The sequence below is a fragment of the uncultured Litoreibacter sp. genome (assembly GCF_947501785.1).
Lineage (GTDB): Bacteria > Pseudomonadota > Alphaproteobacteria > Rhodobacterales > Rhodobacteraceae > Litoreibacter.
This window is the reverse complement of sequence record NZ_CANMXB010000001.1, coordinates 3,105,806-3,161,906: the sequence shown is the minus strand read 5'-3', so window position 1 is coordinate 3,161,906 and position 56,101 is coordinate 3,105,806. Positions and strand designations below refer to the sequence as shown.

Here is a 56,101-nt window from a genome sequence, read left to right as displayed (position 1 = left end):
TGCAAAAGGCAATCCCGGTCGTCCAAAGGGAGCGCGGAACAAGGCCACCGTTGCCGTTCTGGGGCTACTAAATGGTCAAGCTGAGGAGTTGACGCAGGCTGCAATCTCCAGAGCGCTCGAAGGAGATAGTACCGCTTTGAGGCTGTGCATGGAACGGATCGCACCGCCCCCCAAGGATCAACCGGTTCAATTTGATCTGCCGACTATCGATACGGCTGACGAAGCTGCGGGTGGGGCGAGGGCAGTGCTGGCCGCAGTCTCCAACGGCACGTTAACCCCACACGAAGCATCCTCCGTAATGGCGCTGATTGATCAGTTTCGCCGAACCCTTGAGTTAACCGAACTGGAAAAACGAGTATCAAATTTGGAGATGAAGTCAGCATGACAATTCAAAAGAGAGTTGAGAAACTGGAAAACGGAGGAAACAAAGGCACCATGATGATTGTCCATGAAAACTTGCATGGTGGCCCGTCCGCTTGTGACGTCCCGTGGGCGCACGTGCAATTTGAAAGTGGTATTGAGATTCGCCAGAAAGCGGACGAAAGCCGTAAAGATTTTGAGCATCGGTGCACCGAATCTTGGATCGGTGAGTATGGGATTCGACCGACTATCATTCATTCCGTGGCAAGTTTTGGTGAAAACTTGAAGGGTCTTTGACCATGCTAAAAAGAAGGTTGATCAAACTGGAAGACCGGCAGAACCCAAGTGCGACGCGCCAAGAGCCAACAACTCGCGAACTTGCAAGGGCAATGGCAGCAGTTCTCTCAGCAGGACAGCTTAGTAAGAGCGGGCCGGAAAGAGAGCTGGCCAAGCAAATTGCGGGCACTCTGAAAGAAGCAATACGAAGTGGTTAGTATCTCTCATCGGTTGTCTGCGTCATACCGACCTCGATGAAAGAGTGATTGCAGAAAGCGGGCGAGAATGGTCAGACAAATTCTTACCGCGTCGTGTCGCCCCGTTCGGTCGAGATGATGATAGGCCGGAACTGATTGAGCAGGACGGGTTTGAGTATTGACAGACCGCTATCAGCCTCTAAGCGGACGTTCGTTCTAGGCACTCTTTGGCGGCAGTGCGGACATTGCTGCTATTCACAAAGCTGAATTCAATGGCAGCTTTGAGGAAATCGGTGCGGCGTGTAACGTTGCAGGGAACAAAGCTTATTGAGTGATACTACTGAGCTGCGGAACAGATTGCTGGAGTAGCGTATGAAGGCCCTCGCATGGATCGGACAGCAACGAACCCGCGCGATCGCGGCTCTGGTGCTGATTGGAATATTGATTCCGCCGCTCGGGGCGTTACTCAAACCATACGTGACCGAGGCGGTTGTCGGCCTGCTCTGTATCGCCTTCCTGCGGATCGATATCTCTGCGGTCAGGGCATATCTCACCCGCCCCCGCCTTGTGGTCTTGGCCACCCTCTGGACGACGTTCGCAGTCCCTCTACTCTTTGTAGCGGGCACCCTTGCCACTGGTACGCCCGACGCGAGCCCCGCCCTTTTTCAGGGACTGATGTTGCAAGCTGTGGCGTCGCCGATGATGGCGGCTCCTGCCTTTGCCGCGCTGATGGGCCTCGATGCGACGCTCGTACTTGTCACCCTCGTCCTATCGACGGCGCTTACACCCATTTCGGCACCGTTCTTTGCGTCTTTTTTGTCCTCGGATTTGTCCCTTTCTCCGCTCGATCTCGGTCTGAAGCTTTTTGCAATACTTGCAGGCTCAGCCATTGCCGGTCTTCTCCTTCGACGCGTGATGGGGAAGGAGCGCATCGCGTCCCGCAGAGACGAAATCGACGGAGTAAACATTATCGTTCTGTTTGTTTTTGTCTCTGCCGTAATGGGCGAGATTGGCGTGGAGTTCCTGGAGCGTCCGGGCCTGATGCTAAGGCTCGTCGCGCTCGCATTCGTTGTGTTCGCTTTGCTGGTCGCAGTAACCTATTTCGTCTTTCGAGCATTTGGCCCTGACCGTGCATTTGCTATCGCGATGCTCACTTCACAAAGAAACATGGGACTGATGCTGGCCGGAACAGGCGGGCTCGTACCAAACCTGACATGGCTGTATTTCGCCGTTGCTCAGTTTCCGATCTATTTCTCACCAATGATGTTGCATCCGGTCGCGAAGCACCTCAAGTCTGGCAAAGATGGGTAAAGGCTGCAGTGAAAAGCGACCATTCGTTCGGTATGCAGCATCCAGTAGATTGGGCTCACTGCGGACCTCGGAGGCAGTGCAGCATCTTGGAACTTTTGACCTGCCCCAGCTTCGCATAGCGGCCCAATCCGGACCTTCGAGTGAAATTCATGTTTCCGCAGTCGCAGCCTGCAAAGCCGCCGTTCGCTACAAGCGCAAAGTAAGGGGTCTTCAGAACTCGCTGACGGCGTACAACACCAACTCTTAGATCGCCGACGCAAAGGCGAGCCTAACCAAAATCCAGCGCGGCGTTGGCATCGCCGTCAAAAACCGGGCGCATGAAGTACCGGACATAGCGTTTGATGCAGCCTGTCTCACGAGCGAATTCAAAGACGGCTTGGCAACAATCATCCGTTTTGATCTTTTCCCGGTAACGTTCGTACTCCGCCAAGCTTTCGAATGAAAAGGATGCAGTCGCAAGATCACTTGGCCCCTCATGGGGCAGAAGGTAGCCGTGATGAGTTCCGCCAAACCTCTCGACCAGAGCAATCCAGGATTTTCCGTAAGCTTCAAATTCGGCCAGGTTTCCTGGTGTGAGTTCGTATTGAATAAAACATGTGATCATTCCTGTGCTATCTCCGTTCAGTTTCATCCATGTCGTTGTTTCCTGATCGTCACTCCGCGCCAGTGTTTCCTCCCCCTATGAGACAGGGTTCTTTAGCCCGGACTGATCAACCGCGCACCGTCCAAATAGACCTGTCGCCACTTGATGATCGAATACGATTTCCTGAGGCCAGTCGGCCAAAATGGATCTTCGCGCACCAGTCGATCCACCTCATCCTCTGACCCAGCGTCTACGATCCACAACCCATCGCGTCCAAGTCCTGCAGTGTCCAACAACGGTCCGGCGGCACTTATTCGGTCCGAGTATTTCTCAAGGAAATCGAGGTGTTTGGTCATAAAGGTTGTGCGGATGTCTGGGTCGGCATCTGCCGCATCTTCGAACAGGATGATGAACTTCATATTCTGGCCTCCGTTAAGTCTCCTGAGACCATAATTGGCACGTCAACACTGAAGATTGTCCTCGTAAATTTGACGCTTTACTCTGCAAGAATGCAGGGTCACGATTGGAACGATCTCAAGTATCTCTTGGCGCTTCACCGCGAAGGTAAGTTAACGCAGGCAGGCCGCACGCTGGGTGTCAGCGAAACAACGGTGGCCCGCAGGGTCAGAGGGTTGGAGGCGTCAATAAAAACCGCGTTATTCGTGCGCAGTGCAAGTGGACGCTACGAACCAACGGACGCAGCGTTGAAAATCTTGCCTTACGCTGAAGCTGTAGAGGCAGGGAACCTCGCGATAAGCACAGTGTCTGGCGAGAGCGCACAGCGCGTTACAGGAAGTGTTCGGATCAGTTCGGTGCCAATTATCGTTAACAGATTCCTCGTTCCCAACCTCGCCACTTTGGAACGGTTGCATCCAAACCTCTCCGTTGAACTCGTTCCCAGCTCGGGCAATCTGGATCTGTTTAAACGAGAAGCAGATCTCGCCGTGCGCTTTGCACGTCCATCCGGAGGAGGCTTGAGAACAAAAGCCCAAAGGCTCGGCAAGTTATCATTTGCGGCATACGCTCCAAGTTCGACGTCATCAGACCAAGATGCGGCTTTGAGATGGATTACCTATGACGAGGCGCACTTGGACTTGCCACAGGCGCGTTGGCTTGAAAACGCCGTGAAGTCCTCCGAAAGACGGGCCAATCTAAGAATTGCGGACGCTGAGACAGGTATGCGGGCCGTCGCGGAAGGAATTGGCAAGACACTTCTGCCAAGGGCAATTGCATCAGCCGATCCGCGAGTTCGAGAAGTCGAATTTAGCGGAAGCGCGAGATATCCAACCAGAGAAGTATGGATGTTGTCGCATGTTGACCAAACCTCAAGACTGTCAATCACAGCAGCTAAAGATTGGCTGATCAATCTGAACTGGACTTTAGGCGCGACTTGAAAGTGGCCATTGAAGCCAGACGCGTCAATTGCAGCTTTGGGGCTCACCGCCATCCGAAGCAACGCAATATCTCATAGATGGTCCGAATTCGCAGTGTTGGGGACGGCCCTTAGCTGCCGTTCATCACCTACCTGAGATTTTGCGGTAGGAGCTCGCAATGCGGACATTCGCTGCAGGCATGGAACTACGGTCCAGGTTAATCACAGTTTGCGCGGCATTTCGGAGTTATTGCTGCGATCACCCCAATGTCCGTTCCCGATTTTTCTTTTTGGGTATTGGTGTCGTTCGATCCCTCAGCGCTCTCGGCTGGCATCATTTGGCAACTGGATACAGTTATTCGTGCCAGAGATGGCATGCCACTTTATGCCCAACGCCGGCGCTTTCAAGCTGTGGCTCTTCAATCCGGCAACGGTCGATTGCCACCGGGCAGCGAGTTTGGAATTTGCATCCTGGCGGTGGGTTGGTCGGAGACGGTATTTCGCCTTCCAGCTTTTGCGCCTTGCCACGGTCGTCGGGGTCCAGCGATGGGATCGCCGACAGCAACGCCTTCGTATAGGGATGCAACGGACCAGAAAACAGGGCGCGAGTGGGCGCAGTTTCGACGAGGCGGCCAAGATACATCACAGCCACATGGTCGCACACATGGGCCACCACGCTTAGATCGTGACTGATGAATAGAAAAGTCAGTCCCATATCTTCCTGGATGGATTTCAGCAAGTTCAGCACATCCGCCTGAATGGAGACGTCCAATGCCGCCACGCTTTCGTCTGCTACAATAAATTTAGGACCTGACACTAAGGCCCGTGCAATTGAAATGCGTTGTCGCTGGCCTCCGGAAAAGGCATGGGGGAACCGGCGCAGATGCTCGACATTCAACCGGCATTTAGTCGCGATTTCTCGCACGCGGGCATCAATTTCCTCGCGGGATTGTGCCAGCCCCATGACCTCCAGCGGCTCAGCAATAATATCGCGCACAGTCATGCGCGGGCTGAGTGCGGCGTAAGGGTCCTGAAAGATCAGCTGCGCGCGTTTGCGGTAATCCTTCAATTCTTTCTTTCCAAGGTTCTTCAGAGAATAATCCACTTCCCCATCGTCAAACAACACATCACCTGTGCTGATCGGTGCGGCACGTAGCATGGCGCGGCCAAGCGTTGTCTTGCCCGATCCGGATTCCCCCACTAGGCCAAAGAAACTGCCCGGTGCGATCTCGATGCTGACATCCTCAACTGCACGCACGAAGGGCGCAGGACCTACAATACCGCCGCGCAAATGGTAGTGAACAGACAGGTTCCGGGTTGCGATTAAAGGCGTCAGGGTCATGTCGAGCTCTCAGTGGGGTCATAAAGGTGGCATGCCGCCGCGTGATCGCCGTCAACGTTTGAAAATTCCGGAATCTCTTCTGCACAGCGCGGTCCGAAAACCTCCTGGCAACGCGTATTGTAGACGCATCCGGGCGGGCGTTCCAAAGGCGACGGGATGTCGCCGGGGATCGGCGTTAAAGGCGCGTCGATATCATCAAGGGTTGGCAGGGCTGCCAACAGCCCGCGCGTGTACGGATGCGCCGGGCGGCGGATCACATCGCGCACTGAGCCCTGTTCCACCAAACGACCCAGATACATTACGGCAACCTTATCGGCAGTCTGCGCAACCACTCCGAGGTCATGCGTGATGAAGATAATGCCCATACCAAATTCGGACACGAGGTCTTTCATCAGGTCGATCACCTGGGCCTGAATGGTCACATCCAGCGCCGTGGTCGGTTCATCAGCGATGAGCAACTTAGGTTTCGTTGACAGGGCCATTGCGATCATGGCGCGTTGCCGCATCCCACCGGACAGCTCAAAGGCATACTGGCCAAAACGGGTCAAAGGATCGGAAATGCCGACGCGATCCAGCATCTCGATTGAGACCTCTTTGGCCTGCGGTTTGGAGTAGCCAGTGTGGATCAACAATTGCTCGACCATCTGGTCGCCAATTGTGATCGCAGGCGCAAAACTGGCCATGGGCTCCTGAAAGATCAGAGAGATAGCCCCGCCGCGTACGATCTTCATATCGCGGTCGTTTTGCAGGGACATCACATCGACAGGGCCATCATCCAGATGCAGTGTGATCTTTGTGTCTGGGCCGTAAATGGCATTGCGCGGGTTCAGCTTCATGAGAGATTTGGCCGTCACCGATTTGCCAGATCCGCTTTCACCGACCAATCCCATGACCTCCCCCGCCTCAAGGCTGAAGGTGACATCGTCGACGGCGGTGATACGGCCCTCGTCGGTGTCGAATTGTAAGGTCAGGTTTTCGACGTCAATCAGGCGGCTCATTTTTTGGAGTCTCCGTAAGGGTCAGCGGCGTCGCGCAAACCGTCGCCAACAAAGACAAAGGCCATGACCAAGACGATGAAAAAAATCACTGGTATGAAATACCATTGATAATTCAGCAGCACGTCAGCGCTGGTGACGTTTTGCAGCATGACACCCAGCGAATTGACCGGATCTTTCAAACCTAGGCCGATGAAGCTGAGCGCGGTTTCCGACAGCACCATGTAGGGAAAGGAAATCACCAGATCGACGATGATGTAGCTGGTGAAGCTAGGCAGCAAATGCTTGCGGATAACATGGCCTGAGGATGCGCCACACAGCTGGGCGGCCAGCACATATTCTTGGTTTCTCTCGGTCAGAAGATGCGTCCGGACGCGACGCGCCAGCGTCGGCCAGCCGATGAAACCGAGGATTATTGAGATGAAGAAGAACCTCTCTTCTGCGCTCCAAGTGTCTGGAATGAAGGCAGCGAGCGCCATGAACAGAGGGATTGCTGGAATGGTACGCACCGCATCGGTCACCATCTGAATAACGGAATCCACCCATCCCCCATAATAGCCCGATATGCCCCCAATGATCAGCGCCAGCACAAAGGCGATGAACACGCCAATGGTGCCCACGGCCAGCGACGTGTTGATGGCATGAAACGTGCGCGAGAAGATGTCCTTGCCAGTGGAATCCGTACCGAACAGGTGAATGAAGCCTTCTTCCAAACCGAACAGATGCGTGTCGAAGGTCAGGCCCAGATATTTGTACTCGGATCCTTCGACAAAAAACTGCACATAGAGCCGTTCATCCAAGTTGATCTTGGTGACCCAGCGGAAATTCGTGGCGGCAGAGCGTTCCCGTTCCACCCCATAAATGAATGGCCGCAGGGAGCAGCCGTTGTCGTCACAGAATTGTGGAACGGTCGGTGCGCCGTTCAGGTAGTCCTTGTCACGGCCCGCGATGGTTGGGTCGTAAGGCGTCAGGAACGGCGCGAAGAGGCCCGACAAAATCAAGATAACCAACACCCAAGTGCCCACCATGGCCGCCTTTTGTTTTTTGAATCTAGTCCAGATCAACTGTCCCTGTGAGGCGGTGAAATAGGCGTCTTTGGCGCTTTGATCAGTGGTGTAGATATTGGGCTTAGACATGTGATTTATCCCAAAATGCTACGCCGAACGCGCGGGTCTACAATGGCGAGCGCGATATCGGTGATAAAGTTAATGGCGACTATGCTTCCGGTCAGAAAGAAGATGATGGCACCTGCGAGCTGTTGATCGTTGGATCTAGCCAAGGCCTCGATCAGCAGCGAGCCGGCTTCAGTCAGCGTCAGTATCAGCGCCACAATTGGCAGCTCGTTGAAGATGCGGTTCAAATCGAAGCCGAGCGAGTTGATGATCGGGCTGAGTGCGTGACGGGCCGGGTATCGCATCAACAACCTGCGCCCAGACACCCCGCGTGCTAAGGCGGCGGTGACATAAAGCTTGCTGATTTCGTCCGACATCAACGCACGCACCGTCTGGATGGCAAAGGCTGTAGCGGACCAGCCGAGGATGAACACCGGTAGCCAGACATGGCCAAGGAAGTCTTTGATCTTGTCCCAGTTCCAAGGCGCATCGCGGTGTTCAGCCGAAAACAACCCAGTCAAACTATCACCGAACATGACCGTCGAAAACAGCATGATCATCAGCGCCAGCAGGAAGTTTGGCAGCGCCAGCCCAAGGTAGCTGACGATCCGCAGGCCGTTATTCAAAAACGGGTTGCGCGAAGTCGCGGCAATGATGCCGACCGGAATGGCAATGAGATAAGCCAGCAGCAGCGACCCGAGGCAAATGCCGATGCTCAGCCAGACCTTTTGACCGAGCAGTTGATTGATGTTGAGACGCAGAATGCAACTGTCGCCGAACTCGCCTTGGAATGCATTGAAGATCCAGCTCGTCCAGCGTTGCAGATAGGGCCTGTCCAGCCCAAGACGGACTCGTTCCGCTTCAATATCGGCAATGGAGATTGAGGCCCCTTGCGAGTTCTTGAAGGCCAGGTAGCGCTCTGCGCAGTCGCCCGGAACGAGCTCCATAAGTGAGAACACAATGAAGGACACAAGACAGAGTGTGAAAAAGGCCAATACAGCGCGGACCGCCGCAAATCGAATAAACTGGACCATTGATTATGGTGCCCCGCAGCAAGTTCCGGCTGCTGCGGGCCCAAATGCCGGGCCCGCAACGTTGTCGCGTTCGTCAGTTGGCGGTCTTATTCGTCAAGAAACCACTGTGACGGCCGGTAGGGGTAGGACCGGTAGTAGGCGTAGGAGGCTGTCTTGAACTCGGTGAAGTTCTTCAACGCTGTCGCGCGGTAGATTGGCTTTTGTTCCTTCACGGTGCCAATGAACAGCAAATTGCCGGTCATGTTCGCAACCAGCTTCAGGCCCAGCGCGTCTGATTCAGGCGTGCCGACAGGTGTTGCCTGAAATGCTTTGACGTCCTCCATCATTTCCTTGGCAAAGGCCGGAGGCTCGACACCTGCTGCACCGTCGGAATCAACATACTCGCCCCACAACATTGCAGTGCGCATGTTGAAGTAATTGTCATATGGCGGAATGAAGATTTCGCCATTCCCAAGAACGACAGCCAGCGGGACGCTTTTCTCGTACATGGTGACATCAAGCTGGTTCGAGGATTGCAAAGAGCGATACTCGTCCGTCGTGACTTCCTTGACCGTGTTGTTGACACCCACGTCGCGCCAGCTTTGGCCGACCAGCTCGACAATCTTGATGGATATCCCTTGGGTCGCCACTTGCAGGTTCAAGATCAGCGGATCGCCATTTGGCAATTCGCGCATGCCGTCGCCATCCGCGTCCACAACGCCGATTTCGTCCAGCAAGGTTTTGGCCATCTCTGGGTCGTGCTGCGCAAAATGCTGCTCCCATTCCGACGTCACAAAGTCTGGCGTGGGCGAAAATCCTATATATTGCTGCGGCGTGCCAAGACCGAACATCACGACCTCGTTGATCTCGTCTCGGTTCATGGCGACAGACATAGCTTGGCGGAATTTCAGGTCGCCGAAGACCTTGCGTTTTTCCAGATCCTCTGATGTCACGTTGAAAGCAAAAGTCGGCATCGTGATATCAGGCTTTAGGTCAACGGCAAAGCCGCCATTGTCCTGATTTTCCATCAGCAGCGGGACGTAGTCCATCTGCAATGCCTGCGCTTTATAGTCAACTTCGCCATTGACCAGTTTCAGCAACCGCACTTCGCTTTCGCCAACAAAGATCTCGTCCATCTCATTTATGTAGGGAAGCTGGTTGCCGACCGTGTCCACCATGTAGAAATAAGGATTGGCAACGAAGCGACGCCCCTCGGTCGTTTCGGAAATCACGATGTGGCTTTCCAAGGTGGGCGCGGCATCCAGCGGTAGGTTTGCAACCTTGTCAGGATGAGCCAACATCGGCGTAGGCGTGTCCATCCAGTCAGAGCTGCCGTAATAGGCTTTGATCAGGTCATATCCCCCCTCAAACCCTAACGACTTGGCCAAAGCGTCAGCCTCTGAATTTACGTCAGGGTGATATTGCCCCAGGAAGTGCTTGGGCTGAAAGCCCTGCGCATAATGGTTGGCAAAATGCGCCAAAAAACCGGGCTTTGGCGACGGCATGTTGAACCGCACCGTCAGCGGGTCAATCACGTCGACGGTCATCGCTTCACCACCCGCCAAGACATAGTCCTTCGGGCTTTCAATCACGTTGGCGTCGAGCGCCAGGTTCTCATACCAAAACTCAACGTCTTCCGCTCCAAACGGCGCACCATCAGACCATTTATGGCCTTCACGCAAGACAAATGTCAGCTGAGTGAAATCGTCATTCCAAGACCAGCTCTTGGCGACATTTGGCACAATCGTTGTCAGGTCATCGGCGTAACGCACCAAATTAACATGGCGCACGGACATAAATTCGGAGGTGCCGGACTCGGTTGCATTGGACAGCGCATTGAACGTACCGCCATAGCTGCCAATCATATCATAAGGCGCTACGACCAGTGGTTCTGCGGGCAATCGGTCCGCCAAAGCCGGCATATCCGGGTTGCCCCGAATGCGGCCGTTCATTGCCGAGATATCGGGGTTTTCCGACATCTCCAGCGTGCAATCCGCCAGCATTTGAAATTCCGTCAATTCGTATTGCTGGGGGAAGGTCCCCGCCGCAACGCCCATTGGGTCAGACACGGTGGCCGCTGGGCATGCGGCCAATGCAGCCCCTGCGCTGGCCGTCAATATTACACCAGATAAGAGTATTTGCTTCATTAAAATCTCCCAATTTTATGTTCACGGTTCACCCGTGTTGTGATCTTTGGAGGTCGTGCTGATGCGTGCTTCCAGACGGAATAGCCCAGTTAACGTGGGTCACATGATGTCGCAGGAAGGGTGTGACATTCCTGATCTGGAATGCACTCGTTGTTTATGCCGACTTGCCGCTAGCGATCATGACGGAGCGTGCGATCGCTCAGTCAAGCTACAGGGTGTTTTTTGTCGGCCTCGACTGGCAAAACAAATACCCATAGCGCGCATGCATGACTGGTGCTTGCCATGACTTGGCAAGGCTCGCGCACAATGACTTGGACATTGGATTTCCCAGCAGATCGCACGAGTAAGTGCCATTAGGAGCAAGAAGTCAATTTTTTACTCTTCGGAGCCGCTACGCCAGCAACAGATAACCCAGCAAAACAAAATTCAACAGAACCCGCGCCCTTCTGTTATCCGGTAGCATACCAAAAGGACCGACATAATGAGTTTGCGAGTTCTCAGCGCTGAAATTGCGCATGAAACCAACACGTTCAACATTCACCCGACAACGCTTCAGCAATTCCAAGATCGGTATCTGCTGGATGGTAAGCAGGCCATTCTGGCGCGCGGTGACAAGAACACCGAGCTTGCCGGGCTTTTGGATACAGGTCGCGACCATGGCTGGGACATCAACCATGTCATCAGTGCCGCAGCCGGCCCTGGAGGGGTGGTTACCCGCGAAGCCTTCGACACAGTAACAGCGCCCTTGATGGAGGCCGCCTCTGATGGCCCTTGGAACGGCGTGTTCCTGATGCTTCACGGCGCGATGGTCACTGATTTTTGTGATGATGGCGAAGGCGAGATACTCAGAAATCTGCGTGCCGTCATTGGGCCTGATATCCCCATTGCCGTCACCTTGGACCCGCATGCCAATGTGACCACTGCGATGTGCGATCTTGCCCAAATTTTGGTCTCCTTCACGACCTACCCACATGTCGATATTCGCGCGACAGGACGCCGCGCTGCTGAGCTGCTGCAGCGGACCATGACCGGGGAAATTCATCCCCAAACCTTACGCTCCCACAGGCCGATGCTGGAAGAAGCCAATGGAGGCCGAACCGACCTAGGGCCCATGATTGCCCGTCACGCAATGGCGCGCGCCTACGAGACTCGCAAAGGCGTTTACGCCATCAGCATCAATGGCGCATTTCCATGCGCGGATATTTGGGAGGTTGGTCCGACCGTGCTTGTCACTTGTGACGGGGCATCGCAGGCGTATACCCGGATTTCCGAGACATTGGCAGACGACATCTGGGAGCAACGTAATGAAGTCCTAAATACTTACCTCACCGTTTGGGAGACCGCCGCAGCGGCGAAGAAATGGAACGGTGATGCGGGTCCCCTTATCATCGCAGATTACTCTGACAACCCTGGCTCCGGTGCCTATGGAGATGCCACAAATCTGTTGCAAGCAGTTTTGGAGGTTGGCGTGCAAAATGCCTGTTTCGGCCCACTGGTCGACCCGGTGGCGGTTGCAACACTGTCCGATCATGAAGTCGGCTCCGTCGTCACACTTAAAATTGGCGGCGGCACAGCTCCCGAACTCGGCGGCGGCCCTCTTCAGGTCACGGGCGTTATTAAATGGTCGGGCGACGGTCGCGTTGTGGGCAGCGGCCCTATATTGGGCGGCTTGGAGCGCAGCTTCGGCGCGACGATTGTTCTGGGGGTCGAGGGCATCGACATATTGATCGTCAGCATCGCCCACCAGATGCTTGACCTAAAGCAGTTCGAAACCTTCGGGATCGATCCCGCTGCCAAATCGACCGTCATATTGAAGTCAATGCAGCACTTTCGCGCCGCGTTTACTAGGTTAGCCGGGAGGATCATCATATGCGACAGCGGAGCGTTATGCACGCTGGACTATGCCTCTCTCGGGTACAAGAACGTGCCTAAACCAACGTTTCCTCTTAATTGAGTGTGTCGGATTTTAGTGCGAAGAAACGCACACACATGCACGCGTTTCTAACTGTTGTGCGCTGTCTTTGAGACGCGAACTTCATCAGGTTGATACGGCCAGTTCCTTGCGGCCAAGCGCAATTCCTTTGGAAGGCTCTTATTCGGCAATACCGAACCCGACATTGGTACGACCAGCAGCATCCGCCACTTTCGGCTCATAGCGGCCTTTAGGCTCGTGGTCATGATGCTGAGGCCGTGCCCGCATTGCCGACATTTGCTGCACCTGCAAAATTGCGGGATAGTCGAACTCACGCACTGCGGGACTTATCTGCCGTTAGGATTTTGCTTCTGAGTGGCTGCTTTGCGTGCTTTTTGGCTGCGGCAAAATGTACCTTGTGCGGAATGCATAACTTCAGCTTAGGTACTACAGGCACGCCTATCCACGGCGGGATCGGACACTGATCGTCGCCATTCTCAGTCTTGATTGAGTATGTAGCGGCCATCAGAATAGGCTCTCCCAAAGTAATGATTGAACTTATGACTAGTGGCAATCAAGGAGTCTCAGACCAACCAAAAAGGGAAAGTACTACAGCCTCACGAAGAGCTGGATGACCATCGCATTCGCTAGGTCGACAAAGAAAGCAGAAACAAGCGGTAACATGATGAAAGCCATGGGTGCAGCGCCATAACGTTTGGTGACGGACGACATGTTGGCGATGGCTGTCGGAGTTGCTCCCAAAGCAAAGCCTGCGAAGCCCGCGCTCAGGACTGCTGCCTGATAGTTGCTTCCGATGAAACGGAAGACCACAATCAGGATGAATGCCACGGTCATGACCACCTGAAGTAACAGCACCACGAGAATGGGACCACCAAGATCGGCCATCGAGGCAAGCTGCATGCTCATCAGCGACATGGCAAGAAAGACCGACAGGCAGTAGTCTGAGATCACCGCAAGGCTCTTGGTTCGCGCGGGCCAAACCATGTTCGGAAGCACATAAGGAACAGTGTTGGACATCACGATCCCGACTAAAAGGCACGGGACAAAAAGCGGCAGCTTCAGCCCGGTCTCCGAGACCGCGAGATGGGCGATGTAGCCCAGCAGGATCGCCACATGGGCCGCCAACATACCGCGCATCAGGCTGATATGATCGATGCCGCCATCCGCACCGGCAGCGTCCACGAATTCCAGGCCGACAATTGGATCATCGCCCGGCACGCTTTTCAGATCATGGCGAGTGATCAGGCGCTTCGCGATGGGCCCGCCAATCAGGGCGGCTAGGATCAAGCCAAGCGTGGCAGAGGCAATCCCAAGCTCTGCTGCGGCCTCAAACCCGGTTGCCTGCTCGATCTGAGGACCCCACGCAATTGCCGTGCCATGCCCTCCGATCAGCGAGGCGGAGCCCATTAGGACTGACACGGGCGCGGGCAGATCGAAGAACAATGCGCCAACCAACCCGACAAGGTTTTGCGCGCCCATGAAGGTCAGCGTCAGTCCCAGCAATATCAGCAGCAGTTTGCCACCTCGAAACAGATCTGACAGGCGTGCATTCAGACCGATGGTCGCGAAAAAGACCACCAGAAGATAGTCTCTGACCGCAAGATCGAACTCGATCTGGAGGCCGGCGGTCGAAGAGATAACCCAGACAAGAATGGCAACGGCCAGCCCGCCGGAGACTGGCTCCGGGATGTTGTAGTCGCCCAGAAAGGTTACTTTGTGCGTCAGGAGGGACCCAAGGAAGAAGACAATGAAGCCAAGCGTGACTGCGATGAAGGCAGGGACTTCGATGGTTTCCATTTTGGCAGCCTAAGTCTCTGACGCTTTGACTTTGAAGAACAGGACGTAAAGCGTCGGCACGATAATGAGCGTCAGGATGGTCGCAAAGCTGAGGCCGCAGATGATCACCACGGCAAGGGATTTAAAGAACGGATCCCAAAGCAGCGGAATCACCCCTAGCACCGTCGTCAGAACGCCCAAGGAAACGGGCCTGACGCGGCTCACGGCTGCATCTACGACGGCTTGCATCCGCGCCTTGCCATCCGTGATCTGCGTGTCTGTCTCATCGATCAGAACGATGGCGTTTTTGATCAGCATGCCGGTCAGCGAGAGGATGCCGAGGATCGCCATGAACTCCAGTGCGGTTTGCGAGATGACAAGCCCCCAGACGACGCCGATCAGGGCAAGCGGCACGGTGAGCCAGATGATCAGCGGCTGGCGCACAGCGTTGAAGAGCAGGATCACCACGATGATCATCGCACCGAAACCAAGCGGCATGGTGGCGGCGAGACCGGCATTGGCCTCGGCAGAATTGCCATACTCACCTTTCCACTCGAAGCTGTAGCCCGGTGGCAGCTCAATCGCCTCGATGGGCGCACGCACTGCCTCGAACAGATCACCCGACAGCACGTCCGGCGCATTGTCCGCCTGAGCCGTGATCGCAAGGGCGCGGTCGATGCGGCGCAGATTGCCGGACTCGAACACCAAGGCGAAGTCGTCAACGACCTGTGCGATTGGTATATAGCGGCCAGCGGCCTGACTGAAGACTTGGATTTGCTGCAAGGAGGACACGTCGCCACGCTCGCCAGCAAGTGGTCGCATGATGATGTCGCGCAGCTCGTTGCCTTCGCGAAAAATGCCTATATTGGTGCCATTTAGGTGCGAGTAGAATGCGTTCGAAATCTCGCCTTGGGTCAAACCAAGCCTGCGCGCATTCTCGGTGTTGATGATAGGGCGGATAACCTTCTTCTGTTCGCGCCAGTCATTCTTGATCGCAATCGCACCAGCGTTGGCCATAATTTCTTCAGCTTGCTCTGACAATTGCCGCAACACTTGCGGGTTGTTGCCAAAGAAGCGCGCCTCGATCTTTGAGCCGCCACCTGGTCCTAGAACGAACTTCCAGACTTTGGATCGGGAGGATGGGTAGCTTTCCTCGATATGGCTCAGGATCGGTCCCTGAAGAGCCGCGATCTGGGTGTAGTCTTCAACATCGACCAGAATTTGACCGTAGCTTGGATTACCGCTTTCGGCCTCGTAAATTAGCATGAAGCGGGTATGACCACCGCCGACCACCGTGTTGGTCCCTATCACGCCTTCAAGACCGCGCACATGCTCGGCGATCTCCATCAAGTCTTGCTCGGTCTTCGTGATGTCGGTCCCGGCCGGAAGGAAGTAGTCGACCACAAACTGATCACGGGTGGAGGATGGGAAGAAGCCCGCAGGCACCATCGAGAAGCCGACAATCGCAGAGGCGAACAACGCCAACACCAACAGGACGGTCAGATATTTCAGGCGGATGGCCCCGCCAAGAAGGCGGCGATAGCCACGCAGGACGATATTTTCTTGCTTGTCCTCTACCTTGCCGGGCTTGAGCAGCAGCGTACAGAAATACGGCGTCAGCCAGATCGCGACCAGCCATGAGAACAACAAGGCGATGGTGATCGTGAAGAACAGGCTACCCGCGTACTCGCCCGTGGCATCGGGCGAAAACCCGATGGGGGAGAACGCAAGGAAGCCCACAATCGTACCGCCAAGCAGCGGCCATTTGGTTTGGTTCACGACAGCAATTGAAGCCGCAGCGGGGTTTTCACCTTTCTGAACGCGCACCAAAGTGCCTTCGACCACCACGATGGCGTTGTCGACCAGCATTCCCAAGGCGATGATCAACGCACCGAGCGAAATCCGCTGCATATCTAACCCGTAGAGATACATGCCGAACAGGGTGCCAGCGATGGTGACCATCAGAATGCCGCCCATTAGGATGCCGGACCTGAGCCCCATGAAGATTAGCAAGGTGCCCACAACGATCGCCAAAGCCAGCAATACGTTCATCACGAAGTCATCGACGGAAGCTTTGACGCTTACCGACTGATCTGAAATCGTTTCCACGTTGATGCCGATTGGGCGCTCCGATATCAACTCGTTCAACCGCTCGTGCACCGCACCGCCCATGTTGACGACATTGCCGCCCAGCACGTTGGAAATCCCAATACCGATGGCGGGATTACCATCCACGCGAAGAAGCGTGCGCGCTGGTTCCTGCAAGCCGCGCGCGACGGTTGCGATGTCGGAGAGGCGGAAGGACACGCCGGTCTGCGGGTTTGAAATCACAAGGTTCTCGATCGCCTCAAGAGAACCGAATGCCCCCTCTGGACGTACCTCGATCCGCGTGGATCCACCCAGCACGGAGCCGCCGGGAGTGACGAGGTTTTGACCTTCCAGAACGCTGCCGATTTGTGAAGGAGACAACCCAAGCTCGATCAGCCGCGCAGAAGAATATTCAACGTAGATAACCTCGCTTTGGACACCGCTCAGGGTGACTTTCGAGACACCATCCACCAGCACCAGTTCACGCTGGACCTGCTTCGCATATTCGTAGAGCTCAGAGATCGAATAGCCATCTCCTGTGACGCCAAAATAGAGCGCATAGACATCGCCGAAATCATCGTAGACTTGGCTTCCCAGCGCGTTGGGCGGCAGGCTGGACTGGACATCGCCGATCTTGGCGCGCATCTGGGCAAAGCGTTGGTAGAGGTCGGGATAGTCCTTGGCCGAGGCTATTGTGAACTCGACCGACACTTCGCTGAGCCCCGGCGAGGACAACGACCGGATCTCCTTGATGCCCTGCAATTGCTGCAAGCCATTCTCGATGACATCCGTCACCTCAGTGGCAACTTCCTCTGAGCTAGCGCCGGGATAGGGCGTGATGATCTGCGCCTGCCGGATGATGAATTCTGGGTCTTCAAAACGTGGTAAACTCGTATAGGCGAAATAGCCCGCAGCCAGAATGAGGATCGTTGCAAGCGCCGATATTAGGCGCTTTTCGATCGCAAATCGTGCGAGGTCCATGATGTTATCCCCCGACCTTTGTGATTGGTCGGATGACCATCCCGTCTCGGATTTGCGTCACACCAGCTGATACGACCGTATCCCCATCACTTACCCCATCCGTGACAATGACGTGATCGCCAATTACATCCCCCAAGGTGACATTGCTTTTCTTGGCGACATTTGAACTATCCACGATCCAGACAAAGGACGATCCATTGGCACTCGCTCCAACTGCGCTTAGTGGAACTGAGAGGCTGGCAGATGCACCATTGGATGTGGAAACGATGATGTGGCCAACCATGCCGGGCAAAATCGGAGCCTCTTCCGGAACAGAAATCCTTACGCGTCCCCGATAGGTTTGGGTTGCAGCGTCTGCTTGGGTGGAAAATTCGACAAGCTGCGCGTCGAATACCTTTCCAGGTAGACCCGCAAGTTCGACTTCAGTAGTCGGATTGGCTCGTGCAAATCGGATTACGTCGGGGCCGGGAACGTCGAAGACCAAATCGACGGTCGAGAGCTTTTGCAACAACACGACATCTTGCCCCGCTTGGATATTGGTGAAGTTTTCAATGTCACGGCGCGCGATGATCCCATCGAATGGCGCGCGAAGCGTCGCGTCTTCAAGGTTGTCTTGTGCAACTTTAATTTGTGTCTCCAAGCCCCTCAGCGCAGCTTCGGCTGCATCAATCTCTTCCTGCCGGCCTCCTGAGCGGGCAATTGTCAGCTCTTCAAGTTTGGCGCGCAACTCGGCTTCGGCGACACGCAGCGCAGTTTCGTCTGCTTCTAACTTGGCAGAGGCAACAAGGTCTTTCTGAAACAACTCCCGGCTACGGGTCGCTTGTTCCCGCGCCTGGTCTACCTGTGCCTCAACCGCGTCGATCCCGGCTTCTAGTGCTGAAACTTCTTCAGATCGGGCCCCGGAACGCAAAGCGGCCAGCTGAGCGAGTGCCTGGTCTTTTTGGGTCTCCAATTGTGTGATCTGTCGTTCGAAGTCTCGTGGATCAAGTTTTGCTATGATGTCACCATCTTTAACATCCTCAGATGCTCGGATGGGCAACTCGATGACGCGGCCCGAGACACGAAAGGACAACACTGCTTCCAGCGATGGACGGACAATTGCCGGGTAGCGTCGCTCGAACACCGTTTCGCTAGATTGGACCTGCGCGACTTTGGCTGGGCGGGTTACCTCCTGCTGAGCGAATGACGTTGCCGGAGGCATGAGTGAAATGATCGCTGCCACTAACAAAAAGACGAATCGTTTCATGTTGCCCCCTATGGCTCTAACTAATTTGGTTATCATTGCAGCCCGATGGGGCCACGTATACGCGGGAGAATAGCATGGGTCTTTTTGAGCAACTTTCGTACGGAACGCTTCTTCTTGGCGGCTGTGCCCTCGTTCATGTGAGCGTATTGGCATTTGGTATCCCCTTGCTAGTAAACGTGGGCAGCCGTTCAAAGCTGCGTACATCCATTCTGTTTATTCCAACCCTAACACTTGTAGGATTTGGTCTGATCGTGTTCGCTCACACGCTTCAGATATGGCTTTGGGCGGCATGGTTTTTGCAAAGTGGGGCTCTGATGGATATCGAAACCGCCGTGTATTTTTCGCTCGTGACCTACACGACGCTTGGATATGGAGACATCGTGCTTGATGAAGGTATCCGTATATTCGCCGCATTTTCTGCTGTGGCCGGCCTGCTGACCTTTGGACTCAGTACGGCATTCCTTGTCGGACTGATTGGTCGCATTCTGCCGAGCGGAACAGTAGGCGAGAACTGACCAACTCTCGCTGAACCTCAAAAGCGAATATGCACCAAGACGGCGGCTTGCTTTCGAACTGCTCATTTCAGCCTAGCTTTCGCGCGATGCTCCCGCACATCCGTAATAGTCGCTGAGGGCTTGTTGGAAAGTTGCTTCCCTTTCTCGATACCAGCAAGAATGTTCTCTACAAAACCCTCTGGGAACACCCAACCGGGCCTATCTGATTTTAGGAGTTCAATGAACCATTGTGCGGTCTCTTCCAGCTTTGACCAAGCAGCCCGGAATGCAGGCTCTCTCCCGAGGTGGCCCTGAATTGTCGCATCAAGAACCAAACACCAAAACCAATTGTGCATTTCAATCTTTGCATTCTCGTGGTTTGCGGCCTCGTAGTCGCCGTTCAAGATCAGATCATGCACTCGGGCAAAATTATACCAACTAGGCGGATTCTCTTGTAAGCTCAGGGCTGTTTCAGTGAGTGCCAAGCCTTCCTTGGTTTCTCCACTGTTCCATAGGTAGTGGCTCAATACGATCATCGCGTCCGTGTTATCTGGATTGCGCTCCAAGGCCTTGCGAGCAGCAGATTCCGCGCGCTCTAACTCCCTCAGCTCAAAATAGACCATCGAAAGCACTGCCCAATGCTCGGCCAGTGATGGTTCCCTGCCTATTGCAACCTGAACGGTGGTCATCGCGCGTTTCAAAGCGGATGTGTTATCCGTTTTCGGGTTCAGAAAGAAACGATGCTCTTCCACGTATAGGTAGGCAAGCGCGGACCAAGCGATTGGTTTGGCTGAACCATTCTGAATGATTTTTTCGAATGCCTCGCGCAGGCGTAAATGTTCTTCGGTGGTTGGTCTGACACGGTAGCGCGCGAGCTCCATTGACAATATTGTCACTGGGTCGACGGCTGCATTTTCCTGAGCCCAGATATCGAGCAGATGCGTTGCAACGACGCCAGACTGTGATCCGATGTTGACAGCAATTTGAGACGCGGACTTGCGCCTCCATTCATCGCAAGAGCTATGACTGCGTTCTTGCCGCGATCTGAATGACCAAACAATGCCCTGTGTCTTCTTGCTGACCAAATCAACAGTCAAGATTGCACCTGCTTTTTCACGTACAAAGTGGCCTGTTAGGATCAACTCCGGAACTCTTGGCGCAGAGCTCGTCGCTGAAAACAGCTCAGCTTGATCCAGGCGGATGACCCTGACATTGGCAAACCGCGACAGTGAGGTTGCAACGTATCCTTGAATGGTTGCGATGAGTTCCAGCTCGTGAGGATCATCACCGTGGTACGTAAATGGTGCGATCCCAATCTCGATACAGTCCACAATGTCGCTGGTCGGCTTGTCAACTTGGATCGAATTTGGCTTCTGAAAACTGGCGGCATATCCACCCTGTGGCATGCTTATCCGAAGAGGATCGTTTCGTCCTTCACCTTCATAATAGCTGCTTAGCTTCATGCGCAGTTGACGCGCCTGAACGCGCACCAATCCCTCGCTGCGTTCGTCAATGTCACGACCATTACTGAAGATCTCTAGGGCGACCGTCGGAGCGGTTATGAGATTGGCACGGCCCTGCAACGTTTCTTCAACAGCGAATTCTAACAATGCACATAGTCTTTTTGCTTGACGAAAGGTCTTACTCGCTACGATCCGGTCAAGTTGAGCGCGGACGAGTTCTGCATTCTCGGTCATTGATGCTCTCCGAATAGTTTTGAATAAAAATTTATTGAGGTAACGGTATACGTCAAAGGACACAGATCAACCTCTCGGCAGCCCCGATTGCGAGCCTGACCGCACGACCAAATCGGATCAGTGACGACGTTGAAGAATTACATCTAGACTTAAACTATTGAAATTTAAAGTTATTAATAGACTTAAAGCGCCCAAGATTTAGGCAATAGGTGACATTTTACCCGTTTAGGATTTGGGGTGAATCACGGTTAACAACCTATTCCGCAATAGCAGTAAATGCAGTTCTGTCCATGTCCAAACAATGGAGAAAACTGATGAAGAAACTTCTTACTATCGCTGCAACTGCGGCAATGCTAGCGGGCCCAACGTTCGCCCAAACAGCGTCCGAACGGTCTGCAGGTGCAATCGATCAACTCGTCGGCGTTCAAAAAGACACCGCCGAATTTCTCTCGTCCTATGGTGTGCCTGAAGACAAGATCGCGTTGCTCACTGTGGGCGACCTGATCAACATCCACCTCACTTTGGCATCTGACATGGGCGATGCTGCGAAGAAAAGCCAGATCCTTGCGACCTTCCAGCGCCGTGGTTTGGCAAACTAAGGCCCTCCCTGAAGACCGGAGAGGTATCGGCAAGATAACTAGCCGATACCTCTCCAAACCCAAAGCGTTCCAACCTCTTAACACATCTGCTGTGCCGATCTTCGCCTAAATGCGAAATCGACATTAGGTGCGCTGAGATACCTAGCAGAAGAACGTAGAGCCAAATCTACCAGCATTCAAAGTTTGGGAGCTGACATGAGAATTGTCGTAGCCCTTGGAGGAAAGGCGATCTCTGAAGAGCCAGCGTTGCTTGGTCGCTCCGCACTTGAAAGGCTTGTCCGTCCTGCGGCGGATGCTTTGGTTGATCTTGTGGGCGAACATGAGCTGGTTGTGATTTTCAATCTCGCCCCTTCGGAACTGGGGCAAATCGGCTTGTCCGGGAGCGCGCCAACCATTTTCGATGGCGGCGCAGAGGTTCATTCAGACGTCGACAAAACTTCAGAACTTGCAGGTTACTTACTAGGTCGAGGCGTAGAGGCAAACCTTGAGGATGACACGCCATTAGCTGTCCTGCTTACAACAATGGAAATAGATGGAAGTCACGCCAGCTTTGTTACGAAACAAAGACTGATTGGTCCAACTTACAGTAAAAAAGAAGCCGAAAGGCTTGCCGAAGGTCGCGGATGGCAAATTCAAAGATCGAAAGGAGGGTGGCGTCGCGTCATTCCAGCTCCTGCACCAACCAAGGTCTATCAGATTAAACCGATACGTTGGCTGATCGAAAAAGGCACTGTGGTGTTCTGCGCTATCGGCGGTGTCTTCGACGCAGCCTCCGCAAATGGGAAGCTCGACCCGGATCACAACACAATCGTAGACAAGGATATGGCCAGTGAGTTTCTAGCGCGCGAGCTCGAAGCTGACCTCTTTGTTTTAGCGACAAATACCGACGCCGTTTACCTCGACTGGGGAGGGCCTAACCAACGCAAAATCCGAAATGGATCACCGGACGAGTTGGAAGCCTACGAGTTTGATGACGACACAATAGCCCCAAAGGTCGCGGCCGCCTGCCAATTCGCGCGGGAGACAGGTAATTCGGCGGCCATAGGTGCCCTCCGAGACCTTGGAGAAATAGTCGAAGGTAAACGAGGCACAACCATTTCGCCGTACGTCGAAGGCGTGACCAGCCAAGAAGCAAGATTAGAAAAACCTTCAGGTAATTGACACGATCCTTCTGAAACGCTTGCCGTAATAAATAGGAGATAACCAAATGCAGATGTCTCGTAGAAATTTTCTTATGTCTTCTTCGGCATTGGCTGTATCTAGTTTACTTCCCACCCAGATCTTGGCGCAAACCGGTCGAAACGTCTCATTCGTTCCGCATGCCGGGCAAGCCGGTGCGTTCTGGGGAATGGTTGAAAATGGTGAGCTCACCAAGGCGATCCCGCGTACTGAATTCGATCCGAGGCCCACGAAGATGATCTCGGAGGGTATCGTGAGCCGAACGTATCACAAGACCCGTGTGATGTACCCGCATGTGCGTAGATCCTATCTGGAAGCCATGCAAAGCGGTTCAAGCGACGTTAAACCAGAGCTGCGTGCCAGGGACGAATTCGTCAGGGTGGATTGGGACACTGCACTGGGGCTGGTCGGCAAAGCGATTCTCGATACGATTGACGAGCATGGCAACGAAGGGATTTTCTCCACCTCTTATGGCGGCTGGGCACATGGCGGGGTGTTAACACCAAACGTTTTGCAGGGCCGGTTCTTCAACCTCATCGGCGGCGCATCTGTAACGGTTGGGGACTTCTCTGGCGGGGCAGGACAAGTGATTATGCCTTACGTCCTTGGCGACATGGAGGTCTACTCGCGACAAACCGCTTGGTGGCAGGTCCTCAAACATACAGAGACGTTCGTACTGATCGGAACTGATCCCCACAAGAACGGGCGTGCCGAAGGCGGGACGACTGACCACTCAATGTTCCCGCGTTGGGAGATCATAAAAGAAGCGGGCGTCAAATTCATCTCGATCAACCCACAGCGCACAACGACAGACGAATGGCTCCGTGCGCAATGGCTCAAGATCATTCCGAATACGGACACTGCGCTGTTTCTTTCGATGTGTAATCATGTGTACCGAAAAGGAACCTATGACGAAGAGTTCCTCAAGAATTACACAGTAGGCTACGAGAAATTCATCGACTACCTCGAAGGCAAAACCGACGGGCAACCAAAAACGCCCAGATGGGCCTCGAAGATCACAGGGATTGGAGAGCAACAAATCCGAGCGCTCGCTGACCGTTGCGCTCGCACGCGCACTCAGTTCGCTGGCTCATGGGCAATCCAGCGCGCTCAACATGGTGAGATGCCTTACTGGGCGATCACTGCCTTTGCCGCGATGACCGGTCAAATAGGTCTGCCCGGGGGCGGTGTGGGGTTCTCCTGGCACTGGGGCCAAGGCGGCGCGCTATTCGCACAAGCGCGCGCACCTGGTGGATTACCACAAGGTCGAAACCGCGTCGTCGGAATTTGCCCAGCGTCACGCCTCAACGAGATGCTTTTGAACCCCGGCAAGGAATTTACCCGGAATGGCGGCACGTTCAAATTTCCAGATGTCCATATGATTTACAATGCGGGCAACAACTTTGGATCGCATCAGCAAGACACGAACGAGCTGCTTCGCGCCATGCAAAAGGTGAAAACGGTGGTGTGCCAAGATCCTTGGTGGACAGCATCCGCGCGGTTTTCTGACATTGTTCTTCCCGCCACGTCGACTGTGGAACGTGACGAAATCAGCTCGGGCGGGACATATTCGAAAGATAAAGTGTACGCGATGCGCCAGATCATCAAACCGGTCGGTGAAAGTCTGGATGACTTCGAGATTTTCCGCCGACTGGCCGAGATGTTCGATATCGAGGAACAGTTTACTGGCGGCTTAGAGCGCAGTGAAATCATTGAAGCCTCCTATGAGAAATCCACCGCCTCCGAGCACATGGATTTTGAAGAGTTTTGGGAAACCGGCGTCGCTCGTGTTCCACAGCCCCAAGAAGAGTTTGAGTGGGTTCGGCATGGTGCCTTCCGCGAAGACCCTGAAGCCAATCCGCTCGCGACACCTTCAGGCAAAGTAGAGATATACAGCAAAACCATCGCTGAGATGAACCTGTCTGACTGCCCGCCAATGCCCACTTGGATTGAACCGGACGAATATCTCGGCACGGCGGAACCTGACGATGTGCATGTGGTGAGCCCGCATCCCTACAACCGTATCCACTCCCAATTTGCACAGTCTGATCTTCGTGAAGAACTTAACGTACAGGATCGCGAATTCCTGCTGATCAACGAAGACGATGCATTTGAACGCGACATCCAGGATGGGGATCTGGTCGAGTTGTACAATGATCGTGGTGCGGTCATTGTCGGCGCTCGTGTTTCAGACAAAATCATGCCTGGGGTCGTATCACTTTACGAGGGAGCTTGGATATCGTTCGACAGCAAAGGTCGCTGCAATTCTGGCGCGATCAATGTTTTGACCTCTAGCAGACGGTCCAGCGGCTTGAGCCAAGCGACAACAGCCAATACCTGCCTCGCAAAGATGCGCATAGCGACCGAAGTAGACGGCCCCAACATGGCTTATGACCCTCCCGTCATTCTCGCAGAAAAAGTGCAGATGGATATCGGCTCGTTTGGTCTGGAACGGGCAGGTAGCCTACAAGAGACCTTTACCGCCGAAATGGATCCGGGCGAGAAGATCTTTTACGAAAAATGTACGTTGTGCCATGTCCCACAAGACCCTGCCGCTCATACCAAAAAGCAATGGCGCGGGATCACCGAGAGCATGTTCGTGAACGCCGGTGCGACACCCGATGAACAAGAGCTCATCCTAGAATTCTTAGACAAATATGCCAAGCCTGGCTAACCCCCCACGCCCGTCAGAGAGCAATCTAATTTCTGGAGCAAAGTACGTGAGCACGCATGTGAGATTCTACATCCTAAGGACGCTGCTGATCCTGCCTTTCCTGATACTCTCAGCATGCGATATCGAACCCGAGGTCTTCACCGATTATGACACCAATCAAGATTTCTCGGGCTACAAAACATTCGCTTGGTCCTCGAATTCGCCACTGGTCAATAGCGGCGAATACCCAATTTCCCCTCTAGCCGAGCGGCGGATGACTGGCGCTATTCAGGCTGTTTTTAAAGGTAAAGGGTATCGCTTCACGTCAAACCGATCGAATGCTGATTTCGTTGTCTCCTACACAATGGGTGCGCGTGACAAAATTCTGGTGCGTGAGTATCCTGACCTTTTCAGGGACACCTACTCTGATTGGGATTGGGGACAACCGTATTATGGGGTGGGATACAGACCGCCCCTCAGGTCCCCGATCTTGCGTCAAACACGCACAGAGATCGACGAATTCGCACAAGGCACACTATCAATCGACGTCTTCGACTTGAAACGAAGAACGCCCGTTTGGCACGCTCAGGCGTCCAAGAGGTTAAGCCAAGAAGAATTGAATAGGCCGTCTGGATCTGGTTTTGTAGACGCCGCAAGTGTTGTGCTGGATAGCTTTCCTAGTCGAGAACAATAGCCCCCGTCGCGCATATCTCATCATATCATGCAACTTCCAAATCGCAGCATTGATCTGCGTCAAGGAAGGCCCATACCGGTCATTCATGCATTTTGCAGCATCGGTAGTCCGGGTTCACGGCCAACGCTCGAACTGATGCAGTATTTCAGCTTGACACATGGTTTCGGTCAGCGAGGACGGCCCAGACCAGACTCTCGTCGTAGCAACCGATGCTGCGGTGCGGCTTCCCGAAAGCGGACACTAGAAATTTCCAGCTTCCAGCTAGTCAATCAAAAGAGATCAGGTTTGTTCGTCCGCCGTTCCGCTAGCTCTCGATAGAGCGCTGGAGGCGACACTCCGATCCAATCAGCGACACGCACCCACCCGCCTAATTCCGGCGGACCGTAAAGCTCGAGATAGGCATCAAGGCGATCTGCCACCTTCCGCAAACGCATGATCTCAATGCGGGTCCGGAGGTTCTGCAGCTCTCTCGCGGTACGTTCAAAGGCTTTGACCGAAAGTCGCTTTGATGTGGCAGAGTTCTCAAGGCTCGCCTTCAACTCGGTCTTTGAAATCAGAGAGACCTTTGTCGGCATTTCGGTGACAGCATCGCAATGATAGCGATCCGCAAAGAGGGATGCTTCGGCAACTAGTTCTGTTGCCTCGGCCGTGTGCAGGGTCAAGAGCCCGCCGTCTTGCAGCGCACGCCTAAGGGAAATCTGCCCTTCACGGACCAAGAAGGCCCATTCAACTTCATCGTCCCGACGAAAAAGCGTTTCGCCTTCGTCCAGCGTGCGTTCTGGCGCGCCATCAAAACAGTTGAGCCAATGATCCGACATGATTTCTATCATGCCCTTGGAGGCGCAGATTGTGCAACAACTTCGGGCCAATCCCGGATCAATCAAGGACTTCACTCATGGAAACAAAACACGTCGCAATGTTGATGGTTCTCATCCCCACCGCAGTCTTTGCCCAAACACACGATGAAAACCATAGCACATCGCCTTCCGCCTACGCAGGTGAACAAACTCGCTTGATCAAGTCTCTTTCGGAACAAGACCTGGAAGAAATCGCGCGTGGCGGCGGATGGGGGCTTGCGCGTGCCGCCGAACTTAATGGTGTTCCAGGGCCAACTCACCTTCTCGAGCTGGCCGATGAAATCGGTCTGACTCAACAGCAGCGCCGCGACATTGAGGCGATCCGTGCGCAGATGCAGGCAGACGCCATAACGGCTGGGGAGCGGTTCGTTGCGGCAGAACGAGCGCTGGACGAAGCTTTTCAAAAAGGCGCACCGGATGCTGAGGCGCTTGAACGATTGGTGGCCGAAGCAGGTCAAGCACTGGCAGCTCTCCGCCTTGTTCATTTGAATGCACATTTGTTGGCCTTGCCATTGCTGACAGACGCCCAAGTCAGCCAGTACTCGGTCTTGCGCGGCTATTCAGATGATCCCTGTGCCTCTGTTCCTGAGGGGCATGACCCGCAGATGTGGCGTAGCCATAACGGATGCGATTAGGCGCGATTACGGCGACAAATCCTCGTGACTTGTCAAAGCCCTATACCCCCGGTAGGTATTGAACATGTTTCGCTTTGTTCTGTCGTTCATTCTTGTTGTTGCATTCGCCGGTGCCTCCACCGCGTCTGTGATGCATGGCCTGAACCATGGATCGGATCACGCGGACCACCACGCCCAAATGTCAGAAAGCGATCCTTTGGCCGATGCAGAGGAGGCGCTCGCCGACTGCTGCGACGCGACCAGCGGCATGGGGTCAATGCCCTGTTTTGGCGATCTCGCGGCCACCTCTGCTATTTTGCAGAACAATCCCGCGAGCAGATCGGTTGTGAGTGTTCTGTACGCTGATTTCGACTTTGCAAACCTAACGCTGGCTGTCCCCACCGGTCCTCCGAAAGTCTGAACGGCGACGGGCGCTAGCCCGCAGTCCATTCAACTTTCAAATCAAAGGACCGACAGACATGATCACACGTCGTCACTTCACCACCCTATCTGCAACAGTTCTTGTCATGGCTGGCCTGCCTGCAAGTGCTGGCACATCTATGCGTGTTCTCGCTTCGCCCGGCTGCGGGTGCTGTCACGCCTGGGCTGACCTAGCCCGCACGCGCGGTTACACCGTCACCGTCGAGGAACTGACCGACCCAGAGGCGCAGAAGTCAGAACGCGGAATACCGCTTGAGCTCGCCTCCTGTCACACCATTGAAGCGGATGGATATGTCTTCGAAGGGCATGTGCCGTTCGAAGCATTGGAAGCCGTCTTGAAGGATCGCCCGGACATCACTGGGCTTGCTGTTCCCGGCATGCCGATGGGCTCTCCTGGCATGGGAGATGATCCGTCCGCGCGTTTCGACGTCATTGCATTTGGTGGAGAGGCTGGCACCGGCACAATGTACTACCGTGCCGGCACGGCGCACCCGTTCGACACCTGATGGTAGGTCGGAAAGCCGTTTTGCTAACCGGCGGGCTCACGCTCGCCGGTTTTGCAGCCGCATTTGTTCTGGCGCAACCTTCCCAAACGGTTGGTATTTTGACGCCTGACGACGCCGAAGTGATCGCCGTGGGCCAAGGCATCTACGCAGACCAATGTGCCGCTTGCCATGGTGCGCGGCTAGAGGGGCAGCCAAACTGGCGGATACGTGGAGAAGATGGATTGCTGCCAGCACCGCCGCATGATGCAACAGGCCACACGTGGCACCATGATGATGAAACGCTTTTTACCCTGACCAAATATGGGCTTGCCGGTCTGATGGAGAACGCGCCACCATCCGGCATGCCTGTCTATGAGGGTGTGCTCACCGATGAAGAAATCATTGCGGTGCTGTCTTTCATCAAGTCAACTTGGCCTGATGACCTTCGTCAGCATCACGACGAACTGAACGCCCGGTCCGAATAGAGGAAAACTCAAATGATCAAACAAACTCTTCTCGGCTTGGCCGTTGTCGTTGCTCCCGCTCTTGCCTTTGCCCATTCGAAGTCTGAGGCCACAACACCCGCCGACGGCGCGACAGTGACGGAAGTGCCAGAGCTTTCCATGCGGTTCGATGATCCGATGCGCATCATTTCAGTCACGCTTACCTCTCCAGATGGCGATGTCGAAATCGAACGCGAGACAGGTATGGACCCCTCTACGGAGTTCCGGGCTTTGCCATTGGAAGAACTTGCGCCTGGAAGCTATCGCTTCGACTGGCGCGGAATGGCGTCGGACGGCCATCCGATGCAGGGCAGCTTCTCCTTCACGGTCACTGAGTGACCGGACTCGCACCGATCGACGGTCTTGTCGTTTTGGCAATCTTGGCCAAGGCGATTGGTTATGGCGCGGCACTCCTTACGATGGGGGGTGTGCTGTTTTCGGTCGTTTTTTCTCAGCGAGCTGAGGTATCGGTCCTGCGACTTGCGAGGCGGCTTGCAGTAGGTGCCGCACTTGTCGGTCTCGCCGTGCTGGCTGTCCGGTTCGGCATTCGTGCGGCACGGATTTCCGGCATGGGCTTCGAGGGCGCGGCCGACCCAATGATGCTTGGCTTCGTTTGGGAAAGTCCGCTTGGGACCGCAGCAATCTGGCGCGGGATAGGCGAACTCGCGATAGTTGCAATTCTAGTGCCCCGAATTGGACAATGGATCGCTCTGGCAGGCAGCCTTGCGGTGGCGATATCCTTTGCGCAAGTGGGGCACGCTCTTGGGGAGCCCAGAGTAGCTCTGACAGTCCTGCTGGTTTTGCATCTTCTAGCCGCTGCTTTCTGGGTTGGCGCTCTCATACCTTTGCGGCAGGCAGCACTTGCTCCAGCCGGTGCTGATCTGTTGCACTATTTTGGTAATCTCGCCGCTGGCGGAGTGGCGGCTCTAATCCTCGCAGGCACATCGCTCGCTTGGCTGCTTTCAGGCTCTACCACTGCATTATTTGGAACGGCCTACGGCTTAGCACTTCTGGCCAAAGTCGCGATTGTTGCAGTCCTTCTGGGCTTTGCGGCTTGGAATAAGGTGAGGCTGGTCCCTGCCTTGCGTGCTGAGAAACCCGGTGCAGCCCATGCCCTGCGGCGTTCTATTTCAACGGAAATACTGGCCGTTGTTCTAATCCTTCTGGCAACTGCAACCATCACCAGTGTAACAACGCCACCCGTCAATCTTTGACGACTTAGCCGCGCGCCTTGTCGAGCAGTTCAAGGAGTTCTGTAAATTTCGCCCGCTGATCCTCCCGATCACCTGATGCAAGTGCATCCTCGATACAATGCGACGCGTGGTTGTCGATAACGAGCTTCTCGACGCCTTTGAGAGCGGCTCGCACCGCCGCAATCTGCGTCAGGACATCGACGCAATAGCGGTCCTCTTCGACCATCCGGGCAATCCCTCGGACCTGACCCTCCAGGCGTTTGAGGCGTTTTAAAGTAGCTTCGCGATTTTCGTGCATGACTCTCTTTTCGCATGGTGGCAGACAAAAAGTCGAGTGAGTATGGCATCAAGCTCAAACTATTGAATATATACCCTAAGGGGGTATATAGGTTAATATAGAGCCCAAGCAAGCACAGCCCTCAAAACAAGCGTACCGAAAAAGAAAAGCCAATGCCCAAGGACACGCGCGACGTTGCCCACATTGATACAAACCCGGCCGAAGTGGCGTTGGGCAAAACGGCTGTGCTTTACCGGATGGCGCTGCCTGATCATCTGTGCCCATCCGGGCAAAAGGCGCGCTGGCTTCTCGAACGTCAGGGATATGATGTCGATGACAGACTTTTCCGAACACGCGCCGAAGTTGACGCCTTCAAAACTGAGTATGACGTCAAGACGACGCCCCAAGCATGGATCGAAGGCGAACGCGTTGGCGGCTACACCGACCTGCGCGAAAAACTGACCGGCTGGGACCCAAAGGCAACCACCTATCGACCAGTGCTCTATCTCTTTGCCGTCGCTGCTCTCACCGCTATTGCGCTATCCATTGGTTTCCTCGGCACCATCACGTGGCAGACACTCGGCTGGTTCATCTCAGTCTCAATGATCCTTCTCGGCATGCAGAAACTGCGGGATGTCGAGGGCTTCTCCACGATGTTCCTCAACTACGACCTTCTCGCGCGGAAATGGGTGCCTTACGCCTATATCTACCCGTTCGTCGAAACAGGCGCGGGAATTCTCATGACCGGCATGATCCTGACTTGGGTGTCAGCTCCCGCGGCACTTTTCGTTGCGGGCATTGGAGCCGTCAGCGTCGTCAAGGCCGTCTACATCGACAAACGTGAACTCAAATGCGCATGTGTCGGAGGAAATTCAAACGTGCCGCTTGGGTTTGTGAGCCTTACCGAAAACTTGATGATGGTGGGAATGGCGGTCGTGATGCTTTGGCTGATGGTTTGAACCAAAGCGGCTCATCTTTCTGACTGGTCATCTAGGCGCCAAGACGGGAATTGGTGTTCTATGTTATTCTTCCGTGTCAACAAAGGGTTGTCGTTTCGGGAGGGCATGGCGGATCGGAGGATCAGTCATGGAAACACCAAACCTACCAGCCATTCGCGCACTTCGCCCTGCATGGAACAAAGGTCGCATCGTCGGTCAGAAACGACCTCTAAAACCCAAGCATGTCTGGGCGATCCGTGTCCGCCTTGAATTGGCAGAAAACCATCGCGATCTCGCTCTCTTCAACATGGCGATCGACAGCAAGTTGCGCGGTTGCGATTTGGTCAAGATGAAGGTCGTCGACGTCATGGCATCTGGCCAGGTCAAAGAACGTGCATCGGTGTTGCAAAGCAAGACGAAGAAACCTGTGCGCTTTGAAATTTCCGAAGGCACCCGGGCCTCGGTCGAGAAGTGGATGGAGGACGAGCTCATGGTCGGCTCCGAATATCTATGGCCTGGCCGCTTCCACGAGCGCCTGCATATCTCGACACGCCAGTATGCACGGATCGTCCGCGATTGGGTCATATCCATCGGTTTAGAAGCGAGCGCATACGGCACGCATTCGATGAGGCGAACGAAGGTGACCCAGATCTACAAGAAGACCGGCAACCTGCGCGCCGTTCAACTTTTGCTCGGCCACACGAAGATGGACAGCACGGTGCGATACCTAGGCGTCGAGCTTGAAGATGCGCTAGCCATTGCGGAGGCCATTGAAATCTGAGCCTACCGGGCCGTCTTCACTGGCGGCCCGTAGCTGGCATTCAATGATCTTGTTAGGCTGCGCTGCGGCGTTGCCATAGCAGACATTGGTCAATCTCCAGCGACACCGAACTACCATGGGCGACCATGGCGCGGGCAGACGCGCTTGCTAGTCTGGTTTTATTGCGGAACCAACCTTCGTAACGGTCGTGCGCAATGATAACCTCCTAGTGATCGCAGTTAGATAACCCAAACAGGTAATGCAGACTGTGTTACTAAGTCTACGAAAGCTGTTGACCGAGACTAACGGCAATAGCGACGACGAATCCGTCGCGATACTATAGGCCCTTACTAACAAACTGAAATGGTAGTCAAAATGACGATCGTCCATGCGATTCCTGCTTCATTTTCAGTTTTGGAATGCGAACGTATTGTCGCAGCAGTAGAGGCGGAGCAAGTCGATGACGCGCTGCTGATCGGTCGGAATAAGGATCACAACCTGCGCAATGCGGAGGTGGTGTGGATGGATAAGCTCGATGGAATGGAGTGGGTGATGGACCGTCTCATCACGCTTGTGCGCGACTGCAATCGTGATCAATTTGACTTCGACCTACGAGAATTCGCAGAAAGCCCGCAGGTCGCTCGATATGATGCGGCCAAGGCCGGTCACTTCTCGTGGCATTCTGATATCGGTGACGGACATCTCGCCAGACAACGCAAGCTGACACTTGTTCTACAGTTGAGCAAACCCGACGCCTATCAGGGCGGTAAGTTGGAGGTTATGCCAAGTGCGCATATCGTAACAGCCAATCGCGCGCAGGGCTCTGTGTGCATCTTTCCAAGCTTCGCGCTGCATCAGGTAACTCCCGTCACACATGGGCTCCGCCATTCGTTGACCGTCTGGGCGCATGGTCCGGTGTTTCGGTAAAGCGCCCAGACTAAAAGTCGTCAGCTTCTGGGACTATTCCCAGTCTTGCAATAAAAGTCGGCGCGCTCACTTCACCTGATCCTGAATCCTCAACCACCATGTAAGCATCAGCACCGACACAATCGTCCCGCTCAAACTCCCGCTCTGCCCGGTTTTGCGCGTCTGCTTCGGTCGTGTATTGCAGTTGTTTGCCAATCTTGAGGCCAGCTTGCGTGCCATTGCCTTCGTTCTTTTCAACATAAGTCTGGCAGATATAATGCACTTTATCTGCGCTTTCCGATTGTTCTGTCATGTCCGAGTCCTTGATGATGTGTCGATGATCAAAATCGAGAACGGGTATCGCTAAACCAACTGCAACGAAGGGCCGCTTCTTTTGATTGAGCCGACGCGGGTGCGATTTCCGTCGCCGACGAAAACTGTGGTCGTATCAGGCGCGGACATGATCCGCGTCAGCGCGCTGTAGTTCATCTGAAGCCTAACCTCGTTCCCGAGGCGTAGCGGTGTCAGAGTGCTTCTAACGACCGTATGATCGCTGGTCGCTCCGGTGCAGGTCATTCCCGGCGGGAATGTCAGGCCATCAATATCGGTGTCTTGTCTTCCGATTGAGATGATTGAGCGAATAATCGGATCGCAAATTGGTCTCAACCGTGGAAGTCTAGACGTCGGGTCGACCAAAGCAACGGGGGAATGCGCCGTCTTCACTTTCGTCTCAATCACCTCACTCACCAGCGTAAACGCATCTGTAAATAGACCACCGATCTGATCACCAGAGATCGGGTCCCTGCCCAACAGGATGGCCTCGCCCAAGCGTAGATTATTGACGCGACCTGTTGACCAGGGCCCAAGCGCCCATTGCAAATTCGATGAGTTGCCGCCTGATACGATCTCCATAAATGGCCCGCACACAGCTTCAGTCTCGGTGGATAGGTCTGAGAAGTTTTGCATTGTTGCTACATCGGGGCTGACCCCACTAAGGCAAGCAAAGTTTGCGGCTATACCCTTTAGTTCTACACCGTGCATCTCAACAACTTTTTGCGCAACTGCACCTAGGTCTTCCGGCATAAGACCTTCCCGCAAGTCACCCATTTCCACCATGAGCACGATCTTCTGAATGGTCTTTGCCCGGCACGAGGCAACTGCGAGCTGCTCAATAACTTCGACCTCGGAATTGTAGCTGATGTCACAAGACCTAACGACCTGATCAACTTGGCTCAACATCGGCGTACGGATCAATGAGACCACGCAACGGGCCCCCGCTTTCCGCAATCTCTCGACATTGCTGACGCGCGCATCAGCAAGGTCAGTTGCGCCCCCTTCTAACATTGCGCGAGCAATGCTTGGATTGCCGCGTACGGCCTTGGTGACGCCAGTCACACTGATCCCGCGCAGCGAAAGCCGTCTCACCAAACACTCCACGTTATGACGAATTTTGCTCAGATCAACTTCGACGCGCGGCGTTGTCATATCACCGCCAAGGTCGATCCCTGCCGCAAACCCGGATATGCCGACACCAGAATGTTCAGCAGATGAGAGATGGGCCGCGTCAAAGCATCGGTCACAGGCACGCCTAACCGATCAGAGTGAGCCGTGATGGATGATGTTATTTCCGCTTCGGTCATCCCTTCATGGTTGATCGTAACACCAATAACTTTTGTGTCTGCGAATGCCTCGATCAGCGCAATTTCATCCGCAGGATCGGGCATTTTCATGTTTGGAAAATCGCAACGATGCACGCGTTTTGGGGCATGTTGAAGGATAACGGCATCCGGTTGACTGCCCCGCAAGATAAAGGCGGAGGTACAAAAGGCCGGATGGCTGAGCGCGCCCTGACCTTCAATAAGGATGACATCTGGTGCTTCTGCTTCGGATGCTGCGACGATTGCGCCCTCAAGCTCTCCACAACAGAACTGTGGCGGGACCGCATCCATTGCTACGCCGTATTTCGCGCCTTGCATGAGGCCGGTTTGGCCGGTCCCGACAAGCACGGTCTTTATGCCTCTGGCATTGAGCGCACGCGCCAGAATTGTCGCTGTGGTCCGTTTGCCGATTGCGCAATCGGTGCCCAGAACAGCAACGCGCAGAGCTGTGACACCCGCAATGCTGCCGTCAAACAGGCGCATATCCTTGCTGGCTTTTGGTTTGCGAATGTCGCGAATTGTGACCGCTTTTGACTGGGCAAATGCGGCGATCTCAGGATCGTCACTTAGGTATTCGTGCAAGCCGCTGACAATATTCATACCGAGGGAAATCGCATCCAAAACAACGCCCCGGTCTTTGGGTGACAATTTCCCGCTGGAGGGTGCCATTCCATAGATAAACACGTCTGGAATGGTCGGTTCGTTGGCCACAGCATTTGTCAGGTTGCCAAAGATAGGGATTTGATTGGCGATATTGTCTAGGACAAGACCGCTGTTTTTTCCATCATGCGAACTGTCGATGACAGAAACGATCCGGTAGGCTTGCGAATGTCGAACCAATCCGTTCGCTGTCTTACCGTCAATTTTCGCAAAGTTACCTTGGCAATAAACGATTGCTGTTGGCGTGTGACCTTCAATAGCGTCGCCGTGTGTCTTGTGTTGGACCGACGTCGGCTTCTTGGATCTGACAGCATTATTTTGAAGAGCATTGATTGCCTCAAATTTGGTTTCCATGTTCGATCCTTATGGTTGATATGTCCCAGACAAAGCGCCGCGAGTGCAGGTATCCGTAAGCTCGGCTTTGCAGTCGGCATTCGGTCCAATCAGTTACTGAGGACACAGCTCTTCTTATATTTCTGGTAATTCCTATGGCACTCCCAACGATTACCTGTTCTGTCGAGATGCGCATTTTCCGGCAGGTCAATCGCTTCGCAACGGCCATCTTTGGCAGCGTAGCCTCGGTCACACTTCCAACCATCGCCATATGGCGCGTCATCGAAATAGGCATTCACTGGAACGGCAACCGCAACACATTGGCGTGCTTCTTCAATAAAACCACGTTCACAGGACCAAGGCTGGCCATATTTGGAGACGTTAAGATAGGCATTTTCGGGGACGACTATCGCTGAGCATCCTTCGCCAATGGCTTCGTAGCCCCGTTTGCACGCCCATTCGGACCCATAGAGTCCTTTCGCCAAGTAAGCATTCTTCGGCAAAACAATTTCGAGGCATCCCTTACCAACCTTTTGAAAGCCGCGCAGGCAAAGCCAACGTTGTCCTGATGGATCAAGGTAGCCGCCTTCGGGAACGATGACTTCGGCGCAGGCAGTATTCCCGTCGCTCTTGAAGCCGTGCATGCACTCCCACCCGGCGCCATAAATTCGGTTGGTTTGATAGGCGTTCTGCGGAACAACAATTGGCAGGCACGTCTCATCATCGTTGCGGAATCCGATGTCGCATTCCCAACCATCACCATAGCTCTTGGCATGGGCATTTTCCGGCATCGCGACAGGCACTGACTGCGCTGAAACGGGCAGCGATATCTGCAGGATGGCAATTGCCATAGCTGTAAATAGCATCATAGCCCTAAGCAAACTCAGCGGAGACAATGCCGCGCTTACCTGCTTGGTTCGGTGACGCGGTGATATTGCGTACCGATCAAGCATCTAATTCCAATTCTTTGACACAAGCCTCTGCCAGATCACGATTTGGTTTTTCCGTGCCGGGCAGCGCCGCCCAGCCAGCATCCATCACTGCCTTACTGCGATTGAACCCTTTGGCGGCCTGAATGGTCGCCAGCTTGGTGACACGATCTGTATCTGCGGCTGCATTCTTCAGACACAAGGGCACCATGGCGAGTGTCACTTCATCTTTGGCAAAGTCCTTAGCCATCTTCTCAGCACTGCTGCCAGTCGTCCAACCGCCCCATGTGAAGCCGAGGATTGAGATTGCAATTGCACCGACCAATGCGCCGTAGATGCCGGGTTTCGTCCACTCTGGAAAAGTCATTTTGGTTCCTTTGGCGGAGAAAGCGCCGCCTCACTGTTTTTCGGATTTTTTGAACATGCCTGGTCTTGTGCCAGGGCCAACTCTAAGTCGCGGTGATCAATGGGACGCATCTCTGTACGCGCGATCCCTTTCGTCCTCCTGATCAAGAGGTGCGTGGCGGTTCTGCGGTAGGCAGAAAAACTGAGGCTTTGCAGGATTTCGTCTTCGACGGTGACCTCATAGGTCCCTGCCGGAAGCTCGTCCGGATACCCGCCCATCACGAACGGATGCAGGAACGTCACATGTGACGTGGTCGTGCGCGAGGACATCGGCAACCTTCCCAAACATCAGGCCCAATCAAGGGGCGTGACAGCTCAATATTTAATGATGGTGGAAGCAATTCGCTTTGATCGGCACTACGCCTGAACAGCAGAAAACAGCATTCCCGTATACAGATCACCTAGACACAAGCGCCGCTATTTACAACTATAAACTAAAACCATTCATCGGAAGGGCCGCACGGGCCATGCCCCCAGCAGGCCCAGCGCAATGATGACTTCAGCCCGATTGGTCAAGACTCTGGGTGTCTTAACGAATAGGGTCGCAAGACCAACGGTTGCGCGCATCGATCTTCGGTCCGCGTATTGCATCTTTTGGCCTTACCGGGAGTGACGCTCATCACAGACCTTATACAGATCATCTACGCCTCTCAGCCATTCGGATATGACAACCCAACACTCAGCGGCATCCTTCTAGATGCGCGCAAATGCAACATGCGAGACGACGTGACCGGAGCGCTTGTCTGCCGACACGATGTCTATCTCCAACTGCTCGAAGGCCCTCCCGCAAAAGTGCGGGCAACCCTTACACGAATAAGGCGCGACGACCGGCACCTCAATGTAAAGACACTTTTGTCAGAACCGATTTCCAACCGTTTGTTTGAAGAATGGTCCATGCTTCATGATCCCGCAAAATCGGTGATCTGGAGCCCATCCGAGGTCTCAGCAGGCGCAATCGAGCGCGCAACGCCATCAGACTATCGACAATTATTTGAAGCCCTCGCCAAGAGTGCGAAGAGTCGCGAATAGGCTAAATCATTGCCACTAGGTATAGGGCTTCGTGACTAACCCACTCATTGACTGATACGGTTCAACGCTGACGGTTTGCTTTCAATGTCCGCGACGATTGCACCAATTTTCGCTGCTGTTCTCCCCCAGTTCGGAAAAACCTGTGTGGTGATGGAATAGCTTTCGAATGTCTGCTTCTCAACTTTTGGAGCGCTAAAGTGGTCAGTGCAGCGAAAGTCTGCTTTCCGCCCAAAGCGGTCAATCAGCTGTAGAAATTGAACGACAGGCTTGCCCCGCAATGCCAACCTTAGTGGCCTAATGCAAATGTCTGTTTTGGGCCGTCAGCTAACATTCTTTGATTTCATGGCAAGATACGGTCCGATTTCTGGTTGTTCATGCGTAAAGACCATCGTCCAGTTCATGTTATGGTGCGCAACATATATGTCGGCTTGCAGAGAAGTAAGGTCGGGGTACCTGTCAGAGGTGCAAGCATACGCCCAAGTGTTCTCCTCTTCGAAAACAAAATAGGGCGCCGGCCATAAGGCTTGATAGGCAATAGTCGCATCCAACCCTGCAACAGCGGCTTGAAGTCCATAGCTAAAGCCATGCCACCGAAAGCGATTGTGAATCCAAGCACCAGTCTCTTTTTTCACTCTCGCTGCATAGCAGTTTAACCACTGTTTCCTAAGGCGTTCGCTCTCGCTCGCGGGAACACACTGAAAGTCGACATCGTGATCCGAAAGGCTGTTCTCAATCTGAATGGTTCCGAGGCTCATTCTTGAGCTGGCTTTCTGTTGCATTTCTTCATGCCGACAAACATCGCTCTAGATCTAACTCCTGTCTAACGCCAAGGCCAAGAACCCTTCGTCTACCAATCATAGGAAGAAACGAAGTGACCGAATGGCTGGTTTGACGGCCTGCACCGCAGCATCTATCTGACCGGGTAAAGGCAGCCTAGGGCCGTCCGTATCGGTTCGAGCCTCCATTGCCGAACAGATGCTGCGATTGCTCCGATGGCGGCAGAGAACCTAGACCGACTGATGCTGAGTTAACCACTAATGACCGGGCTTTGTGAAAGGCGTCATTCGATTTTTAGGCCGTTCGCACTTACGTCCTAGTTGAAACTAACATCAATCAAGATGCGAACTATTGGATCAGTTGCTCAACGAAACAGAGCCAGGCACGGCAGTCGGCCTAGGCGGCCAACCCTTCTCTTGGTGCGTCTTTCGCTCCAGTCATGAAGGCTACTGCGTCGGACATTGTGTAGTCTTTTGGATTGATCACGCACAACCGTTTGCCCAAGCGGTGAATGTGGATACGGTCGGCCACCTCGAAAACGTGAGGCATGTTGTGGCTGATTAGAATGATCGGGATGCCGCGCGATTTGACATCTTGGATCAACTCCAGAACTTTTCGGGATTCCTTAACACCCAAAGCCGCTGTGGGCTCATCAAGGATAATCACTTTAGACCCAAAGGCTGCAGCGCGCGCAACGGCGACGCCTTGGCGTTGGCCTCCTGATAGTGTTTCAACCGCTTGGTTGATGTTTTGGATTGTCATCAGGCCAAGCTCGGTGAGCTTATCACGGGCCATCTTCTCCATTTTGGCGCGATCAAGTTGACGCATTACGGTTCCCATAAAACCCTGTTTGCGGATTTCGCGCCCCATGAACATGTTGTCTGCAATCGACAGCGCCGGCGACATGGCAAGCGTTTGGTAAACCGTTTCGATTCCCGCCTCACGCGCTTGGATGGGGGATTTGAAATTGATCCGTTCACCTTCCAAAAACACTTCGCCTTCATCTGGGATAACGGCACCGGAGACTGCCTTGATCAGCGATGATTTTCCGGCACCGTTGTCGCCAATTACGGCTAAAATTTCGCCCGGCATTAGATCGAAATCGCAATGATCAAGTGCTGTAACTTTACCGTAGCGTTTAACGAGGCCACGACCTTTGAGAATGGGTTCCATTAGGCTGATACCTTTCTAATCCATTGATCAACGGCGACGGCGGCGATGATGAGGACGCCGATCAAGAGATACGTCCATTGGGCGTCGGCACCCATTAGACGCAGGCCAAGGGTGAAGACGCCGACAATGAGCGCACCGAAGAAGGTACCAAGGATCGATCCGCGTCCACCGAATAACGATATGCCCCCGATTACCACAGCCGTAATGCTTTCGATGTTGAGAAGCTGGCCTGATGTCGGTGATACCGATCCGATGCGACCGATCAACGCCCAGCCTGCAAATCCACAGATCAAACCTGCCACTGCATAGACTGAGATCAATGTGCCTTTAACGTTGACCCCAGATAGTTCTGCTGCTTCTGGATCGTCCCCAACCGCGTAGACGTGACGACCCCATGCGGTGTGACGGAGGATATAGGCCAGCATGATGACCAATATGACCATGAATAGAACGCCGACTGTAAACACCGCTCCGCCGATTTTGAATTTCGCCCCGAGGAGCTGCAAAAGGGCTGCGTTTTTTGCGATGTCTTGGCTGCGGATTGTCTCGTTGGCAGAGTACAAGAAGTTCGCGGCCAAAACGATCTGCCACATGCCAAGCGTGACGATAAACGGGGGCAGCTTCATGACTGCGATGAGCCATCCGTTGAGGTATCCGACGGCCGTTCCCACGATCAAACCACAAGCGACTGCAACTTCAACGGGCAAGCCATACCGAAATGTAAATTGTCCCATCACCACGGATGAGATGACCGCAATGGCCCCAACACTTAGGTCGATGCCAGCCGTTAGGATCACAAGCGATTGAGCAGCTGCAACGATGCCCACGATCTGAACTTGTTGCAGTATGAGTGTCAGTGCGAACGGGGAGAAGAACTTTGACCCCAACAAAAGGCCGAAAACCACAATCGATGCGACCAGTACGATCAGAGGGACCAAGGCTGGGTTTATATGCAGCCAATGCTGGATTGTCCCAACAACACCGCGGTGTGGAGAGTCAAACTTTGCGATGCCGTCTTCTGTTGTGTTCACGTTTGACATGGTGCCCCTCCGCTTAAGTAAAAGGGGCGAGCAATGCCGCCCCTTCTTGTTAGCTTATGTCAGTTCTTGCCGGATCGTCATTAGCCCCAGCAGAGGTTTGTGCCCTCAGTGGTATCAATGCTGTCAACGCCATCCGCAGGTTCGTCAGTGACCAACGCAACGCCCGTGTCAAAGAAATCCTTGCCCGGCGTGTTTGCTGGCTTGGTTCCGTCTTTCGCCCAAGCCGCAATTGCCTCAACACCTTTGGATGCCATCAATAATGGGTATTGCTGCGACGTTGCACCGATCACGCCGTCTTTGATGTTCTCAACACCGGGGCAACCACCATCAACGGAAACGATGAGAACGTCATTCTCGCGGCCGATGGATTTCAAAGCTTCATACGCACCGGCAGCGGCTGGCTCGTTGATGGTGTAGACAACGTTGATCTCTGGGTCTTTCGCCAGAAGGTTTTCCATCGCCTTACGACCGCCTTCTTCATTACCGGCGGTTACGTCATTGCCGACAATCCGTGGGTCATCTTCGTCGCCCCACTTGTTCGGGTCGCCCAGTTCGATTCCGAAGCCTTGCAAAAAGCCTTGGTCGCGCAAAACGCCAACGGTCGGTTGGGATACGGCCAGATCAAGCATTGCGATTTTTGCGTTCGCGGCATCATCACCCAATTTTGCAGCGGCCCACTTGCCGATCAATTCGCCGGCAAGGAAGTTGTCTGTAGCGAATGTCATGTCTGCGGCATCAATCGGAGACAGCGGTGTATCGAGAGCAATGACGACCAAACCGGCGTCGCGGGCTTGTTGAACAGAAGACACGATGGAGGAGGTGTCGGATGCGGTCAACAAGATGCCCTTTGCACCATCAGCGATGCAGGTCTCAATCGCCGCCACCTGTGTTTCGTGGTCGCCGTCAACTTTACCGGCGAAGGATTTAAGTGTCATGCCAAGCTCTGCGGCTTTGGCTTCTGCCCCCTCTTTCATCTTTACGAAGAAGGGGTTGGTGTCAGTTTTTGTAATCAAGCAGGCTGTTACTGCATGGCCATCAGCAAAAGCTGCGCCGGACAAGGCAGTCAATGCAACAGCGGATGTGGCGAGTAATTTCTTCATGTTGTCCTCCCAGACGTTGATCCGAATAAACGGAGCGAACTTCCGCGCAAGTGACGGAACTGACCTTAGGAAAACTGATTCTTTCAATACTGTCAATTAATAAATAAACTTGATTTATTAATTATGGAATGTAGCTTTATACCTGCAGATTAATGCGTATAAGGCCTATTTATATGGACGGGTCAAAGATCAGAACTTTAAGTGGCGGCGTAAATCAAAGCGGTTTACGCAACCATAACGAACGACTACTCCTTTCCATGCTACAGCGAAATGGCCCGGTGCCCGGTAGCGATCTCGCTCGGATTGCAGGCCTGTCTCCACAAACGGTCTCGGTTATTCTCAGGAAGCTAGAAAAAGATGGATTGCTTGAAAAAGGCACGCCAGTTAAGGGCAAAGTTGGCAAGCCGTCTGTGCCAATGTTACTTGCCGCTGATGGTGTTTTTTCGTTTGGAATTAACATCGGAAGACGCAACGCAAAAATTGTCTTGATGGATTTCGTCGGGTCAGTACGCGCTGAGGCTACGACCAGTTTTGACTACCCGTTGCCGGATGAATTGTTCAGCTTTTTGCGTTCTGGCATCACTGAGTTGACGGATGTTTTACCAGAGAAGCTGCAAGATCGGATTTGCGGTATCGGTGTCGCCGCTCCGTTTGAACTTTGGAATTGGCATGAAATGGTTGGGGCCACTGCCGAAGAATTTGCGCTCTGGAAAGACATTGGCTTCCAAGACGAAATTGCCGAGTTCTCTGACCTCCCAGTACATGTGGTCAATGACGCCACCGCTGCATGTCGTGCAGAACACGTCTACGGACGCGGCAAAGAATTTAGAGACTATGCATATTTCTTTGTGGCGGCCTTCGTGGGTGGCGGTATCGTCCTGAACCACTCGGTTTTCGAAGGCCATCAAGGTAACGCAGGTGCTCTCGGATCACTTCGAAGTGTCGGGCCAAATGGCGAAAGCAGACAGTTGATCGACATCGCTTCCATTCATCTTTTAGAAGCGCGTCTTGCCGAAGTTGGCTTGGACCCAAGCGGCCTTTGGAGCAATGACGACTGGAGCTCGTACGAACGCTACGTTGAACCTTGGATCAGGCAAACCGCTCAAGAACTTGCCAAAGCCGCCCTGTCGACCTGCGCGGTTATCGATTTTGAGGCGATCTTAATCGACGGCGGTCTACCTCTGGATGTGAAACGAACATTGGTTGAACGAACCCGCCGCTACATTTCCAACCAAGATACCCGAGGTCTCATCCCACCAAAGATTGAAGCCGGGGAAATGGGTCGGAAAGCACGCGAAATAGGCGCGGCCTGCGGGCCAATTTGGTCGCAGTTTCTGTTGAAATCAAACGCGGGGCTGTCAGATACCGCGTGACGCCAACCAATGAACGCAATGCGCCATTTCCAGACCTTAAAGCAGATGCTGCGAAGGTCGGCTTCGACCGGCGGACCGTGGGTTAGAGCAGCATTCAATTTCTCACGCGTTACGAATGCCAGCTTTGCGGGCTGCTGATGCAGCATCCTGATGGTCGGGCGTTGGTCTGCAATGGGCCGAGCTAGACGTCGACTGGTTATTTTAGGTTGAGCGATCCATTGGCATGCGGTTCCAAACATCCAGAGCCGCAATTTTGCAAGCTTCAGCCAAGGGAGGATCACCAGCCTTTCCGTGAATTGAGAGGCTGGTTTGTTCTACACCAGCGTTCCCTCACCTCAAGCTTTACATCCTGATGCCTCGTCACTACGTCAAACGGCGAAGGCGGGAGGTAGATGCGGTCAGGTAAGAATTTTCATATTTCAGATGATGACAGGGATGGATTGTGCCAAACGCTCTGCACTGGTGGCGTCCGTGGCGGCTCTTCTGCCGCCGCTAGGCTCATGTCTCAAGGCCTTTCGATACACAATTTGTATTTTGACGTGCTGAAACCCGTTGCCGAACGATTTGATGACTTTTGGAACGAAGACCGTGTGACCTTCCTAGAGGTGCACGTAGCTATGGTTCGACTGGAACAGATAGTAAAAGAGTACGCATGTCCGAAGCCAACTATCGACGGACTGCCGAAACGCCAAGCTTTTTTTGCTACCGTCCCGGGAGATGAGCACACTGCAGGGTTGCGTATGGCTGCCAATATTCAAAGGTCGAAGGGCTGGCAGATACGTTTGATAACTCACTTGAGCCATGCCAAATTGCTATCTGAAATTGAGCACTCGCCAGCAACCATCTTAGGGTTGTCAATTGGTTCGAAGAATTCAATGCACCAACTCTACAATTTGGTGCGGAGCGTCAGGGTCAGCCGACCGGACGTAAGAATACTCGTGTCGGGTTCGCTTGTAGCTGTCGACGAACATCCCATTAGGCTATTGGGTGTTGATGCATCGGCGAAAAGCTTTGAGGAAGCTGAGCAAATGTTGGATGACTTGGTCGAGCAAACGACCTGACGCAAAACTGCATGCGAACTGGTTGCTTTCGAACGACGGTATTGTCTCGTTCCATTACCATTCACCCACTTCGAACTTTCGCTATCGCGGCGAATGACCGTTAAGCGGGCTGCAAGCGCAGCATGGCGTACGGTGGGTCAATCTCGGGTTTGGGCCGACTTTACCAGTGGCGGCGGAACCTAACAGGCAAGATGCTGCGTTCGATCTAGTGGCCGCGTAGAGCCCATTCTGTTGAATGTTGCAACGCAGAGAACCGACAGCAGAAAAAAGTACATTGTTGGTCTGTGAATATGCGAGTTTCAATTCAACGCAACTTCCGGCACAGCCGGTTTTCCAGGAGACCAATCCATTGTTGAAATACATCTATCCGGACGGAAGCCATTGTTATCGAGCGATTCACACAGCCCATGCGGTTTTTCGGAGTGAGGAAGGCAAGCTGATTGCCCGAGCCGAAAAATCCGACCAGAGCGGCATGTATGAATTCGAAATTATAGGCTTTGAAGTTTTGGAACCGGGCGTTGTCTACGAATAGCGAGAAAGGCAGCGAAGTCCCGCAATGTGTGAGCCCGACCTTCATGTGGCTTTGCGGGTGCAGCGAATGGCGGCAATGCGGGCTGCGACCGCAGCATCTTGAAGGTGGGGCGAAAGTCCGGAATGGGCCGCTCTCGAAACTTTGCAAATTCCGTTTTCTGCTCATTTGAGACATACTTGAGCGGCGCGACATCGGCGACTGGGTGCATTCGAAGCCGTCGGATTGCAGGCGATTGCCGTCGCGAACTCGGCATCTGCACAAACATCACTCGCATCTGGGTGGGTAAATAGGTGGTTACAATTTCCACAAACTTTCTAGGTTACTGTTTTATATATATTTTATGTTAGTTTTTGGTGCCTCAAGAGGGACTCGAACCCCCGACCTTGTCCTTACGAAGGACCTGCTCTACCAGCTGAGCTATTGAGGCGGTGCTGGGCGATTTAAACGCTCACCCAACCGAATTCAAGCCGCTTTGGGCGACCTATTTCTTGTCGTCAGAGGGCGCGTCCTCTGGCTCAACCACATCGGTCGAGATGACCTCGACCACGTGCTCTTCGACGGCCTCGGGCTCGTCCTCGGACTTGTCTTCCAGTGCGCCCACGATCAGGGGCAGCATCTCTGCGCCAGACGTTGGGACCACCTCGGCCTGCGGAGGCTCTTTCCAGCTGAGCGTGTCGAAGCTTTGGCAGTTGTTGCATACCGGTTCCCAGCTGCCATGCACCTGTTGGCAGTTTTCGCAAACCCATTGCGGGCCGCGCGGGGCGCTGAGCGCTTTGGCCAGCCAGCCGCGCACCACGGCGTCGTCAGCCCCTTCACCGCGCTCAATCGCGGCCATGATGGTCAATGTCCGGGCGTTGGGTTGGGTGTCAACCAGATCGCCCAAGGAGCGGCGCGCTTCGGGGAAGTCTTCTGCGGCGATGTTCAGCTCGGCCTGCAGCATCTTGCTTTCAGCATGGGTCGCCGAGCTTTTGGTCAACCCATTGAAGCGCTTGATCCGGGCTTGCGGGGTTTCGTCAGGTTCGATCTCGGCGTAGCACGCGGCCAGCTCAGGGTGGGGCTGCGCGTCCCATGCCTTTTTCAGCACCCGGCCAGCGTAGCGTTTCTTGCCCTGCTCTATGTAGGTTCGTGCGGCCATTATGGCGGCGGGGATCAGGTCAGGCGACAGGCGGTTGGCCTCGATGGCGGTTTCGCGCGCCTCGATGGTGTTGCCGTCTTCGATGATATCCTTGGCCTCCGACAGCGCCAGCACCGCGTCGCGGCGTTTGTGCACGTCACGCGGCAGGGAGCCGTGTTTCAGCTTGGCGTTCAGCGTCTTGCGCGCGCCGGACCAATCCTCGGAACCGGCCTGCAATTTCAGCAGAACGTCCTGCGTTTCTTCGTGCTTGGGCTTCAGCGCGAAGGCCTTTTCCGCCAGCTTCAGGGCGGTGCCGGTGTCGCCCTCAGCCAATTTCTGTTTCATAATCCCGCGCACGCCAACGAACCGCGTCCGCTCATCCGTCAGCAGGCGTTTGTAAACTTCCTGCGCCTTGCGGGTGTCGCCGGATTGCTCGGCGGCTTGCGCGGTGATCAGGTTGGTCAACTCAGGGCGTTTGAGGTATTTTTCCGCCTTCGCGGCCTTCGCCATGGCCGCGCGGCTTTCGCCGGAGGCTAGCGCCATCAGGCCATCCGCCAGTGCCTCAAACCCTTTGCGTTCCCGCGAGCGGTCAAAATAGCGCGAAATGGCGGTTTCATCGCCGTTGAGGAAGCGGAACACCGCGACCAGCAGGTTCAGCAGCTTCAGCACGACCCAGAAGGCGAACAGCATCAGGGCGAGGCCCACCAATGTGACCAACGGCGTCAGGGTAAATTCCCGCTCCGCAACCTCGACCCGCACCTGCCCGCTGGTCTCCAGCAGTGAGGACACCCCAAGCGTCAGCCCGATGATTGCCGCAACGAAAATCAGAATTTTGACCAGTGACCATACCATAACGTCTATCCTAATTCCCGTTCAGCGCGTCAGAGACCGCTTCAAATCCGCTTACCGCGTCCATTCTCAGTTTGGCATCCGCCTGCCAGTCGGCAAATTCCGCCTTCGCCACATCTGACAGCGCGTCAATTTCCTGCAGGGCCGTTGCCAGGTCGTCGGCCTTTACCGCCGCCTCGGCGCGGGACAACACCGCATCCGCGTCATCGCCTTCCTGTGGGGTGAGGGACCGTGCGCCCAGCTGATCTTGCAGGAACAGCTTCAGGCGGCTTGATGTGTCATCGCCCGCATCTTCGCGGATGGCCTTTGCCAAAGCAGCCCGCGCTGCAACGGGGTATTGCGCTTGAAGCTCTGCCGCGGTCGGCGCGCCGTCAGCCGCCACGGCTTGCAGCCCGGCGGGCACATCGGTGGCCGGTGCAACATCAACCAGTGCGTCGGCAAAAGGCTCCCCGCTGACCAGCGCCAGCCGGATCACCTGCAATGCACCCCGCGCCTTGACGCGTGCCTCCGCCTGTTCTGCGGTTTCCTGTTGTTGGGTCGCCGCTGCAATCCGTTCTTTCGCCGCCGCAGCCATTTCGGCAACATCAGCCGTCAGCGCGGAAATCTGTTCCTTCTGCGCGTTCAGCAGCAGCTGCACGTCTTCGGGCAGGGCCACACTGCCGTCGCCTTTTGTGAGGTTCTCCAGCCGCTCACCCAGGGCCCCAACGGCGGTTGCCTTCTCGGCCAGATCGTCGCGCAGGGCGCTTATGTCAACCTCGAAGCGCCCGCTCAGGTCGCCAATCTGGTCAGTCAGGCCGGACAGGCTTTCCTGCTGCTCGGCAAGGCTTGCCTGAAGGCTGGTCACCAGCGTGTCATCCTTTTCGCGCCACCCCTCCGGGAAAATCAGCAGCGCTGCGCCGAACCCGATGGCCCCGGCGATGACACCACCCAGAACTGTGGGGACCAGCCCGCTCGACCGGCCCTCTTGCGCCATATAGGGCGAAGGCGCGTCGGTTGCTGCGTCACGCGGGGCAGTATCGGCGTCCGCGGGCGTGTCGGCGGGGGCATCCTCGGCTTCCGGAGCCTTGTCCCGCGACGTCGCATCCTTGGCCTGTTCTGCCACCGGGCTGTCTTGCGCCGCATCCACGGCTTCCGTCGCCACCACCTCGTCCACAACTTTGGCCTCGATCACGGCGTCCGTCAGCTTGGGCGTGGTTTTGGGCTTCGGTTTCGCCGGAGTGCGCTTCTTTCGCGGCGGGGACTTGGGTGATTTGGCCAAAGCAGACATCCTCTAAATGACGGGCGGGCGAGTCGCGAAATTCAAGCCGCTGTTGAACATAGCCCGGAATTTTGGCTGGCCTCAAGCTGATCAGGGGGGGAAGAAGTCGGACATTTTGTCCAACATGCCCTTTGCGGTAGGCGGCCCGTCGTGGCGGATTTCCTTGAATTGCGCAGGGTCAAGCTGGTCCGCGACGGCTTTGCTCATGCAAATGGCGTGCAAACCGGCGCGCGTGCCTTGCCCGATGGCCGCACCAAACCGGCGCGCGCCTTGCGCCGAAAACAACGGCACAATCAGGGTGTCGTCATGTGCCAACAGGGCCTGCAACGCTGGGCTGGGCTCCACTGGCGCCTGATAATAGGCCTCAATTCGGGTGATATTTCCGTCAATTTTGCCCGCGACGTCGCGGCCGCTCAGATGCGCCAGCTTCGCGCCATTCGCCTTCTTCGCCACCAGCGCGTTCAATGCGCGCACGTCCCCGTCGGCCGAAAAGGCCTCCATCCCAAGCCCCCTGGCGGCCTGCGCGGTCCGGTCCCCGACACAGTAGGCCGATAAGCGGGCTGGCCCGCCCAACCTGTGATACGCCGCCACCCCGTTTTGGGAGGTGAACACCACGGCGTCAAACCCGCTAAAATCCACCTCGACCGGCAAAAAGACGATCTCGACCAAAGGGCAAATGGCCGTCTGCACGCCCTCCCCGTAACGGGCCCTGATCTGCGCGGCGAAGCCCTCCGACTGGGCCAGAGGCCTGGTCAAAAGGACGCGCATCAGAAACGGGTGGGCATTGTAAGGGGCATGGGGCAGTGTTACCTCGCCCATAAGCCGTACACAATAATGGACGCCACATTGCCCCGCACGCTCACTCTCCTTGGCATCGAAAGCAGCTGTGACGACACCGCCGCCGCCGTGGTGCGGGCGCGCGACGGGCAACCCGCGCAAATCCTGTCTTCCGAAGTGTTTGGGCAGACCGACCTGCACGCCAATTTCGGCGGCGTCGTGCCCGAGATTGCGGCCCGCGCGCATGCCGAAAAGTTGGACCATATGGTCGAGGCCGCGCTGACCAAGGCCGGTGTGGCCCTGCCTGAGGTCGACGCGATTGCCGTCACCGCTGGCCCCGGCCTGATCGGTGGGGTCATGTCGGGGGTAATGTGCGCAAAGGGGCTCGCGGCTGGCGCGGACAAACCGCTGATCGGGGTCAACCACCTGGCAGGTCACGCGTTGACGCCGCGCCTGACAGACGGGCTGGAGTTTCCCTACCTGTTGCTGCTGGTGTCCGGCGGGCATTGCCAGTTCCTGCTGGCGCAGTCGGCCACCAAATTCACCCGGCTTGGGGGCACGATCGACGACGCCCCCGGCGAAGCCTTCGACAAGGTCGCCAAGCTGATCGGGCTGCCGCAGCCGGGCGGCCCCAACATCGAAACATCCGCCCTGCAGGGCGACCCCAAGCGCTTCAATCTGCCCCGCCCCCTGCTGGACCGAGACGGCTGCAACATGTCTTTCTCAGGCCTGAAAACAGCCACGTTGCGGGCACGCGATGCGCTGGTCGCAGAACATGGCGGGCTTTACCGGCAGGACCAAAGCGATCTGGCCGCCAGCTTTCAGGCCGCCGTATGCGATGTGCTGGCCAAGAAGACCCGGCGCGCGTTGCAGCACTCGCATGCCCCCGCCATAGCGGTTGCCGGCGGCGTCGCGGCCAACAAAACCATCCGCGCCGCGTTGGAGCAGGTGGCCAATGAGGCGGGGGCAAGGTTCATCGCGCCGCCAATGGCTTTGTGCACAGACAACGCCGCCATGATCGCCTGGGCAGGCATCGAGCGCCTCCGTCTGGGTTTGGTCGACGACATGTCACTGGCCGCGCGACCCAGATGGCCGCTGGACGACACCGCGCCCGCGATGCTTGGATCGGGCAAGAAAGGGGCGAAAGCATGAGCAGGATTATCGTTGCAGGTGCCGGGGCCTTTGGCACCGCTTTGGCCTTGGCCATTGAACGCCCCCTGACGCTGACCGCACGCAACATGGGCGCCATGATTGCCACCCGCCGCAGCCCCCGGCTGCCGGACGTTGAGCTGCCCGACCATATCGCACTGGACCCGGCCCCCCGCATCGGGCCGGACGACATCTTGCTGCTGGCGATACCAATGCAGGCGCTGTCAGGATATCTCGAGGGGCTGGTCGGCACCCCCAAGGCGGCGATCGCCTGCTGCAAGGGCATCGAGCTCGACACCGCGCGCGGTCCGACCGATGTGCTGGCCGGCGCGCTGGATTGCCCATCGGCCATCCTCACCGGCCCCAGTTTCGCCACCGATATCTCGCAGGGCAAGCCGACGGCGCTGACGCTGGCCTGCGCCGACCCGGAGATGGGCGCGGCGCTGCAGCAGGCGCTGTCTTCCGACACATTGCGGCTTTATCTCTCTGACGACCCTACGGGGGCCGAACTTGGCGGGGCGCTCAAAAATGTTATCGCGATTGCCTGCGGCATTTGCATGGGCGCGGGGCTTGGCGAAAGCGCACGCGCCGCGTTGATGACGCGCGGGATGGCCGAAACCAACCGGCTGGCGCTCAAACTTGGGGCGTCCCCCGAAACCTTGCAGGGCCTTGCAGGTTTCGGCGACCTGGCGCTGACCTGCACCTCGCCGCAGTCGCGCAACTACAGTTTCGGCTTTGCGCTCGGGGCGGGCACGACGCCGCCCGAAGGCAAAACCGTTGAAGGCCGCGCAACGGCGCAGGCGACGCTGAAGCTCGCGGCCAAACACGGGGTGGACATGCCCGTCACAAAGGTCGTCGCGGGCCTCGTGTCGGGTCAGATCACGATGCCCCAGGCGCTGGACGCGCTGCTGTCGCGTCCGCTCAAATCGGAACAGGAGGACTGATCATGGCCTATTGGCTGTTCAAATCGGAAACGTCGACCTGGTCATGGGACCAGCAGGTCGCCAAGGGCGAGGCGGGCGAAGAATGGGACGGCGTGCGCAACTATCAGGCGCGCAACTTCATGCGGGAGATGAAGCTTGGCGATCAGGGCTTTTTCTACCACTCCCAAAAGGACCGCGAAATTGTCGGCACGGTCGAAGTTATCGCCGAGGCGCATCAAGACAGCACAACCGAGGATGACCGCTGGGACTGCGTAGACATCAAGGCGCTGGGGCCTCTCAAATCGCCGGTCCATCTCGACCAGGTCAAAGCTGATCCGCGCCTCGCCGATATGGTGCTGGTGAAAAACTCACGCCTGTCCGTGCAGCCGGTCACCAAGGCGGAGTGGGACATCATCTGCGCCATGGGTGGCGTGTGATTTTCCTTTCCATGTTCGGGAAATATCCCGGGGGGAGGAGCGTCAGCGACGATGGGGCAGAGCCCCCAAGCCTGCGTGGCGAACGCAAAACCATCACGCGCGCCAAAGGCGCACAATTTCGCAGAGCGGCGCGCGGATCGGGAGTCTGACTGAACGAAGGGGCCCAGCCCCCCGGCTGAACCCCTTTCCACCCCACGCGTCTTCGGTTTCGCACCACACGTGTCAGTCATAGAAATATCGGGTCCGGCCGTACTGGCAGGATTTGAGAAACCCTACCGTGCGCGCCGCCTGCTGGCAAAGGAATTGCCCGCGCAATTCTATTCAAACTCGACCGACAATGAAAAACGCCCGCCTGAGCAGGCGGGCGCAAGACATCGAATTGTCCGATATCCTTAGCCGTAAACGGACTCTTTGCCGAAATGCTTGGTCAGCATGTAATAGACAACCGCGCGGTATTTGTTGCGCTCGGATTGGCCGTATGTGGTTAGAACCGCGTTGATCGCGTCCATCAATGCGGGGCTGTCAGACAGGCCCAGCTTCTTGATCAGGAAGTTGTTTTTCACGGTTTCCAGCTCTTCCTCCTGGCTGCCCGCGACAGTGGACGCGTCCGCGTTGTAAATCGCCGGACCGCAACCGATGGTGACTTTCGTCAACAGGTCCATGTCTGGCGTCATGCCACATTTGTTCTTCAGGTCGTCCGCATATTGCGCGATCAGGTCGTCTCTCTTGCCCATTGGAGCATCTCCCACCAAGTGTTGTCCCGCCCCCAAGATCGGGAGCCATTCGGCCTGTCAGTTTGGCCTTGGGCCAGACGGTAAAGGGTAAGAAAGCCAAAACAAAGGAAAAATTCGCCGCGATTTCCCCGTAAAAGGTGGCAGGTTACCGGCAGGTGCCCCAACCGCGCGACTGCAGATGAAAATGGTCGGCATGGAGCGCGTTGTAATCGGGGCCCAAAGTTGTCTTGAACCAGGTACATGCGCTGTCCCGCGCCGCTTTGAAAAACGCGTTTTCCCGGTCCCAGTCGCGCTTCATCACCAGTTGGCGGCCATCCGCCAGCGTAAAGCCAAACACGTCAATGGCCTCCGCCGTGGCATGCAGGCTCATTCTGCCGCCAGTGCCGCCCGTGCTGCGGATTTGGCGGCAGTTGTAGCTGGAGAAATGCCCGATCCCGGTGATGGTCGTGCCCAGATGTGCTTGTGCCGCCGGTTGCAACCCGTGGCGTTCCCACATGGCGGTGCGCAGGGCCACAGCGCAGGTTGTCTCCACCGGTTTCAAGCGCGCGGCCCCCACGGCCTCCAACGTCACACGTCCGCGGATGTGACACAGTTCCGAGATCTCCCGGTCAGCCATGTCGCGAAACGTCACCCGCCCCTCGGCCAGTACCTCCTTGCAAAGCGCGGCCTCCGAGGTGGCCGCGTCCAGCTTCCACGGCGTCATCAAGGTCACAGGGTCGGACAGGTAAAGGCGCTTGGTTGGGTTCCATTCGCGCGGTACCGGGGTGCTGGGGTGGGTCAGGGCCAGGAAGCCCAGCCCCCCGATAAGGCAAAGCCCCGCGACCGCGACCGCCAGTCGCAGAAACGCCCTCACCGCAGAATCACGCCGGTCTTGGCCCCATGGTTGGTGCGCCGGTCAAGATCGCGGTCCGCCTTGTTGTATTTGCGGATGATGCGCTGCCCGCCATTGCAACCCGCGCGGTCAATCTCGCGCGCGGCGTTGATGCCGTTGGCGCCATGTTGCTTCTCGTGGTCCACAAGGGCGGCCAACATCGCATCGAACGCCTTGCGCACGGCGGGGCTCATGGCGGACGGGTTTTTGTGTTTGGGCAGCGTGTAGACCACTTTCACACGGACCGCGCATCCGGCGGTCCAGCGGATGTTCCAGCTGGTATAGGCCCAGAAGCCTTTCGGCCCGCGCCGCTCCATCTCCGCCTTCAGGCCGGTCGCGGTGGTCGCGCTGACGGGGTAGGTCTTGGTCTGCTCCGTGATTTTCGGGGCAGCGAATGCCGGGGCCGCAAGCAGCCCCGACACAATGATGAATGAAGTGAGACGCTTCACGCCCACGCCGTTAGTAGCGGTAATGCTCTGGCTTGAACGGGCCGTCTTGCGCCACGCCAATATAGTCCGCCTGCTCTTTGTCCAGCTTCGACAGCTTCACGCCGATGCGGGCCAGGTGCAAACGCGCCACTTTCTCGTCCAGATGCTTTGGCAGGATGTAGACCTCGTTCTTGTAGGCCTCGCCGTTGGTCCACAGCTCGATCTGCGCCAGAACCTGGTTGGTGAACGATGCCGACATCACAAACGAGGGGTGGCCCGTGGCGTTGCCAAGGTTCAGCAAACGGCCCTCGGACAGCAGGATCAGACGGTGCCCGTTCGGCATCTCGATCATGTCCACCTGCTCTTTGATGTTGGTCCATTTGTGGTTCTTCAGCGCGGCAACCTGGATCTCGTTGTCGAAGTGGCCAATGTTGCCCACAATCGCCATGTCCTTCATCTCGCGCATATGCTCGATGCGGATCACGTCCTTGTTGCCGGTGGTGGTGATGAACACGTCAGCCGTGGAGACAACGTCTTCCAGCAGCACAACCTCAAAGCCGTCCATCGCCGCCTGCAACGCGCAGATCGGGTCAACTTCGGTGACTTTGACGCGTGCACCCGCACCCGCCAGCGACGCTGCCGAGCCTTTGCCCACATCGCCATACCCCATGACGACAGCCACTTTACCGGCCATCATCGTGTCGGTCGCACGGCGGATGCCGTCGACCAGCGATTCCTTACAGCCGTATTTGTTGTCGAATTTCGATTTGGTGACCGAATCGTTCACGTTGATCGCAGGGAATGGCAGCTGGCCGTTCTTGAACAGATCATACAGGCGGTGAACGCCGGTGGTGGTCTCCTCAGAGACGCCAACAATCTGGTCCCGCATCTTGGTGAACCAACCGGGGCTGGCTTCCATGCGCTTCTTGATCTGCGCCTTGATCGCCACTTCTTCCTCTGACCCCGGCACGGGAATCACGTCTTCGCCCGCTTCGGCGCGCGCACCCAGCAGGATGTACAATGTCGCGTCGCCGCCATCGTCCAAAATCAGGTTCGGGCCCTCTTCGAACATGAACGACTTGTCCAGGTAGTCCCAATGCTCTTCCAGGGACTGGCCTTTGATCGCAAACACAGGCGTGCCGCCCGCCGCAATCGCCGCAGCCGCGTGATCTTGGGTGGAGAAGATGTTGCACGACGCCCAGCGCACATCGGCACCCAGCTCAACAAGCGTCTCAATCAGCACGGCCGTCTGGATGGTCATGTGCAGCGAACCCACGATGCGGGCGCCCGTCAAAGGCTTGCTCTCGCCATATTCCTCGCGCAGAGACATCAGCCCCGGCATTTCGGTTTCAGCGATATCCAGCTCCTTGCGGCCAAATTCCGCAAGGTTGATGTCTTTTACAACGTAGTCATTGGCCATGAGACCTGCTCCTAAGATTCATAATTTGAGGGGCAGATAGCACTCCATAGCCCTCTCGACAATGCGTGATCCCCATGGAAGAAAACGTGACGCAGGGAGACGCGCAGATGAAACAACCACGTGCATGGCAAAGGATGCTGTCGGGCCGCAGGCTGGACCTGCTGGACCCAACCCCTATGGATATCGAGATTGACGACATCGCCCACGGGCTGTCCTTCGTTGCGCGCTGGAACGGGCAAACCTTCGGTGAGTTCCCCTATTCCGTCGCAGAACACTCCGTTTTGGTGGAACGTCTGTTCACCGCGATGAACCCCTCGCAACCCGCCAAATGGCAGCTGGCCGCGCTGCTTCACGATGCGCCGGAATATGTGATCGGTGACATGATCTCGCCGGTAAAAGCCGCCGTCGGCCCCGGCTATGCGGAGCTCGACGACCGGCTGACGGCGGCCATCCATATCCGCTTTGGGCTGCCCGCAACAATCCCCGCGCAGATCAAGAAGCAGATCAAGAAGGCCGACAAAATCTCCGCCTGGCTGGAGGCCACCCAGATCGCAGGCTTCTCCATCGAGGAAAGCAACAAGTTCTTCGGCGCGCCCGCCACCGACCTACGGCTGCCCACAACGCTGAAACCGCGCCCGCCGATGGAGGTAAAAGCCGACTTCATCGCCCGCTTCAACGAGCTGATGCCATGATCATTCGACCCGCGACCCCTGCCGATGTGCCCCGCCTCATCGACATCCTGAACCAGATCATCGAGATCGGCGGCACCACCGCATATCAAGACCCGCTGGACGCGGGATATCTGGACCGTTTCTTCACGGGCAACAGCAAAACTTTCCTGCATGTCGCCGAGAACGTGGATGGCATTCAGGGCATGCAATGGATGGACGCGCTGGATCCGCCCAATGACCATATTGGCGGCATCGCCACTTTTGCCGATCCCACCACCACCCAACGCGGCGTCGGAACCGCCCTCTTTGACATCACCAGGGCCGCAAGTCTGGCAGCGGGCTACTCCGAGCTCTACGCCAAGATACGCGCCGACAATA

At 55.5% G+C, this 56,101-nt stretch carries 59 protein-coding genes and 1 tRNA gene (2 of these 60 cut by a window edge); 28 read left to right on the top strand and 32 right to left on the bottom strand.

Features of this window, described 5'->3' with window-relative positions; all coding sequences use genetic code 11:
- The 3 genes from Q0899_RS15670 to Q0899_RS15660 form a co-directional block, all read left to right on the top strand.
- Window positions 1–385, top strand: partial view of a hypothetical protein gene (locus Q0899_RS15670; protein WP_298360558.1) — the 3' portion only. The gene continues 74 nt to the left of window position 1, outside the view; the window shows 385 of its 459 coding nt (coding positions 75–459); its start codon lies beyond the left edge, outside the window; the stop codon is at window positions 383–385.
- Window positions 382–657, top strand: a complete 276-nt coding sequence (locus tag Q0899_RS15665; RefSeq protein WP_299193987.1) for a hypothetical protein — start codon at window positions 382–384, stop codon at window positions 655–657. The genes Q0899_RS15670 and Q0899_RS15665 overlap by 4 nt, the downstream gene beginning before the upstream one ends.
- A gap of 548 nt (window positions 658–1,205) precedes the next feature.
- Window positions 1,206–2,144: a sodium:proton symporter gene (locus Q0899_RS15660; RefSeq protein WP_299193985.1), complete on the top strand. Its 939-nt coding sequence runs from the start codon at window positions 1,206–1,208 to the stop codon at window positions 2,142–2,144.
- Window positions 2,145–2,412: 268 nt separating this feature from the next.
- On the opposite strand, the gene Q0899_RS15655 is transcribed toward Q0899_RS15660, so the two are convergent.
- Complete coding sequence (locus Q0899_RS15655; protein WP_299193984.1) at window positions 2,413–2,775, bottom strand: NIPSNAP family protein; 363 nt, start codon at window positions 2,773–2,775, stop codon at window positions 2,413–2,415.
- Window positions 2,776–2,840: 65 nt separating this feature from the next.
- The gene (locus Q0899_RS15650; RefSeq protein ID WP_299193982.1) at window positions 2,841–3,146 is read right to left on the bottom strand and encodes a YciI family protein; all 306 of its coding nucleotides are present in this window, start codon (window positions 3,144–3,146) and stop codon (window positions 2,841–2,843) included.
- Between Q0899_RS15650 and Q0899_RS15645 the strand changes: the two genes are divergently transcribed.
- The gene (locus Q0899_RS15645; protein ID WP_299193980.1) at window positions 3,072–4,121 is read left to right on the top strand and encodes a LysR family transcriptional regulator; all 1,050 of its coding nucleotides are present in this window, start codon (window positions 3,072–3,074) and stop codon (window positions 4,119–4,121) included. The genes Q0899_RS15650 and Q0899_RS15645 overlap by 75 nt on opposite strands.
- Before the next feature lie 333 nt (window positions 4,122–4,454).
- On the opposite strand, the gene Q0899_RS15640 is transcribed toward Q0899_RS15645, so the two are convergent.
- From Q0899_RS15640 to Q0899_RS15620, 5 genes are all read right to left on the bottom strand, one after another.
- Window positions 4,455–5,441: an oligopeptide/dipeptide ABC transporter ATP-binding protein gene (locus Q0899_RS15640; RefSeq protein ID WP_299193978.1), complete on the bottom strand. Its 987-nt coding sequence runs from the start codon at window positions 5,439–5,441 to the stop codon at window positions 4,455–4,457.
- Window positions 5,438–6,439 carry an ABC transporter ATP-binding protein gene (locus tag Q0899_RS15635; RefSeq protein ID WP_299193976.1) on the bottom strand — a complete coding sequence of 334 codons (1,002 nt, stop codon included), beginning with the start codon at window positions 6,437–6,439 and terminating at the stop codon, window positions 5,438–5,440. Before Q0899_RS15635 ends, Q0899_RS15640 begins: the two co-directional genes overlap by 4 nt.
- Window positions 6,436–7,572 (bottom strand): ABC transporter permease, encoded by a 1,137-nt coding sequence (locus Q0899_RS15630; protein ID WP_298359620.1) that lies wholly within the window; start codon window positions 7,570–7,572, stop codon window positions 6,436–6,438. The genes Q0899_RS15635 and Q0899_RS15630 overlap by 4 nt, the downstream gene beginning before the upstream one ends.
- A gap of 5 nt (window positions 7,573–7,577) precedes the next feature.
- Entirely contained in the window at window positions 7,578–8,582 is a 1,005-nt protein-coding gene (locus tag Q0899_RS15625) for an ABC transporter permease (protein WP_298359617.1), read from the bottom strand.
- 86 nt (window positions 8,583–8,668) lie between these two features.
- On the bottom strand, window positions 8,669–10,708 hold the full coding sequence (locus Q0899_RS15620) for an ABC transporter substrate-binding protein (RefSeq protein WP_298359614.1): 2,040 nt from the start codon (window positions 10,706–10,708) through the stop codon (window positions 8,669–8,671).
- 481 nt (window positions 10,709–11,189) lie between these two features.
- Between Q0899_RS15620 and Q0899_RS15615 the strand changes: the two genes are divergently transcribed.
- Window positions 11,190–12,662 (top strand): M81 family metallopeptidase, encoded by a 1,473-nt coding sequence (locus Q0899_RS15615; RefSeq protein ID WP_299193973.1) that lies wholly within the window; start codon window positions 11,190–11,192, stop codon window positions 12,660–12,662.
- A 138-nt stretch (window positions 12,663–12,800) separates the two neighbouring features.
- On the opposite strand, the gene Q0899_RS15610 is transcribed toward Q0899_RS15615, so the two are convergent.
- The 4 genes from Q0899_RS15610 to Q0899_RS15595 form a co-directional block, all read right to left on the bottom strand.
- On the bottom strand, window positions 12,801–12,959 hold the full coding sequence (locus Q0899_RS15610; protein ID WP_298359608.1) for a hypothetical protein: 159 nt from the start codon (window positions 12,957–12,959) through the stop codon (window positions 12,801–12,803).
- A gap of 270 nt (window positions 12,960–13,229) precedes the next feature.
- Window positions 13,230–14,438: a sodium/glutamate symporter gene (gene gltS, locus Q0899_RS15605; RefSeq protein ID WP_299193971.1), complete on the bottom strand. Its 1,209-nt coding sequence runs from the start codon at window positions 14,436–14,438 to the stop codon at window positions 13,230–13,232.
- 9 nt (window positions 14,439–14,447) lie between these two features.
- A complete protein-coding gene (locus Q0899_RS15600) occupies window positions 14,448–17,486 on the bottom strand; it encodes an efflux RND transporter permease subunit (protein WP_299193969.1) in 3,039 nt (1,012 codons plus the stop codon).
- Between the two features lie 4 nt (window positions 17,487–17,490).
- Window positions 17,491–18,732 (bottom strand): efflux RND transporter periplasmic adaptor subunit, encoded by a 1,242-nt coding sequence (locus Q0899_RS15595; protein ID WP_298296608.1) that lies wholly within the window; start codon window positions 18,730–18,732, stop codon window positions 17,491–17,493.
- A gap of 74 nt (window positions 18,733–18,806) precedes the next feature.
- Here Q0899_RS15595 and Q0899_RS15590 point away from each other — a divergent pair, with 74 nt between their 5' ends.
- Entirely contained in the window at window positions 18,807–19,247 is a 441-nt protein-coding gene (locus Q0899_RS15590) for an ion channel (RefSeq protein WP_299193967.1), read from the top strand.
- Window positions 19,248–19,309: 62 nt separating this feature from the next.
- Here Q0899_RS15590 and Q0899_RS15585 read toward each other — a convergent pair whose 3' ends face one another.
- Window positions 19,310–20,923, bottom strand: a complete 1,614-nt coding sequence (locus Q0899_RS15585) for a hypothetical protein (RefSeq protein ID WP_299193965.1) — start codon at window positions 20,921–20,923, stop codon at window positions 19,310–19,312.
- 314 nt (window positions 20,924–21,237) lie between these two features.
- On the opposite strand from Q0899_RS15585, the gene Q0899_RS15580 reads away from it, so the two are divergent.
- The 4 genes from Q0899_RS15580 (at window position 21,238) to Q0899_RS15565 (ending at window position 26,048) form a co-directional block, all read left to right on the top strand.
- Entirely contained in the window at window positions 21,238–21,522 is a 285-nt protein-coding gene (locus Q0899_RS15580; protein WP_298296616.1) for a hypothetical protein, read from the top strand.
- Window positions 21,523–21,717: 195 nt separating this feature from the next.
- Window positions 21,718–22,683, top strand: a complete 966-nt coding sequence (locus tag Q0899_RS15575; protein ID WP_299193963.1) for a hypothetical protein — start codon at window positions 21,718–21,720, stop codon at window positions 22,681–22,683.
- Between the two features lie 46 nt (window positions 22,684–22,729).
- On the top strand, window positions 22,730–25,375 hold the full coding sequence (locus tag Q0899_RS15570; protein ID WP_299193961.1) for a molybdopterin-dependent oxidoreductase: 2,646 nt from the start codon (window positions 22,730–22,732) through the stop codon (window positions 25,373–25,375).
- Window positions 25,376–25,421: 46 nt separating this feature from the next.
- A complete protein-coding gene (locus tag Q0899_RS15565; protein ID WP_299193959.1) occupies window positions 25,422–26,048 on the top strand; it encodes a DUF4136 domain-containing protein in 627 nt (208 codons plus the stop codon).
- 269 nt (window positions 26,049–26,317) lie between these two features.
- Here Q0899_RS15565 and Q0899_RS15560 read toward each other — a convergent pair whose 3' ends face one another.
- Entirely contained in the window at window positions 26,318–26,878 is a 561-nt protein-coding gene (locus Q0899_RS15560) for a Crp/Fnr family transcriptional regulator (RefSeq protein ID WP_299193957.1), read from the bottom strand.
- 65 nt (window positions 26,879–26,943) lie between these two features.
- Between Q0899_RS15560 and Q0899_RS15555 the strand changes: the two genes are divergently transcribed.
- The 6 genes from Q0899_RS15555 (at window position 26,944) to Q0899_RS15530 (ending at window position 30,162) form a co-directional block, all read left to right on the top strand.
- On the top strand, window positions 26,944–27,540 hold the full coding sequence (locus Q0899_RS15555; protein ID WP_299193955.1) for a hypothetical protein: 597 nt from the start codon (window positions 26,944–26,946) through the stop codon (window positions 27,538–27,540).
- A 64-nt stretch (window positions 27,541–27,604) separates the two neighbouring features.
- Window positions 27,605–27,940, top strand: a complete 336-nt coding sequence (locus tag Q0899_RS15550; RefSeq protein ID WP_299193953.1) for a hypothetical protein — start codon at window positions 27,605–27,607, stop codon at window positions 27,938–27,940.
- 58 nt (window positions 27,941–27,998) lie between these two features.
- Complete coding sequence (locus Q0899_RS15545; RefSeq protein ID WP_299193951.1) at window positions 27,999–28,466, top strand: DUF411 domain-containing protein; 468 nt, start codon at window positions 27,999–28,001, stop codon at window positions 28,464–28,466.
- Complete coding sequence (locus tag Q0899_RS15540; RefSeq protein WP_299193949.1) at window positions 28,466–28,930, top strand: cytochrome c; 465 nt, start codon at window positions 28,466–28,468, stop codon at window positions 28,928–28,930. The genes Q0899_RS15545 and Q0899_RS15540 overlap by 1 nt, the downstream gene beginning before the upstream one ends.
- A gap of 12 nt (window positions 28,931–28,942) precedes the next feature.
- The gene (locus Q0899_RS15535; protein WP_299193947.1) at window positions 28,943–29,287 is read left to right on the top strand and encodes a copper resistance CopC family protein; all 345 of its coding nucleotides are present in this window, start codon (window positions 28,943–28,945) and stop codon (window positions 29,285–29,287) included.
- Entirely contained in the window at window positions 29,284–30,162 is an 879-nt protein-coding gene (locus Q0899_RS15530; RefSeq protein WP_299193945.1) for a CopD family protein, read from the top strand. The genes Q0899_RS15535 and Q0899_RS15530 overlap by 4 nt, the downstream gene beginning before the upstream one ends.
- Before the next feature lie 4 nt (window positions 30,163–30,166).
- On the opposite strand, the gene Q0899_RS15525 is transcribed toward Q0899_RS15530, so the two are convergent.
- The gene (locus tag Q0899_RS15525; protein WP_299193943.1) at window positions 30,167–30,439 is read right to left on the bottom strand and encodes a metal-sensitive transcriptional regulator; all 273 of its coding nucleotides are present in this window, start codon (window positions 30,437–30,439) and stop codon (window positions 30,167–30,169) included.
- 152 nt (window positions 30,440–30,591) lie between these two features.
- On the opposite strand from Q0899_RS15525, the gene Q0899_RS15520 reads away from it, so the two are divergent.
- From Q0899_RS15520 to Q0899_RS15510, 3 genes are all read left to right on the top strand, one after another.
- Complete coding sequence (locus tag Q0899_RS15520; protein WP_299193941.1) at window positions 30,592–31,377, top strand: MauE/DoxX family redox-associated membrane protein; 786 nt, start codon at window positions 30,592–30,594, stop codon at window positions 31,375–31,377.
- A 127-nt stretch (window positions 31,378–31,504) separates the two neighbouring features.
- Window positions 31,505–32,137 (top strand): tyrosine-type recombinase/integrase, encoded by a 633-nt coding sequence (locus Q0899_RS15515; RefSeq protein WP_191073607.1) that lies wholly within the window; start codon window positions 31,505–31,507, stop codon window positions 32,135–32,137.
- 354 nt (window positions 32,138–32,491) lie between these two features.
- On the top strand, window positions 32,492–33,043 hold the full coding sequence (locus tag Q0899_RS15510) for a 2OG-Fe(II) oxygenase (protein ID WP_299193939.1): 552 nt from the start codon (window positions 32,492–32,494) through the stop codon (window positions 33,041–33,043).
- A gap of 10 nt (window positions 33,044–33,053) precedes the next feature.
- Here Q0899_RS15510 and Q0899_RS15505 read toward each other — a convergent pair whose 3' ends face one another.
- The 6 genes from Q0899_RS15505 to Q0899_RS15480 all read right to left on the bottom strand — a co-directional run bounded on the left by Q0899_RS15505 (window position 33,054) and on the right by Q0899_RS15480 (window position 37,277).
- Window positions 33,054–33,335, bottom strand: a complete 282-nt coding sequence (locus Q0899_RS15505) for a hypothetical protein (RefSeq protein WP_298299692.1) — start codon at window positions 33,333–33,335, stop codon at window positions 33,054–33,056.
- Between the two features lie 50 nt (window positions 33,336–33,385).
- Window positions 33,386–34,507: an alanine racemase gene (locus Q0899_RS15500; protein WP_298299690.1), complete on the bottom strand. Its 1,122-nt coding sequence runs from the start codon at window positions 34,505–34,507 to the stop codon at window positions 33,386–33,388.
- On the bottom strand, window positions 34,504–35,694 hold the full coding sequence (locus Q0899_RS15495; RefSeq protein ID WP_298362856.1) for a DUF1611 domain-containing protein: 1,191 nt from the start codon (window positions 35,692–35,694) through the stop codon (window positions 34,504–34,506). The genes Q0899_RS15500 and Q0899_RS15495 overlap by 4 nt, the downstream gene beginning before the upstream one ends.
- 89 nt (window positions 35,695–35,783) lie before the next feature.
- Window positions 35,784–36,542, bottom strand: a complete 759-nt coding sequence (locus Q0899_RS15490) for a hypothetical protein (RefSeq protein WP_298362852.1) — start codon at window positions 36,540–36,542, stop codon at window positions 35,784–35,786.
- Window positions 36,543–36,618: 76 nt separating this feature from the next.
- A complete protein-coding gene (locus tag Q0899_RS15485; RefSeq protein WP_298299679.1) occupies window positions 36,619–36,969 on the bottom strand; it encodes a hypothetical protein in 351 nt (116 codons plus the stop codon).
- The gene (locus Q0899_RS15480; protein WP_298299677.1) at window positions 36,966–37,277 is read right to left on the bottom strand and encodes a hypothetical protein; all 312 of its coding nucleotides are present in this window, start codon (window positions 37,275–37,277) and stop codon (window positions 36,966–36,968) included. Before Q0899_RS15480 ends, Q0899_RS15485 begins: the two co-directional genes overlap by 4 nt.
- Before the next feature lie 339 nt (window positions 37,278–37,616).
- Between Q0899_RS15480 and Q0899_RS15475 the strand changes: the two genes are divergently transcribed.
- The gene (locus tag Q0899_RS15475) at window positions 37,617–38,036 is read left to right on the top strand and encodes a BLUF domain-containing protein (protein ID WP_298299674.1); all 420 of its coding nucleotides are present in this window, start codon (window positions 37,617–37,619) and stop codon (window positions 38,034–38,036) included.
- Between the two features lie 320 nt (window positions 38,037–38,356).
- Here Q0899_RS15475 and Q0899_RS15470 read toward each other — a convergent pair whose 3' ends face one another.
- The 4 genes from Q0899_RS15470 to Q0899_RS15455 form a co-directional block, all read right to left on the bottom strand.
- On the bottom strand, window positions 38,357–38,791 hold the full coding sequence (locus Q0899_RS15470) for a DUF4275 family protein (protein ID WP_299193935.1): 435 nt from the start codon (window positions 38,789–38,791) through the stop codon (window positions 38,357–38,359).
- Window positions 38,792–39,209: 418 nt separating this feature from the next.
- A complete protein-coding gene (locus Q0899_RS15465; protein WP_298361571.1) occupies window positions 39,210–39,986 on the bottom strand; it encodes an ATP-binding cassette domain-containing protein in 777 nt (258 codons plus the stop codon).
- Complete coding sequence (locus tag Q0899_RS15460; protein WP_299193932.1) at window positions 39,986–41,026, bottom strand: ABC transporter permease; 1,041 nt, start codon at window positions 41,024–41,026, stop codon at window positions 39,986–39,988. The genes Q0899_RS15465 and Q0899_RS15460 overlap by 1 nt, the downstream gene beginning before the upstream one ends.
- Window positions 41,027–41,106: 80 nt before the next feature.
- Window positions 41,107–42,126 carry a sugar ABC transporter substrate-binding protein gene (locus Q0899_RS15455; RefSeq protein WP_298361567.1) on the bottom strand — a complete coding sequence of 340 codons (1,020 nt, stop codon included), beginning with the start codon at window positions 42,124–42,126 and terminating at the stop codon, window positions 41,107–41,109.
- A 173-nt stretch (window positions 42,127–42,299) separates the two neighbouring features.
- On the opposite strand from Q0899_RS15455, the gene Q0899_RS15450 reads away from it, so the two are divergent.
- The 3 genes from Q0899_RS15450 (at window position 42,300) to Q0899_RS15440 (ending at window position 45,092) form a co-directional block, all read left to right on the top strand.
- A complete protein-coding gene (locus Q0899_RS15450) occupies window positions 42,300–43,499 on the top strand; it encodes an ROK family transcriptional regulator (protein ID WP_299193930.1) in 1,200 nt (399 codons plus the stop codon).
- Between the two features lie 392 nt (window positions 43,500–43,891).
- Complete coding sequence (locus Q0899_RS15445) at window positions 43,892–44,560, top strand: B12-binding domain-containing protein (RefSeq protein ID WP_299193928.1); 669 nt, start codon at window positions 43,892–43,894, stop codon at window positions 44,558–44,560.
- A 235-nt stretch (window positions 44,561–44,795) separates the two neighbouring features.
- The gene (locus Q0899_RS15440) at window positions 44,796–45,092 is read left to right on the top strand and encodes a hypothetical protein (RefSeq protein WP_298361561.1); all 297 of its coding nucleotides are present in this window, start codon (window positions 44,796–44,798) and stop codon (window positions 45,090–45,092) included.
- A 351-nt stretch (window positions 45,093–45,443) separates the two neighbouring features.
- Here Q0899_RS15440 and Q0899_RS15435 read toward each other — a convergent pair.
- From Q0899_RS15435 to Q0899_RS15420, 4 genes are all read right to left on the bottom strand, one after another.
- Window positions 45,444–45,519 (bottom strand) — tRNA-Thr (locus tag Q0899_RS15435).
- Between the two features lie 54 nt (window positions 45,520–45,573).
- Window positions 45,574–47,058: a heme biosynthesis HemY N-terminal domain-containing protein gene (locus tag Q0899_RS15430; RefSeq protein ID WP_298295506.1), complete on the bottom strand. Its 1,485-nt coding sequence runs from the start codon at window positions 47,056–47,058 to the stop codon at window positions 45,574–45,576.
- 10 nt (window positions 47,059–47,068) lie between these two features.
- On the bottom strand, window positions 47,069–48,313 hold the full coding sequence (locus Q0899_RS15425; protein WP_298295503.1) for a hypothetical protein: 1,245 nt from the start codon (window positions 48,311–48,313) through the stop codon (window positions 47,069–47,071).
- A gap of 90 nt (window positions 48,314–48,403) precedes the next feature.
- Window positions 48,404–49,132 carry a uroporphyrinogen-III synthase gene (locus Q0899_RS15420; protein WP_298361557.1) on the bottom strand — a complete coding sequence of 243 codons (729 nt, stop codon included), beginning with the start codon at window positions 49,130–49,132 and terminating at the stop codon, window positions 48,404–48,406.
- Window positions 49,133–49,159: 27 nt separating this feature from the next.
- Between Q0899_RS15420 and tsaD the strand changes: the two genes are divergently transcribed.
- From tsaD to Q0899_RS15405, 3 genes are read left to right on the top strand one after another with little or no spacing between them, the layout of a single operon-like run.
- Window positions 49,160–50,242 (top strand): tRNA (adenosine(37)-N6)-threonylcarbamoyltransferase complex transferase subunit TsaD, encoded by a 1,083-nt coding sequence (gene tsaD, locus Q0899_RS15415; protein WP_299195387.1) that lies wholly within the window; start codon window positions 49,160–49,162, stop codon window positions 50,240–50,242.
- Complete coding sequence (locus tag Q0899_RS15410; RefSeq protein ID WP_298361555.1) at window positions 50,239–51,183, top strand: NAD(P)H-dependent glycerol-3-phosphate dehydrogenase; 945 nt, start codon at window positions 50,239–50,241, stop codon at window positions 51,181–51,183. The genes tsaD and Q0899_RS15410 overlap by 4 nt, the downstream gene beginning before the upstream one ends.
- Before the next feature lie 2 nt (window positions 51,184–51,185).
- Window positions 51,186–51,599 (top strand): EVE domain-containing protein, encoded by a 414-nt coding sequence (locus tag Q0899_RS15405; protein WP_298361553.1) that lies wholly within the window; start codon window positions 51,186–51,188, stop codon window positions 51,597–51,599.
- Between the two features lie 392 nt (window positions 51,600–51,991).
- Here the strand turns inward: Q0899_RS15405 and Q0899_RS15400 are convergent, their stop codons facing one another.
- The 4 genes from Q0899_RS15400 to ahcY form a co-directional block, all read right to left on the bottom strand.
- A complete protein-coding gene (locus tag Q0899_RS15400) occupies window positions 51,992–52,333 on the bottom strand; it encodes a DUF2853 family protein (RefSeq protein WP_298295495.1) in 342 nt (113 codons plus the stop codon).
- A gap of 145 nt (window positions 52,334–52,478) precedes the next feature.
- Entirely contained in the window at window positions 52,479–53,186 is a 708-nt protein-coding gene (locus Q0899_RS15395) for an extensin family protein (protein WP_299193923.1), read from the bottom strand.
- Window positions 53,183–53,653 carry a DUF922 domain-containing protein gene (locus Q0899_RS15390; RefSeq protein WP_298295485.1) on the bottom strand — a complete coding sequence of 157 codons (471 nt, stop codon included), beginning with the start codon at window positions 53,651–53,653 and terminating at the stop codon, window positions 53,183–53,185. The genes Q0899_RS15395 and Q0899_RS15390 overlap by 4 nt, the downstream gene beginning before the upstream one ends.
- A 10-nt stretch (window positions 53,654–53,663) precedes the next feature.
- On the bottom strand, window positions 53,664–55,052 hold the full coding sequence (gene ahcY, locus Q0899_RS15385; protein WP_298295483.1) for an adenosylhomocysteinase: 1,389 nt from the start codon (window positions 55,050–55,052) through the stop codon (window positions 53,664–53,666).
- 107 nt (window positions 55,053–55,159) lie between these two features.
- Here ahcY and Q0899_RS15380 point away from each other — a divergent pair, with 107 nt between their 5' ends.
- Window positions 55,160–55,744, top strand: coding sequence for an HD family hydrolase (locus Q0899_RS15380; protein ID WP_298295481.1), 585 nt, complete (start codon window positions 55,160–55,162; stop codon window positions 55,742–55,744).
- Window positions 55,741–56,101, top strand: partial view of a GNAT family N-acetyltransferase gene (locus tag Q0899_RS15375; protein ID WP_298361549.1) — the 5' portion only. 128 nt of this gene lie beyond the right edge of the window; only the first 361 of its 489 coding nucleotides appear in the window; the start codon lies at window positions 55,741–55,743; its stop codon lies off the right edge, out of view. Before Q0899_RS15380 ends, Q0899_RS15375 begins: the two co-directional genes overlap by 4 nt.

Bases quoted from the DNA above. Each gene is read 5' to 3' on its own strand.
- Q0899_RS15665 (WP_299193987.1), top strand. From the start codon at position 382: ATGACAATTCAAAAGAGAGTTGAGAAACTGGAAAACGGAGGAAACAAA.
- Q0899_RS15660 (WP_299193985.1), top strand. From the start codon at position 1,206: ATGAAGGCCCTCGCATGGATCGGACAGCAACGAACCCGCGCGATCGCG.
- Q0899_RS15655 (WP_299193984.1), bottom strand. From the start codon at position 2,775: ATGAAACTGAACGGAGATAGCACAGGAATGATCACATGTTTTATTCAA.
- Q0899_RS15650 (WP_299193982.1), bottom strand. From the start codon at position 3,146: ATGAAGTTCATCATCCTGTTCGAAGATGCGGCAGATGCCGACCCAGAC.
- Q0899_RS15640 (WP_299193978.1), bottom strand. From the start codon at position 5,441: ATGACCCTGACGCCTTTAATCGCAACCCGGAACCTGTCTGTTCACTAC.
- Q0899_RS15635 (WP_299193976.1), bottom strand. From the start codon at position 6,439: ATGAGCCGCCTGATTGACGTCGAAAACCTGACCTTACAATTCGACACC.
- Q0899_RS15630 (WP_298359620.1), bottom strand. From the start codon at position 7,572: ATGTCTAAGCCCAATATCTACACCACTGATCAAAGCGCCAAAGACGCC.
- Q0899_RS15625 (WP_298359617.1), bottom strand. From the start codon at position 8,582: ATGGTCCAGTTTATTCGATTTGCGGCGGTCCGCGCTGTATTGGCCTTT.
- Q0899_RS15620 (WP_298359614.1), bottom strand. From the start codon at position 10,708: ATGAAGCAAATACTCTTATCTGGTGTAATATTGACGGCCAGCGCAGGG.
- Q0899_RS15615 (WP_299193973.1), top strand. From the start codon at position 11,190: ATGAGTTTGCGAGTTCTCAGCGCTGAAATTGCGCATGAAACCAACACG.
- gltS (WP_299193971.1), bottom strand. From the start codon at position 14,438: ATGGAAACCATCGAAGTCCCTGCCTTCATCGCAGTCACGCTTGGCTTC.
- Q0899_RS15600 (WP_299193969.1), bottom strand. From the start codon at position 17,486: ATGGACCTCGCACGATTTGCGATCGAAAAGCGCCTAATATCGGCGCTT.
- Q0899_RS15595 (WP_298296608.1), bottom strand. From the start codon at position 18,732: ATGAAACGATTCGTCTTTTTGTTAGTGGCAGCGATCATTTCACTCATG.
- Q0899_RS15590 (WP_299193967.1), top strand. From the start codon at position 18,807: ATGGGTCTTTTTGAGCAACTTTCGTACGGAACGCTTCTTCTTGGCGGC.
- Q0899_RS15585 (WP_299193965.1), bottom strand. From the start codon at position 20,923: ATGACCGAGAATGCAGAACTCGTCCGCGCTCAACTTGACCGGATCGTA.
- Q0899_RS15580 (WP_298296616.1), top strand. From the start codon at position 21,238: ATGAAGAAACTTCTTACTATCGCTGCAACTGCGGCAATGCTAGCGGGC.
- Q0899_RS15575 (WP_299193963.1), top strand. From the start codon at position 21,718: ATGAGAATTGTCGTAGCCCTTGGAGGAAAGGCGATCTCTGAAGAGCCA.
- Q0899_RS15570 (WP_299193961.1), top strand. From the start codon at position 22,730: ATGCAGATGTCTCGTAGAAATTTTCTTATGTCTTCTTCGGCATTGGCT.
- Q0899_RS15560 (WP_299193957.1), bottom strand. From the start codon at position 26,878: ATGATAGAAATCATGTCGGATCATTGGCTCAACTGTTTTGATGGCGCG.
- Q0899_RS15555 (WP_299193955.1), top strand. From the start codon at position 26,944: ATGGAAACAAAACACGTCGCAATGTTGATGGTTCTCATCCCCACCGCA.
- Q0899_RS15550 (WP_299193953.1), top strand. From the start codon at position 27,605: ATGTTTCGCTTTGTTCTGTCGTTCATTCTTGTTGTTGCATTCGCCGGT.
- Q0899_RS15545 (WP_299193951.1), top strand. From the start codon at position 27,999: ATGATCACACGTCGTCACTTCACCACCCTATCTGCAACAGTTCTTGTC.
- Q0899_RS15540 (WP_299193949.1), top strand. From the start codon at position 28,466: ATGGTAGGTCGGAAAGCCGTTTTGCTAACCGGCGGGCTCACGCTCGCC.
- Q0899_RS15535 (WP_299193947.1), top strand. From the start codon at position 28,943: ATGATCAAACAAACTCTTCTCGGCTTGGCCGTTGTCGTTGCTCCCGCT.
- Q0899_RS15525 (WP_299193943.1), bottom strand. From the start codon at position 30,439: ATGCACGAAAATCGCGAAGCTACTTTAAAACGCCTCAAACGCCTGGAG.
- Q0899_RS15520 (WP_299193941.1), top strand. From the start codon at position 30,592: ATGCCCAAGGACACGCGCGACGTTGCCCACATTGATACAAACCCGGCC.
- Q0899_RS15515 (WP_191073607.1), top strand. From the start codon at position 31,505: ATGGAAACACCAAACCTACCAGCCATTCGCGCACTTCGCCCTGCATGG.
- Q0899_RS15510 (WP_299193939.1), top strand. From the start codon at position 32,492: ATGACGATCGTCCATGCGATTCCTGCTTCATTTTCAGTTTTGGAATGC.
- Q0899_RS15505 (WP_298299692.1), bottom strand. From the start codon at position 33,335: ATGACAGAACAATCGGAAAGCGCAGATAAAGTGCATTATATCTGCCAG.
- Q0899_RS15500 (WP_298299690.1), bottom strand. From the start codon at position 34,507: ATGACAACGCCGCGCGTCGAAGTTGATCTGAGCAAAATTCGTCATAAC.
- Q0899_RS15495 (WP_298362856.1), bottom strand. From the start codon at position 35,694: ATGGAAACCAAATTTGAGGCAATCAATGCTCTTCAAAATAATGCTGTC.
- Q0899_RS15490 (WP_298362852.1), bottom strand. From the start codon at position 36,542: ATGATGCTATTTACAGCTATGGCAATTGCCATCCTGCAGATATCGCTG.
- Q0899_RS15485 (WP_298299679.1), bottom strand. From the start codon at position 36,969: ATGACTTTTCCAGAGTGGACGAAACCCGGCATCTACGGCGCATTGGTC.
- Q0899_RS15480 (WP_298299677.1), bottom strand. From the start codon at position 37,277: ATGTCCTCGCGCACGACCACGTCACATGTGACGTTCCTGCATCCGTTC.
- Q0899_RS15470 (WP_299193935.1), bottom strand. From the start codon at position 38,791: ATGAGCCTCGGAACCATTCAGATTGAGAACAGCCTTTCGGATCACGAT.
- Q0899_RS15465 (WP_298361571.1), bottom strand. From the start codon at position 39,986: ATGGAACCCATTCTCAAAGGTCGTGGCCTCGTTAAACGCTACGGTAAA.
- Q0899_RS15460 (WP_299193932.1), bottom strand. From the start codon at position 41,026: ATGTCAAACGTGAACACAACAGAAGACGGCATCGCAAAGTTTGACTCT.
- Q0899_RS15455 (WP_298361567.1), bottom strand. From the start codon at position 42,126: ATGAAGAAATTACTCGCCACATCCGCTGTTGCATTGACTGCCTTGTCC.
- Q0899_RS15450 (WP_299193930.1), top strand. From the start codon at position 42,300: ATGGACGGGTCAAAGATCAGAACTTTAAGTGGCGGCGTAAATCAAAGC.
- Q0899_RS15445 (WP_299193928.1), top strand. From the start codon at position 43,892: ATGCGGTCAGGTAAGAATTTTCATATTTCAGATGATGACAGGGATGGA.
- Q0899_RS15440 (WP_298361561.1), top strand. From the start codon at position 44,796: ATGTTGCAACGCAGAGAACCGACAGCAGAAAAAAGTACATTGTTGGTC.
- Q0899_RS15430 (WP_298295506.1), bottom strand. From the start codon at position 47,058: ATGGTATGGTCACTGGTCAAAATTCTGATTTTCGTTGCGGCAATCATC.
- Q0899_RS15420 (WP_298361557.1), bottom strand. From the start codon at position 49,132: ATGGGCGAGGTAACACTGCCCCATGCCCCTTACAATGCCCACCCGTTT.
- Q0899_RS15410 (WP_298361555.1), top strand. From the start codon at position 50,239: ATGAGCAGGATTATCGTTGCAGGTGCCGGGGCCTTTGGCACCGCTTTG.
- Q0899_RS15405 (WP_298361553.1), top strand. From the start codon at position 51,186: ATGGCCTATTGGCTGTTCAAATCGGAAACGTCGACCTGGTCATGGGAC.
- Q0899_RS15400 (WP_298295495.1), bottom strand. From the start codon at position 52,333: ATGGGCAAGAGAGACGACCTGATCGCGCAATATGCGGACGACCTGAAG.
- ahcY (WP_298295483.1), bottom strand. From the start codon at position 55,052: ATGGCCAATGACTACGTTGTAAAAGACATCAACCTTGCGGAATTTGGC.
- Q0899_RS15380 (WP_298295481.1), top strand. From the start codon at position 55,160: ATGAAACAACCACGTGCATGGCAAAGGATGCTGTCGGGCCGCAGGCTG.